Consider the following 57,521-nt stretch of genomic DNA (forward strand, 5'->3'; position numbering starts at 1 on the left):
GTCAGAGGTCGAAGGCGTCCCCTTTATTCATCGAAACCCCAACCACAGGCTTATAGGGAATCATAATGCAGGTCGGTCCCGAGATCCATCCGGATAATCCCGGAGACAGTGAGGAAAGCACTATGCCGACCGAGGGATCCACAGGGGGTGTTCGAGAGGCGAGGCCAGATCCTATAGCCGGAGTCCCGGTTTCCAGTCCGCATCGCTTGCAGCGGCTTTTCAGAAGGCAGGGGGTTTTCGCGACAGGCAACCGGTGAGGGGTTCGAGAACCATAGAGGCGTAAGAGGCGGGCGGATCTGTGGACAGCGTAAGGGGAAGGGCAAACTCTTATACTCTTATTATGAGGGCCCGCTCCTCCCCCTGGCCCTGGCGCACCGTCAACCCGCGAAGGAGCCCAATCCTCCGAGCAGCCGAGCTCCGCTCCATCCCCCCAGCGTGAGCAGGGTCAATCCGCATAACAGGGTCAGGACGCGCAGAACCCCGGGGGAGAGCCGCTGGATGCTCCCCCGGGTCGCCAGACCCAGCACCCCCACCCACAGGATGCTCCCCGTCGTGAAGCCTCCATAGAACATCGCCACCGTCGAAGGCGTGACCTCCGGGATCCCCAGGCGGAGCATCGTGGAGGAGATGGCCGCGAACCAGAGGAGGACCATCGGATTCGTCAGGGTGATCGCCATCCCGGTGAGGAACAGGCGGGAGGATGAGGCCATCGGTTTCAGGGAAACCGTCACTCCCCGCCACGCGTCCCGAAGGGTCAGTCCTCCCAATCCGATCAGCAGGACGGCTCCGGCCGCCGCGAGGCCCGTTCCCAGGGCCGGCCATTGAGAAAGAAGGGTTGCCGCCCCCAGCAGGCTCAGGGTGAAGTAGGTGAGATCCCCCGCCACCGTCCCCAGGCCGGTGAGGATTGCCCCTCTCCACCCGCTGCGAAGCCCCGCCCGCAGAATGGCCAGATTCCCCGGCCCCAAGGGGATAGAGAGGGAAAGGCTGAGCAACAACCCGCGAAGGAAGATCCACTCCATGGAGCCCTCCGATGGGAACAGGGGAATACACGGGGGCGGGAGGGCAAGCCCTCCCGCCCCCGATCCGACAGGAGACCCTGTTCAGGCACTATAGTAGAGGTAGAACTCATACGGATGCGGCCGGAGGCGGATGGCGTCCACCTCTTTGCGTTTGAGCTCGATCCAGGTCTCGATCACATCGGGGGTGAAAACACCGCCCTTGAGCAGGAACTCATGATCCCGCTCCAGGGCCCGCAGGGCTTCGTCCAGGGAGCCCGGCACCTGTTTGATCCGGCGTGCTTCCTCCGGCGACAGCTCATAGAGATCCACATCCACCGGGTCTCCCGGATCGATGCGGTTCTGGATGCCATCCAGCCCGGCCATCAGGATGGCGGCGAAGGCCAGATAGGGGTTCGCCGAGGGATCCGGGCAGCGATACTCGATCCGCTTGGCCTTGGGGGAATCCGAATACATCGGGATGCGGATGCCGGCGCTGCGGTTGCGCCGGGAGTAGACCAGGTTCACCGGCGCCTCATACCCGGGGACCAGCCGGCGATAGGAGTTGGTGGTGGGAGCGCAGAAGGCCAGCAGGGCCGGCGTGTGATAGAGGATCCCGCCGATGTAATAGCGGGCCAGCTCCGAGAGGCCCGCGTAGCCCCGCTCATCCCAGAAGAGATTGCGGCCCTCCTTCCACAGGCTCTGATGCACGTGCATCCCCGACCCGTTGTCCCCGAAGAGCGGCTTGGGCATGAAGGTGGCGGTCTTCCCATGGGCCCGGGCCACATTCTTAATGATGTATTTATACATCATCACCTGATCGGCCATGCGGGTGAGGGTCTGGAAACGCATATCGATTTCGCACTGGCCGCCGGTCGCCACCTCGTGATGATGGGTCTCCACCTCGATGCCGGCCTGGATCAGGCGGAGCACGATCTCCGAGCGCAGGTCCTGGAGGGAATCCGCCGGGGGCACCGGGAAGTAGCCCTCCTTCCAGCGCGGGCGGTGGCCCAGGTTCGGCCGCCCCTCATCCCGCCCGCTGTTCCAGATCCCCTCCTCGGAGTCAATGAAGTAGAACCCGTAATGCGCCCCCTGATCGAAGCGGATGTGATCGAAGATGAAGAACTCCACCTCCGGGCCCCAGTAGCTGACGTCGGCGATCCCGCTTTGCTTCAGATACGCCTCCGCCTTGCGGGCGATGTAACGGGGGTCCCGGGTGTAGGGCTCACGGGTCACCGGGTCATACACATCGCAGATCAAGCTGAGGGTGGGCACCTCACAAACCGGGTCCACCACTGCCGTGGCGGGATCCGGAATCAGGATCATATCGCTTTCGTCGATGCGCTGGAAGCCCCGGATGCTGGAGCCATCGAACCCCAGCCCTTCCTGGAAAACCTCCTCGGAGAGCTCGGTGATGGGGATACTGAAATGCTGCCAGGTCCCCAGCAGATCCACGAACTTGAGATCCACGATCGCCACGCTCTGAGCGCGGGCGAACTCGATGACGTCCTTCGGTTTGGTGAGCGGTTTCGGTGCCTTCCCGTTGCTGCGCTCCAGGACCTCGCGGGCGACTTCGGTGATGGTCTGCCGGGCCATTGCCGCCTCCCTCCGTGATCAGAATTCCCCCCGATTGTAAAAAGGCTCACGAGCCTTGGCTACAGGCGGAAAGACCGAAACCCTCCCCCTCCATGTTGTGCATCATGCACAAAGCCCCCCATCCGGAGATCTCCCGATGGAAGTTCAGAATGCCCTCCCGAGCCCAGGGAGCCATGCGAATCGGCGCTATATGGTTGTAGCCGATCAACAAATTAACCATAAATTGGATCCCCATCGTATCCCATCCATGGGCCGTTTTCCAGATCAAAAGCGGATCATTCTCTGCTCAAGGGGAGGAAACCGCCCGAGCACGTGAGGATTTTCAGGAGGCCATGGAAGGAGGGCTCACGGTTCACACGATCGAAGGCGCTCCAGCGCGCGCCGGATCCCCTCCACCAGGATCCGGTGCTCCGCCTCATGCATGCGGGCTTCGAAACGCTCCAGCGTGTCCTCCGGGTAAAGGGGAACCTCCGCCTGAACCAGCACCGGCCCGGCATCGACCTCCGGAGTGACATAATGCACCATGCAGCCGCTACAGGAGATCTCCCCCCGCCGGTAGGCCTCGAAGGCCCGCCGGATGGCATCGCGACCGGGGAACATCCCCGGCAAAGCCGGATGAAGGTTGATCACCCGGCCGGGGAACCGATCCAGAAAGGCCGAGCTCAGGATGTGCATCCACCCGGCCAGGACGATGAGATCCGGCCGGTAAGGGGCGATCTGATCCGCAAGATCCTGATCATAGGCGATCCGATCCAGCCCCCGCTCCCGATACGGTCGGAGCGGGAAATACAGCGTGGGCACGCCCGCCCGGGCCGCCCGGATCAGGCCATAGGCGTCCCTCCGATTGGAGACCACCAGCACCACCTCGGCCCACAGACGGCCCTCCCTGCAGGCATCGAGGATCGCCTGCAGGTTGCTTCCAAACCCGGAAATCATCACCACCAGCCGACCTCGCGGCTCCATTTAGAGGCTCCACCCCCCTCGTCGAGAAGCGGGACAACCATCGCCGTCCTCACATTTGGATTTGAACCTCCTGCTCTCCGGCTATGATCTCCCCCACCACTCGAAGCTCCCCCGGCAATGTGGCCAGCGCGAGCTCTACATCCTGAGGGGAAACCACCAGCAACATGCCCAGGCCCATGTTGAATACGTGAAACATCTCCTGGTCCGAGATCCTCCCCATGCGCTGAATGAGCCCGAAGATGGGCGGCTCCGGCCATGTCCCCCGATGCAGAACCGCCGCAGCACCGCGGGGCAGGACGCGCGGCAGGTTCTCATACACGCCTCCTCCCGTGATATGACACAACCCTTTTAGATCGACGCCCGCTGACTCGAGGCGCCGGATCGGTTCCAGATAACAGCGATGAGGAGCGAGGAGCGCCTCGCCAATAGAGGTCCCGAGCTCCGGAAGGGGTTGCTCCCAATCCAGCTCGGCCAGCACCATGCGGGCCAGGCTGTAGCCATTGGTGTGAAGGCCGCTCGAAGGGAGGGCCAGCAGACGGTCCCCCGGTCGGATGCGAGAGCCATCCCGGATCCGCTGGCGTTCCACCACGCCGATGATGGTGCCGGCCAGGTCCAGCTCCCCCGGCGCATAAACCCCTGGAAGCTCGGCGGTCTCTCCTCCCAGCAGCGCGCAACCCACCTCCCGACATGCGGCCGCCACGCTCTCCACAATGCGGACGATCACATCGGGATCGAGACGATCCGCAGCGATGTAATCCAGGAAAAAGAGGGGCCGGGCTCCATACACCAGGATATCGTTCACGCAATGATGGACCAGGTCATGGCCGATGGTTTCCCATCGGTTCAGGCGGGCCGCGACCTTTAACTTGGTGCCCACCCCGTCCGTGGAGGCCACCAGAACCGGCTCTTTCATCCCCCGCCAGAGATCCGCCTGATAAAGGCCCGCAAACGCTCCCCATCCAGCGATCACTTCCTTCCCATAAGTCGAACAAACCGCGTCCGCAATGCGCGATCGGATCTCCCGGGCGACATCCCGATGCACCCCTGCGCGCGCATAGGCATCCATGGGCATCCCCCCTCTCAGCGCCCTTAAAGGCTTCGAACGGGAACCCGCCCGATGTCCCGGCGGAAGCTCATGCCTTCAAAGTGGATGCGCTCCACAGCCGCATAGGCCCGTGCAGCTGCCCCAGGCAGATCCGGACCGATCGCGCTGACGGCCAGGACACGCCCGCCTGCGGTGACCAGCCGGGCTCCCTCCCGGCGGGTGCCGGCGTGAAAAACCAGCACCCCTTCCTGAGCCGCCGCATCCTCCAGCCCGCTGATGGGAAGCCCCTCCGGGACAGGACCGGGATAGCCCGGGGATGCGAGGACCACGGTGACGCATGCCCCCGGCCGCCAGCGCAGGCTCAGATCCTCCAACCGACCCTCCAGACAGGCCTCCAGCGCCTCCAGCCCGTCTGTTTCCAGCAGCGGGAGGATGGCCTGAGCCTCCGGATCGCCGAAACGAGCATTGAACTCCAGAACAAAGGGCCCCGAGGCGGTCCACATCAGCCCCGCGTAGAGGACCCCCACAAAGGGGGTTCCCTGGCGGGCCAGGGCATCCAAGACAGGCACCATGATTTGCTGGACCACCTGCTCGACGGCATCCGGGCCCACTTCGGGCACGGGCGCGTAAGCGCCCATCCCTCCCGTGTTGGGGCCTCGATCGCCGTCCATCAGGCGCTTATGATCCCGGGCCGGCAGGAGCGGTTTGACCATCCGCCCATCGCTCAGGGCCAGCATGGAGAGCTCGGATCCGTACAGGCGCTCCTCGATGACCACCGTGTCCCCGGCCTCCCCAAAGATCCGCTCACGCATGAGGCGATGGAGAGCCTCCTCGGCCTCCTCCGGGGTATCGCACACAAAAGCGCCCTTGCCCCCGGCCAGCCCACTGGCCTTCACCACGACCGGACCGGGATGCGCACGGAGGTAGGCCCGTGCCTCCTCGAAACGGTGGAAGACCGCGTAGTCGGGGGTCGGAACGCCGCACGCGCGCATGAGAGCTTTCGCGAACGCTTTCGAGGTCTCGATGCGCGCGGCCGCGCGGGTGGGTCCGAAGATCCGGAGCCCGGCCGCCTGGAAGGCATCGACGATGCCGTGAGCCAGCGGGGTCTCCGGCCCCACCACCGTCAGGTCGATCGCTTGCTCCCTCGCAAAACCGATCAGCGTCTGAATGTCATCGGGACGGATGGGCACAGAACGGGCAGGAGCCCGCGGCTGCAGATCGGGAGCCTCTGGAGAAGGCGGCCAGGTCGTCCCCCCGTTCCCCGGCGCGACGTATACCATCTCGACCTCCGCGGCGCGGGCCAGAGCCCATGCCAGCGCATGTTCCCGGCCCCCTGATCCGACGACCAGAACCCGCTTCCCCTTTTTCATTGCGCGCTCCGAATCCGCCCGAAGATGAATTTGGGAGAAGGATGGCCCCGCACCTCCTCCGGAAGGGGCGCCGGATACCGGCCGGAGAAGCAGGCAGCGCAATATCCCCCCTCCGGGGAGGGCATCGTCTCCCGGATCGCCCGGTGCATCCCCTCCAGGCTCAGAAAGGCCAGACTGTCCGCCCCGGTGAAGCGGCGGATCCCTTCCTCGTCCAGGCGATGAGCGATCAACTCCTCATAGGTCGCCATATCGATCCCCATAAAGCATGGATGGCGGATCGGCGGGGAGGCGATGCGCAGATGAACCTCCGAGGCTCCTCCCTCGCGGAGAAGCTGAACCAGCTGCCGGGTAGTATGGCCGCGGACGATGGAATCATCGACCAGCACCACTCGACGGCCCTGAAGCACCTCGCGCAGGGGACTATATTTCAGTCGGATCCCCCATTGCCGGGTTCGATCGTCCGGCTGGATGAAGGTCCGCCCAACGTAGCGATTTTTCAACAAACCTTCGATGAACGGGATGCCGCTCTCCAGGCTGTAGCCGATGGCGTGGGCCGTCGCTGAATCCGGCACGCCGATGACCAGGTCGGCTTCCGCTGGAGCCTCCCGCGCCAGCTGGCGTCCCAGGGCCAGGCGAACCGAATACACGGTGCCCCCTTCCCGCTGGGAATCGGGCCGCATGAAGTAAACGTATTCGAAAACGCAGAAAGCCGGGGAAGGCTGGACTCCTCCGGCAAAGGAGGTCACCCCGCGCGGATCCAGGCGCACGATCTCGCCGGGGGCGATCTCCCGCACATACCGGGCGCCGACCATGGAGAGGGCACAGGATTCGGAGGCCACCACGTATCCTCCCTCCCATTCCCCCAGACACAGGGGGCGGAAGCCATACGGATCCCGCACCGCATAGATCGCCTCCCGAGTCAGGATGACCAGGGCATAAGCGCCCGGGCTTAAGCACAACAGGCTCCGCAGGCGCGGGATCCATGGATCCCCCTCGGGCTCGAGGGGCGGCGCCAGGGATCCCCAGGCCTCAGGCGGGGAGGCCAGGATCTGAAGGATCAGCTCGCTATCACTGCCGGAGGAAAGACCCACGCCTCGCTCCAGGAGGCGGCGGCGGAGCGGGAGGGCGTTCACCAGGTTCCCATTGTGGGCAATACCCAGAGGACCATAAAGGGTCTCGCTCAGGAAGGGCTGGGCGTTCTGAAGATGGGACGCCCCTGTCGTCGAATAACGGGTGTGTCCAATGGCCAGATGGCCCCGGAGCGAGCGCAGGATCCCTTCATGAAAGACCTGGGAGACCAGGCCCATCCCTTTATGGAGATACGCCACCAGGCCATCGCTGGTGGCGATGCCCGCGCTCTCCTGGCCCCGATGCTGCAGAGCGCAGAGGGCCATCATCGCCAGCAAAGCCGCCGGGCGATCCGCGGACCACAACCCCACGATCCCGCATGCCTCCCGGGGATGGTCCTCTTCCCACCAGGCCCCTGGGAGCTTCATCCCCTCCCCCTCCCGGAATCCCCTTGCGCGGCGGAACGAAGGGCGCGAACCTCCGCGTCATCTGCGAGCAGCCGCTGCCGCCCTCGCGCCTGCAGGGTCGCGACCCGTTGCCGGATGGTTTCATCGCGGAGGCCCAGGATTTTGGCGGCCAGAAGGGCCGCTCCTGCCGGATCCAGCACCACCGCTGGGGCGATCCCGCCCGGCATGCGCAACGAGGAGAAAACATCCGCCCCCGCGAAGGTCTCGGAGATCGGTGGGCATGCGATCACCGGAGCCAGCACCTGCCCATCGACCATCCCGCTGAGGGCGTTGGAACGTCCGGCGATGGTGATATAGACCTTGGGGCGCGGATCCGCCTCGTATTCCCGCAGGAGATCCAGGAGGTAATCGGGAACCTTATGCGCCGAGGCAACCCGCAACTCCCAATCCAGGCCCAGCTCCTCCAGCGCGCGGATCACCGCCTGCGCATGCTCCAGATCCGAGCGGGATCCCATCAGGATGACCACCAGAGGACTGTGCATCGCGCCCCTCCGAATCAAAGATTGAGGAAATCCCGGAGATGGCGGCGGATCCGTTCGACGGCAGGAAGTTCCCCGGGACGGAAGGCCTCGCCCGTCAGCCGCTCGTAGACAGCGATGTAGCGGGCGGCCGCTTCCAGGATCAGCTCTGGGGGCATCTCCGGCGGTGATCCATCTCCCCGGTAACCGCGGGCGGCGAACCATGCCCGGACGAACTCTTTGTCCATCGGCTCCGGATCCGAGCCGGGCCGGTAGGTCTCCGCGAGCCAGTAGCGGCTGGAATCGGGCGTGTGGAGTTCGTCGATGAGCACCAGCTGGCCATCGATCAGGCCGAACTCGTATTTGGTATCCACCAGGATCAGGCCGGCCCGCTGGGCGATCTCCTGGCCCCGGGCGAAGAGGGCTAGGGCGACCTCCTCAATGCGCTCCCACAGATCGGCGGGCACCAGGCCGCGCTCCAGGATCGCATCGCGGGTCAGGACCTCATCATGGGCTCCCGAGGGCGCCTTAGTGGTCGGCGTAATGATGGGATGAGGCAGGGGATCGTTCTTCCGCAGGCCCTCCGGCAGGGGGATCCCATAAGGACGCCGCTCCCCCTGAGCGTATAGCGTCCAGAGGGAAGTGCGGGTCACGCCGGTGATATACCCCCGCACTACCACTTCCACCGGCAAGGGTTGCGCCCGTTGAGCCACCATGACGTTGGGGTCCGGGACGGCAAGGACATGGTTTGGGATGAGATCACGGGTCTGTTCGAACCACCAGGCGCTGAGCTGGTTCAGAACCTGGCCTTTGTAGGGGATCACCCCCAGGACCCGATCAAAGGCCGAGATCCGATCCGTCGCGATCAGGATCAGGCGGCCTCCCGCCTCATAGATGTCCCGCACCTTCCCGGCGCGTCGGGCTCCCAGCTCTGGAAGCTCGACGGCATGGACCGCATGCGCCAGCGCCTTCTGCAATTCGAGGGCGGACAAACCCATCTCAGCACCTCCGCAGCGCGTTCCAGAACAGGATCGAACCGAATCCCCCCTGCTCTCCCCGATGCCAGCGGGGATGTTGCCAGGGGAAAATGTGATCTTCGGGATGGGGCATCAGCCCCAGGACATTGCCGGCTGGATTGCAGATGCCAGCGATGTTCCGCTGGGATCCATTCGGGTTGAACGGATAGCCGGCAGGGCGGCCGGATGGATCCACATACGTCAGCGCGATCAGCCCTCGATCCTCCAGGGCCTGCAGCGCTGTCTCGTCTCGCGCCATGAACCGTCCCTCCCCATGGGCGACGGGACAATACAGCAAGTCCTCGATCCCCTCGGTGAACAGGCATGGGCTTCGCGGGTTGGCGCGCAAGTAAACCCACCGACATTCGAAACGACCGGAGGCGTTTGGAGCGAGCGTGAACATCCGCTGGCCATCCGCCCCCAGGAACTCCGGTCCAGGGAGCCAACCGGCCTTGACCAGGGCCTGGAACCCGTTGCAGATCCCCAGCACGGGCCGCCCGCTTTCAATGAACCGCTCCAGCTTCTCCCCAAGGCCCTCCATCAATTCCAGCGCCCATAGCGTCCCCGCTCCCAGATCATCCCCATAGGAGAACCCCCCAGGCAGCACCAGCATGGCGTAATCCAGCAGATCGCGTTCCCCCCGCAGCAAACTGGACATGGGAACGATCTCCGGCTCTCCCCCAGCTTGCATGCAGGCCCACGCCGCCTCCCGATCCCGATTGGTGCCAGGAGCCTGGAGGATCAGCACGCGGGGGCGTCGGAGGCGGGGGAGCGAAAGCAGGGGTCGGGACGAGGACTGCAGGGAAGGATCCGTGATCCCAGGCGCTGGGGTTCCGCGCCAGGCCCGCTCCAGCTCTTCCACCGAGAGCCGGATGCTCTCCTGGCCATCCCGGCCCACCACCCGGAGAAGGCCATCGGCGGTCACCTGACCGATGCGCGCGAAGGGATGCCCCTCCAGCATGGCCTCGAAAGCGGGCGCATCCTCCGGGCGCACCTCGGCGAGAAACCGGCAAAGGGATTCCGAGAACAGCAGGACATCATCCTCGATATCCGCTTCCGGGCAGGGGACCTTGCGCAGGTCGACTTCCGCGCCCAGCCGGCCGGCAAGACACATCTCCGCGAGGGCAACCCCCAGACCTCCCTCCGAGAGATCGTGGCATGCCTGAACGCATCCGGAGGCGATGGCCCGGTGGAGGGCGCGCAGCCGGTCGAGCGCTCCAGGAACCGATTGGGGCACCCGCTCCGCGCCCGGACGCGCTCCACGCAGGATTTGCAGATAATGGCTGCCTCCCAGCTCCGCCCGTGTCTCCCCGACCACGTAGATCCAGGATCCCGGCGTCTTCAGATCCACGGTGACGGTACGGGAGATGTCTGGCACGATCCCCAGGCCGGTGATCAGCAACGTGCCCGGGACGGAATGCCGCTTCCCTTCCGGATCCACATAAAAGTTATTCAGGCTGTCCTTACCGGAGATAAACGGCGCGCGGTAGGCGAGGGCGGCATCCCGGCATCCCTGAGCACAGCGCACCAGAGCCCCGAGCTGCTCCGGATCTGCGGGATCCCCCCAGCAGAAGTTGTCCAGCAGGGCCACCCGATCTGGATCCACGCCGACCGCCACCAGATTCCGGAAGGCTTCATCCACCGCAGCCCACGCCATCCAGTAAGGATCCCATTCGCCATACAGCGGGGCCAGGCCCACGCTCACGGCCACCCCGGGTCGGGGGGTGGCACCCTCCCCACACTCCAGAGGCGCCAGAACCGGTGCATCCCCTGGCCCATGGGAAGCCACGCCCACCAGGGGCTTGACAACCGTAGCGCCCTGCACCTCGTGATCATAGCGGCGAAGGATCTCTTCGCGGCTCCGGATGTTGGGATGGGCCAGCAGCGCGAGCAGGATCTCCTCCAGGTCCTCCGGGGGCGCGATGGGGATGAGCGCCGGCGGGGCGGGAGGGGACCAGCGGGCCTCCAGGATCCGTTGCGGACGTCCGTTGTAGAGGAAATTCAGATCGAGGTCACCGATAATCTGACCACGGTACCGCAAGCGCAGCTTCCCCGTGTCCTCGAAGACGCCGATGACCGCTGCCTCCACACCATGTTGATCGCAGAGCTCCTCAAAGCGCGGCTGGCACGCCGGCGGGATCGCCAGCACCATGCGCTCCTGGGATTCGCTCAACCAGATCTCCCAGGGCTGCAGACGGACATCCCGCAGGGGCACACGGTCCAGGTCGACACAGGCACCCAACCCGCGCGCCATCTCCCCGACGGCGGAGGAAAGCCCGCCGGCTCCGCAATCCCACACCGCGTGATAGAGGCCCTCCTCGCGAGCCTGGAGGATGACCTCCAGGATCTGCTTTTCCAGAATCGGATGGGGGATCTGAACGGCCCCACGGGCAGAGGAGGGCGCCTCGGGATCCAGGCCTGCGCTGGAGAAGGTGGCTCCTCCTAAGCCATCGCGCCCCGTCCGGTTGCCGATCACCACAATGAGGTCCCCGGGCTGAGGCGCGGCAGCAACCGTTCGATGGGGAAGCAGCCCGAGGCAGCCACAGAACACCAGAGGGGTCGCCGCATATCCCGGATGATAAAATACGGCCCCACAAACCGTGGGGATCCCCATCTTGTTCCCATAGTCTTCAATACCCCGGATGACCCCCTCTGCGATCCGCTGGGGATGCAGGGTCCCTGGCGGCAGCGACGCAGCGGGCAGATCCGAAGGGCCGAAGCCCAGGACATCCAGCAGCGCAATCGGGCGCGCCCCCACAGCCAGGATGTCCCGGATCACCCCACCTATTCCGGTGCTGGCTCCCCCGAAGGGCTCCACGGCGGAGGGATGATTATGCGTTTCCACCTTGATGGCCAGATCCCAGCGTTCATCCAGCGCGATGATCCCGGCATGATCCACAAGAGCCGAGCGGAGCCATGGCCGGGCTACCTGCTCGGTCACGGACCGAATATATGTGCCCAGCAAGCCGTCGATCTCCACCGTCTGCGAGGGAGCGTCCGGCGGGGCGCCCGGGGGTGGGCCGGTGTAGCGCACGCGCGCCTTAAAGGTTTTATGTGCGCAGTGCTCGCTCCACGTCTGCGCGATGGTCTCCAGCTCAACGTCGGTCGGGTCCCGACCCTGAAGACGGAAATATTCCCGGATAGCCCACAACTCCTCCTCGCTTAAAGCGAGGCGGCGACGCGCACTCAGCGCGCGGAGCGCCTCCTCATCCGCATCGCAGATCGGAATGATCTCGACCAGGGCCGGAGAGGGGGCGGAAGGCTCAAAGGGCGGATCGACCCATCGATCGATGGCATGGCGATGGATCAGCGGATTGCTGCAATGATCCGTCGCCAGGCGTCGCAGATCGCTTTCCTCCAGATCCCCCCGCAGATTGAAGATCCAGCCCCACGCAGCGTTCTCCAGCCCACGGAAGCCCAGACGATGGGCGGCGCGGATCAGGTTTTCCACCGCAGGATCCCGCAATCCGGGAAGGAGAGTGACTTCAATCCGATGGATCTCACCTCCCTCCGTGAGGAAATCCGGGGGCCATAAGCGCTCATCCAGCAGCAGGACCTGAAAGGTTTCCAGGATGGGGTCGGCCAGGAGGAGACGAGCGAGTCGTTCAACTTCGGGGAGGGAGAGGCGGCCTTGCAGAAAGCACACGCGGTCTCGCCGGCAGGCCCGCAGGCGCTGGATGCCCTGCGCGCGGGCCGCTTGCACCAGCCGGCTGCCCTCCGGATCCTCAGGAGATCTGTTCCGGATTTCCACCCGGAACAGCCTCCGGACCGGATCCGGAGGCGGCAGGAAAACCCCCTCGGCGGAGGAGACCTCCTGATCCATGGATTCCATCTCCCACTGCAGGTCCGGATGCTCCGCGTCGAAGGCCCAGGCTCAGGGTTAAGAGCGCATGGATGAGATGGCGATCTTTGAAGCGATATTCTAATCCGCATGATCTACGCTGTCAAATCAGCGCCGGGGGGTGCTCGAAAAATGGGGGTTTCGGAATCCGCGGGCAAGGGATCGCATGACTGGGCTGCGGTGGCAGGAGTGCGGTGCCTGCCGGGTCGTTTTTTGTGTCTCTTCTCCCTCCCCCCGAAAACCTCCCGCTGGCTGACCTCTCTCCTGATTTTTCAAACAGCCCCCTCATGAGACTTGACAATCTCCAAAGCAATGGGATAGGATAAAGCGGACTCGCATCATACATTCACCGGTTCGCGTAGTTCATTTGCGGCATAGGCTGAAGATCCCAGGTTCGAAGGAGAACGGAATGGATATAGTAGCGCAAATGACAAAAGAAGAACTTCGCGAGATGATAGAAACCATCATCGAGGAGAAGCTCCTGGAGTTATTCGGCGATCCTGATGAAGGGTTACCCATTCGCAAAACGATTCGCGAGAGGTTGTTGCGCCAGAAGGAAGCCGTAGCAAAGGGTGAACGGGGCGAGCCGTTTGAAGAAGTGATTCGGCGCCTTGGTCTGGAGTAATGGGCAAGTGCCGTATTCGCATTCTCCGAGCGGCATCCCAGGATCTGGAGCGATTAGACAAGCCTGCAGGGCGCCGCATCGCTCAGCGTATTCACTGGCTGGCTGAGAATCTGGATGCGATTCGTCTCGAGGCATTGACCGGTGACCTTGCAGGGCTCTACAAACTCCGGGTAGGCGAACTACCGCGTCATTTATGAGGTGCTCTGGGATGAAGAAACTATTGTGATTCACGCAATTGGCCACCGCCGAGAGATTTATCGAAGACGATGAGAAAACGCCGACATCATGCCCCTAACCCCCGCTGCAGCCGACCCGCCTCCGCGATCTGGAGCCAGAAAACATGCGCCGGGCATTGCGTTATGCGGCCTGGCTGGCTGAAGAGGCCATCTACGCTCCGGAGCTGAGCCCAGCATGAGAGTTCTGGCAGATAGCTGGCTGCGGGTGAGATGATGGGGGATCTGCGGGCGAGCCGGGAAAGAAAACGAGGGGGCGGGCTGCCTGCAGCGGCCCACCCCCTGTCCCTCCGGGGATCCTCAGTGGCGTTGCGGGGTTAATCAGAAGGCTCTTTCGAAGCGGAAGCGGCCGGATTTCGGACAAACGTAGAGGGCAGGTGAACGCCGGTGAGGGCCTCCACCAGAGCGGGGAGCTGGGCCATCGCCTGGGCGAGATCCCCGGTGAAGCGGCTGATCCCTCCATGTCCATCCCCGATGAGGACGATCCGCTCCGCCCGCGACAGGGGCTCCGCCAGCGCCCGAGCCAGCGCCGGGAGGATATCCACCACCATCTGGGCCATAGCGGCCTCGTTGTATTCCCGCCACGCCGCGGCCTTGGCCCGCATGGCCTCCGCCTCCGCGCGGCCGGTCGCCCGCAGGCCCTCCGCCCGGCCCGCCGCCTCCGCCTCCAGCCGGTAGCGCTCGGCGTCGGCCAGGGCCAGGATGCGCCGCTTCTCCGCCTCCGCGGGCAGCTCAACGGTCGCCGCGAGCTCCCGCTGCCGGCGCTCAATCTCCTTTTCTTCGATCTCGATGGCCAGCTCCTTCTCCACCCGGCGGACGATCATCTCCTCCCGCTTGACGGCCTGGGCGGCCCGATGGCGATGGAGCTCATACGCCATGTCCGCTTCGGCCCGCCGCGCCTCCAGCTCCCGACGCGCCTCCTCCACAGCCCGTTCAGCCTCCAGGCGGGCGATGCGGGCCACCCGATCGGCCTCGGCCTCCGCGACCGCCGCCTGCTGACGCACCTGGGCGATCCGCGGCCGCCCGATGGCATCCAGATAGCCCTGCTCATCGGCGATGTGCCGCACGGTGAGGGAGAGGATGTCCAGACCCATCCGCTCCAGATCCTGCCGGGCGGCCTCGCGCACCTGCCGGGCGAACTCCGCCCGCCGCAGGTAAAGGTCCTCCACACTCATCGTGCCCAGCACCGCCCGCAGATGCCCTTCGATCACCTGAAGAGCCACCCTCCGGATATCGTCCCGGGACCGGGAGAGGAACTGCTCCGCGGCCAGGGCGATGGACGCCTCGTCGCCTTTCACCTTCACCTGGGCGACGGCGTCCACCACCATGCGCACACCCTGCGCGGTGTAGGCATCCGCGGTCTGGATCTCGATGGTGAGCAGCTCCAGGGAGAGGCGCTGCACCCGCTCCAGGATCGGCCAGACGAAGGCTCCGCCCCGCACCAGCCGGTAGCCCACCACCCGCTTTCGCCCATCGGGGTCGACCACCTTGCGCTTACGGCCGGAGATGATCAGCACCTCGTTTGGGCCGGCCTTGGTGTAACGCCACGCCCACAGGGCGATCAGTCCGATCGCCGCGATCAGAGCCCATATGCCCATTGCGACCACCATTGCTCACCTCCCGGAATCCAGAAATGCATGCTCTACTCCAGAGGATCGCTCCATCCCACTGACCTCCATGCGCAGCGCCTGCGGATCCGTCAGACAGCCGGCCGCGTGGAGCGCTTCCCCGACCCGTTGTCGCAGATCGCTCAGGTCACGGCCGGTGAACACCGTCTGCCGGCCCGGCGCGGCGTAAACGGCGATCCACCTTCCCTCGTGCGGGAAGGCCGGAAGAAGGACGACGCGAAGCCGCTGCCCCGTTTCATAGAACCGAAGCCAGGCGGTGGCCTCCGGCATGGCGCTCCGTATGGCCTCCCAGGCGGCCTCCGACCACACCTCCAGTGTCAGATCCTCGGGAGCGCGAAGCCATCCCTGACGCGCGCCCCACTCGGCCACCGCCTTCCACAACGACCAAATCCCAGCTCCGTTCCCGGGAGCGGAAAGGAGCGCCCCCATGAGATGGAGGCGCCAGCCGGATTCGCTCCAGGCCACCGGCAGCCAGGGCGTTGATCCGATCGCGGGCCGAAAGACAGCGGCTGGCGGGACCCAGGCGAGGCGCTCCGACAGCACCCGCACCTGGATGGCCTCCACCGGCAGGCCGTGGGCATCCGCCACGCGCTGGCGCAAAATCCCCAGATCCCTCGCCTCCAGGATGGGACCATCCGGCACATGAACGCGCCATCCCTCCCCCCAGGGATAGACCGGAAGCGCCACTCCAGCCGATGGGATCTCCATTGCGTAACACGGGAATTGACCTCCATAAGCAAGCGCATGCAAAAGCTGGCGCGCCGCATGCGTTAGATCCGCCAGCCGGCCCTCCGTGATCGTGAGGCCCATGGCCTCGAACGCATAACCCTCTGCGGATGCCCTTCCGGGATCAACCATCGGATAAACCGGGATAGCGATCCGTTGCCCTCCCACCCAGCCCTCCAGCAGATATTCAGCTGCTCCGAACTGGCGGCGTTCGCCGGCAGAAAGCGGCCGCAGGTGCAAGTGGAAATCATGATCGATAACCATCCGCTCATCCCCCCAGACGAGTCGAGCTCTTCTTGTCATCCGGCGCTGTGGCTAAAAGAAACCCAGCCATGCTTTGACCAGGAGCCCCATTTGAGCCAGCCCCAGGGCGATCAGGGTGGGTCGGGCAGCCAGCCGCATCCAGCGTCCCCATCCCACCCGCACGCCATGGCCCTCCAGCGCCGCACAGGCGACCACATTGGCCGAGGCCCCAATGGGCGTGAAATTTCCCCCCAGATCCGTCCCCAGGGAGACCGCCCAGGTCAGCAGGGAAAGCGCCGGCGCTTGCGGGGAATTCGCCAAGTGTCGAAGGGCATAAGCCATGCTGAGGGCGAAGGGCACGTTATCCACAACAGCCGAGCAGAGGGCGGAGAACCATAACAACGCTGAAACCAGGCCCAGCGGATGCTTGCCCAACCACGAAGAAACCCCGCCGGTCAACATCTCGATGGCATGGGTCTTCTCCAGCGCTCCCACAATGGCAAACAGACCGATCAGGAAAAGTAGCACTTCATAATCGATCCGACGCAGGATCCCTTCCACCCGCGGGCCTCCCAGGAGCAGGAGAAGGATCGCAGGGATTAATGTGGCCAGCGGGGGCGTCAGAGGGATAGCCAGCCGTTGCTCTATCCATCGATGCGTGCTTAAGAGGACCACGGCGAGAGCGAGAGCCAACAACCCAAGCCGAAGCAGCGTGGGATCCCGAACCATCTCCACAGACCGGGGCAACTCCAGCCGCTCCGGAGGAGGACCCTTCTGCAAATCTCGCGCAGATTGCCGGTAAGCCATGGCCACCGCGCCAAGCAATCCGAACACAACGATCGGCCCGTTGTGCGTGATGAAATCGTTCAACCCAAAGCCCAAGGTGAGCCCGAGGATCACATTAGGTGGGTCCCCCATCAGCGTGGCCGCGCCGCCGATGTTGGCGGCCACCACCTCCGCCGCCACCACCGGAACGGGGTCGAAGCGCAACAGCCGGCTCAGCTCAACCGTCAGGGTGGCGAAAAAGAGCATCACCGTGATCGAATCCATGAAGGCGGCCAGGAAGCCGGTGAGCAGAGGGAACACCACCAGCAAACGCCGGGGCTCCCCGTTCACCCGATGGGCTGTCTCGATGGCCAGAGCGCTGAAGAAACCCGCCTCCGAGAGCACCGCGATCAGGACGAACATCCCGAAAAGCAACCCCAGGGTCTCCCAGTGCACATAAGCCACCGCCTCCTCCACGGTGAGCACTTTAAACAACAGGAGGAGGATCACTCCGATCCCAGCCGCCAGAACCCGCGGGATGCGTTCCAGCCCCAGGGCGATATAAGTGGTGAGGAAAACCGAAACAGCGATCCAGGTCGGTGAGAGAATCCCGGTCATGGGGGGAGCCTCCTTTCCGCAGGTCAACCGGCTGTGGCTTCAGCGGAAGCCGGCGGGATGACCGGCAAGCGCGCCGCGCCCGGGATCGGCACCAGACGTCCGTCGGGATAGGCGAACACGCCCAGCTCGGGGAAATCCAGCCCCTGCAGCTCGACCTCCGGCGAGACTCGAAGGCCTACCAGGGCATCGAGGATCTTGAAGAAGACCCATGAGACCCCGAAGGCCCACAGGAAGGCCACAACCATCCCAATGCCCTGAGCCACCAGCTGTCCCGCATCCCCGTAGAACAGGCCCCGCACCGTGAGGCCGCCGTAATTCGCTGTGCCATCGGCGAACAGGCCCACCGCCAGCTGCCCAAAGGCCCCGCACGTCCCGTGCACGGAGATCGCCCCCACCGGATCGTCCACCCTGACCACTCGTTCGAAGAAAGCCACGCTGAGACATACCAGCACTCCGGCGATCGCTCCGATCAGGAAGGCGTTCATCGGGCTGACGTAACCGCTGGGCGCTGTGATCGCCACCAGACCGGCCAGCATGCCGTTCGCCGCCATCGCCGGGTCCGGCTTGCCCGTCGTAGCCCAGGTGTAGAGCATGGCGGATAGGGTGCCAGAGGCGGAGGCTAACATGGTGGCCACAGCTACCAGGCCGATGCGCAGGTTTCCATTGCCGGAAGCCCCCAGGGTGCTGCCCGGGTTGAAACCGAACCAGCCGAAGGCCAGGATGAAAACCCCCAGCAAGGCCATAACAAGGTTGTGGCCCGGGATCGGGTTCGGCGTTCCATCCCGGTTGTATTTGCCCAGGCGGGGACCCAGAACCATCGCCCCTGCCAGAGCGGTCCACCCACCGATCGCATGGACCACTCCGCTGCCCGCGAAGTCGATGTAACCAGCTCCCAGGCCCAGACGGCTCAGCTGCGAGAGCCAGCCTCCGCCCCAGGCCCAGTTGCCGTAGATCGGATAGAGGAAAGCCCCCATGAAGAGACCATAGAGACAGAAGGCCGTCCACTTGAACCGCTCCGCCATCGCCCCCGTCGGGATTGTGGCGGCGGTGTCCATGAACACCATCTGGAACAGGAACATGACCGCCACGGCCACGTCATACGCATCCCGCATGAAGAAACCCTTGGTTCCGAAAAGACCCCAATCCAGCCCCCCAATGTGCACGGTGAACTCGCCATCCAGAACCTTCAGCCCGCCCAGGTTCGGGATTCCAACCAAACCAATGCCTCCGAACTGGAGGGCAAACCCGGTAGCGAAGTAGCCCGCCATCCCCAGCACATAAATGATGAAGTTCATCGCCATGGTGTGGGCGGCGTTCTTCGCCCGGGTGAACCCCGTCTCCACCAGAGCGAATCCCGCCTGCATGAACATCACCAGATATCCGGTGATCAGGGTCCAGATGAAGTTGATCGCGAGGCGGTTCTGGTTGACCAGATCCGCGAGCTGGACGGCGAACGGCTCATGGGCTTTCGCCCGCTCGAAGTCCTCCGCGCGGATCGTGCCCGGGACCACCCCGACCAGATCCTGACCGGACCCTGTGGCCGTCCCGGCGGGGTCCGGTGTCGGCGCGGGCGGCGCCTGGTCGGCGTAGCTCGGGCGGACGGCCGCCAGCAACCCGAGCATCCCTACGAGCAGGATCATCGATCCCCAAACACGCTTGCTGATCATCGGACCTCCTTTCGCGAAGCGGATGAAACCCTTAAAGGGGCATACCGCAACCGGGCCCCCACCAGCGCCTGGACCTGATTTCGAGCCTCGGGGGGCAGGTAGAGAGCGCATGGGGGGCCTGCGCCCTCCAGCCGGATCCCCCACGGCTCTGCCCGATAAGCCCGGAACTCCTCCCACCGCCGGAAGAACACGTTGTTGAGGGCCACCCCTTCCTCCGTGAAGCGATAACGCAGGGGCAAGAGAAGAACGAGAAGGGCAAAGCCTGCGATCATCCCCTGCCCCAGAAGCGGCAGCCATCCTCCAAGGGCTCCCAGAAGGATCAGGATGGCGAGGGCATATAGATTCTTTCGGTGCCATCGCCAGCGCTCTCGCCATCCCAGGGGCACCTCCAGGAGCAGACGGCCCGGAGCCGCCACCCCAACGGGCAGCCAGGCCCGCCACAAGGTCCACATGAGGGCCATGCTTACGAGGACGAGGATGAGCACGCCGATTTCCCTCCCCGGGTCCTTCGCAGGGACTGCAGCCAGCGCCGCAGATCCGGCAGGACAGCGCGTCGAACGAAGGACCCTTTTCCCTGCTCCCATGCCCGTTGCAAGAGCCGATAGACGTGCTCCCGGGCCACCCCCTCTGGGGCGCTTCGTAGGGCGGCCTCCAGCTCCACAATCGCCGCGGGATAGAACCCCAGCCGCAGGAAGAAGGCTCCTCGTTCCAGCCGGACCACAAAGTGATCCGGGGCCTGATGCAGCGCTCGTTCCAGGGCCTCCCGTGCTCCCTCCACGTCGAACCGCAGCATGCGCAGGCGCCCCAGGTACGCCCAGGCCAGCCCCCCCGCTATCCCTGACTCCGCACCGGCGATCCGTTGAAGCATCGCCTCCGCTTCCGCTGCTCGACCCTCCGCCAGGGCATGTAACGCCTGCTCCAGCTCCGCCGAGGCCATCCGGCTATCCTCCCCACCCCTCGCCGCGTCTTCGGAAAAATCTCCACCGCCGATGAAGGAGATCCGCCACGGTTTGGCCGGTATTGTAAAAACCTGCAGGAGACGCGACTACAGGTGGAGCGAACGAAAAATGAATATCGGAGGTTAGGCATAATGCACAAATCGGGTCCGGAACAGGGGAGCGGGAGGATGGCCCATTACCTCCCTGACCCGCGCGGATCGACCGGATGAAGCGCGCTGGGGAAAGCCGGGGGACCGATGCGTTGTCGGAGAACGAGGTGCCGTGAAATAAAAGCTTCTAATCCTTCAGGGATAGAAACCGTCCAGCCTTCGCTCAATACAGATGGAAATAGCGCTCGATCTCCCAGGCGCTGACATGGCGGCAATAGGCGTCCCACTCCAGCCGCTTGGCCTCCAGGAAGCGCTCGGCGGCCAGCGGGCCCAGGGCTTCCTGGATCACCTCGTCGGCTTCCAGGGCTTCCAGGGCTTCTCCCAGGGTGGCCGGCAGGCGCTGGATCCCCCGCGCCTCCAGCTCTGCGGTCTCCATTGGGAAGAGCTCCTCCTCTACCGGAGGGGGAAGCGGCAGCCGCCGCTCGATCCCATCCAGGCCGGCCGCCAGCATGGCCGCAAAGGCGAGATAGGGGTTGCACGCCGGATCGAGGCTGCGCAGCTCGATGCGGGTAGATTGATAACGCCCGGGCTTGATGGCCGGGATCCGGATCAGGGCGGACCGATTGATCCGGGCCCAGCTGACGTAAAGAGGCGCCTCGAAGCCGCCCAGCAGCCGCTTGTAAGAGTTCACCAGCGGGCAGAGCACCGCGCACATCCCCCGGGCGTGGGCGATCTGCCCCGCAAGGAAGGACTTCGCCAGTGCGGACAGGCCGTAATCATCCTCGGGATCCGCGAAGGCGTTTTCTCCACCCTCCAGGCGGAGCAAACTCTGGTGGGTATGCATTCCGGATCCCGCCCGTCCTTCCAGGGGCTTGGGCATGAAAGTGGCATGGAGCCCATGGGCCTGGGCGATGTGCTTGATGACCAGCCGGGCGGTGACGATGTAATCGGCCATGCGCAGGGCATCGGCCGGCTGAAAATCGATCTCATGCTGGCCCGGCGAGATCTCATGATGGCCCGGCCCGGCCGGGATCCCCAGGGCCCGCAGGGTTTCCACCATCTCGCAACGGACCTGATAGGCCAGATCCGTTGCCAGATCGAAGTAGCCGATCTCGTCGTGGGGGGCCGGAGCGAACTGTTCCCCCTCGGCCCGAAAGAGATAGAACTCCAGCTCGGGGCTCACCACATAGGCGTAGCCCATACGGGCCGCCCGCTCCATCACCCGGGCCAGCACCGCCCGGGGATCTCCGGCGAAGCGCTCCCCCCGCCGGTTCACCACCCAGCAGATCACATGGGCCGTTGTCCCCTGCCCCCGCGTCCACGGCAGGATGGTGAACGTGCTCAGATCCGGCTTCAGATACAGATCCGACTCCGCCACCCGGGCGAATCCCTCGATGGCCGATCCGTCAAACCATTTCCCAGTCTCGATGGCCTCGGGAAGATCTTCCAGGGGGATCGTCACCCCCTTCGGTGCCCCGAGGATATCGGTGAAACGCAGAATGACAAACCGGACGCCCGCCTGGCGGGCTTCCTCAAGCACGCGGTTCGGATCCACCGCCGGGCTGTGCATGGGACCTCCTTAGGATCGGTCGGATTTTCAGGGCCAGCTGCAACCGGAAGCAATCCTCCCAGCGCCTCAGATCCATCCCAGTGATCTCCTGAATCCGCCGGAGACGATAGGCCAGAGAGTTGCGATGTAGAAACAGGCGCTCGGCTGTGCGCTGCAGATTCCCATCACAGGCGAAGAAGGCCTCCAGGGTGGGGATCAGCTCGGCGTGATGTTCCTGATCATACCGCTCCAGGGGTCCGAGGGTCTGCTCGTAGAATTCCTCCAGGACTTCGCTCTCCCGCAGGGGATAGAGGATGCGATAGACATCCAGCCGCGAATAGGCCAGGGTGCGGTCTCCCCCCAGCAAGGCCTCCACCATCTGCAGGGACTGGACCGCCTCCCGGAAGGAGCGGGCCAGACCGGCAGGCCCGGCGTAGACTCCTCCCACTCCGGCCGCCAGGCGGGGCAGGCCCAGGGTCCGGACCAGCTCGGCCCGCAAGCCCTCCACCACGGCCTCCGGATCTGCCTCCCCTCCCGGAGGTGGGAACACGAAGGCAACGCCTTCCGCCATCGGCTGGACGCGACAGCGAGGGAAGCGGGCGGTGAGGCGACGGATGGCCTCGGTGAGGCGCTCTGCGTTCTCCTCCGCGTTCGGCGCTCGGAACACCGCTACTGCCATGGGCTCCTCGATGGGCTCGTTCAGGATCCGGGCCCGACGGCGCGCCTCTGCCTCGGGCAGCTCCCCGCGCAGCACCTGAGCGAGGAACTCCCCGCGCACCCGGGCCTCTGCCGTCCACAATGACCGCTCCCGGAGCAGCACCAGCGCGCATGCCGACGCCGCCTGAGCCACCGCCAGGCGATCCCGCTCCGTGATCCCACCGGAAAGGCTCAGGAGGCAAACCGCTCCGATCGGACGCCGCTCCAGGAGCACCGCCCCGGCCAGACAAATCCGCCCCGCCGCATCGGGTCCGAAAAGGGCCACTGGTGGCTCTCCCCCTTCCTCGCGCAGCGGCAGGCGTCGCAGCCAGGCCCGGCGTTCCGCCGGGCCCGGTGGAGGCTCTGGAGGACCCGGGAGATCCGGCCAGGGGCTTCCCTGAGCGTCCTCCAGCCACGCCCGTTTCCCCGTGACCTCCTCCAGCACGCGCAGGATGGCCGGGAGACCCTCCCCGGCCAGTGCCGCCTGCTGGAACCGGCGCTGGAGCTCCCGCTCGATCTCATACAGGGCCTCCCGACGGGCTGTGATGAACCGGGCGATCTGATTCGCCAGGTCGGCCAGGCCTGTCCCTTCCGGCAGCGCGAGCAGCGGGAGGCCGGCTTCATCCGCCAGCAAGCCCCAATCCGCTGGCACCGGACCGACCACTGCCAACCCCGCCGCCTCCCGTTCCAGGGCGAGCTCGAGGAGGGCGGGAAACGCAAGGGGGGGTTCCCGCATGGAGAGCAGATCAACGGAGAACAACAAAAGATCCCCGCGCTGGATCGCGGTCCGCGCCGGGATGGTTCGAAGAAGGGTGGCCCACGTTACCTCGTGATCCAGCCCGCCCCGGCCACCGATCACCTGCGTCCCCGGCGGCAACAGATTCTCCAGCAATTCCCTTAATGGCACCCCACGCATACGCCTTCCAGAACCCTCGCCAGCATCCCCCACGGCCAACCCCGATCAGAAGAGCCGCACGGTTTATCCCTCCGGTGGCTTTGGGATGCGCGGAGCGCCCTTGGCGCTCCGCGCCGCCTCCCCAATGTATACTACTCGAAAAGGATCCTCACCTCTTATTTATGGAAAGCGAAAGAAGACCTGTTCCACCTGATCCCATGCCGCTTCCAGCGCCTCGATCGATGCCGACTCTCCCGTTAGGCGTCGGCGGGCCGCCTCGCGCTCCAGAGGGATCAGCTTCTCCCGCGCTTCGCGGAGCATCTCCGACAGCAGCGCCCGGACCTGTGCTGGATCCCCCTGGAGGAAACGTTCCGAACGGGCGAAGGCATCCGCGTAATCGAAAGCCCCCTGGAAAAACTCCTCCAGCCGGGCGTTTAGGGCAGGCAGATGATCCGGCGATCGAACCCGCGAGATGAAGGGGCAGAGATCCTCCTCGGGGGCCAGACGGGCACACCCGATCTCCTCCTCCGCGGGCGGTCGCCATGCGGCCACAGCCGCCCGCAGCAGGGCCCATTCCTGGGAGAGATAATACCGGGCCCAGCGCCGTGAATCCGCCCCCGCCTCCGGATGAGGAAGCGGGAATACGGCGCTGCGGAACGAAAAGGAAAAGCGCTCGAACCGCCGGGGGATCGCTTCGAAAGCTGTCTGCAAACGCGCCCGGCGGTCCTCCCCGGTCGATTCCGACATCGCAAGGATGATCAGAGAAGCGGCCTGCTCGGGCCGCTGGGCATAGCCGCCCAGAATGCTGGCCACATACGGGGCATCGATCCCCAGCGCTTCCTTCCGATGGGCTGCTTCCTCCAGCACCCGCTCCGTCAGGGTAGGACGGAGAGCCTGCAAACACCTCCGCGCATCGGGGCCAGCCTGGGCACACATGAGGGCCTGGGGCGCCCAGCTGGACCACGCGGCGGAGAAGGATTCGCTCCACATCGGCTGGAGCGGAAGGTTCGCAAACGGGGAGGCCGGAGCGGATGGCTTCAGGGAGAGACGACAGCCGGCGATCGCGAGCAGAGCGATCCAGACAGCGATCGAAATCTTCCTACCGCTCCAGCGAATGCAACGCCTCATGGACAAGGCCTCCAGGCGCTTCGAGCCTCCGGCTTGATTTTTCCCATAATATCCGACAATATTCTTAGCGCAACCCCGGTTGCCTTTCGAGTGATCCCAGCCATGGGTTCAGGATTTGCTTCTCTTCTCCATCCTCCAGGCGGCAAAAAGAGACGGTGGGTCAGATGGCAAAGCAGATCGAGCCACCCTCCGGAATCATCCAGTGCGAGCGCTGGGCTTGGTGTTAGGGTTCCGGTCTTTTCCCGCTCCCATAGAGGAGGCGCCGATGCAGCCCTGGTCCTATCCAGTGGATCTCTCAAAGATCCGGGTTCGCTGGGAGCAGTTTGTCACCCGGCGACGTCTGGATCCTGATCTGGACCCGCTGGTGGCCGCTTCATGGGAACGATGCTTCCCGCGGTTGAATCCCCTGGCCCCCCCGGCCCTGCCCTGCCTGGAGGAACAAACCCTGGAGCGGGTGCGGCTCACCCTCTTCGATCTGATCGCCACGGCTCGCCCCATGATGGAGGACCTCCACCAGTTCACCGAAGGTTCCGGCCTGGCGATCGTGCTCCTGGATGGCGCTGCATGTGTCCTGGATGTCCTGGGGGATCCGGAGATCGTCCGTGCGGTGGAGGCCGTTGGGCTTCGGCCCGGAGTTTACTGGGGCGAAGGCCATGTGGGCACCAATGCCTTCGCCCTCGCCCTCCTGGAACGAACCCCCGCTCAGGTGGTCGGCGCGGAACATTTCCTTGCCCTTTATCACCCATGGGCCACCACGGCCGCTCCGATCTACGGCCTGGATGGACAGCCGCTGGGGGCGATCGGGGTCATGGCGCCCGCGGAGCGGGCGCAGCCGGACACCCTGGGGATGGTGATGGCCGCTGCCCGGGCCATCGAGAACCAGCTGCAGGCAGAGGCGAACCTGCGGGAGAACCATCAGCTCCTGGCTGAGCTCCAGGCCATCCTGGAGGCCATCGATCAGGTGGTTCTGGTCCTGAACGCCCATGGACAGGTGATCCGCCTGAACCGGACGGCGGCTCGCGTCCTGGGCCTGGAGCCCTCTGGGATCCTGGGACGTCCGCTGACGGATCATATCCGCTTGCCTCCCACCTTTCACGAAGCCCTATCCGATCCCACGGCCCATCGGGAAGCTGCAGGGGCCCTCATTGTGGATGGCGACCCGATGGAGGGATGGATCGGTCTGCATGCCGTAACCGAAGGACGACGGCATCTGGGATTTGTCCTGACGTTCCGGCGGAGCGAGCAGGTGCATCAGATGGTGGCCCGGCTGGTCGGCGCTCAGGCGCTGATGACCCTGGCGGATATCCCGGGCCGCTCCCGGGCCATCCAGCAGGTCCGCCAGCAGGCCCGGGCAGCGGCCCGAACCAGCCTCCCTGTCCTTTTGCAGGGGGAAGCGGGGACAGGCAAGGGGGTACTCGCCCGCGCGATCCACAACGCCAGCACCCGGGCCAGCGGGCCTTTCATCGCCGTCTCGTGTCGGGCGATCCCCCGGGAGTTGTTGACGATCGAGCTGCTGGGCATCGAGGGGGGAACGTTCCGAAACGGCCCGGCGGAAGGACGGCCGGGGAAATTCGAGCTGGCTCACGGCGGCACCCTCTACCTGGACGAGATCGAGGCGCTGCCGCTGGAAGTCCAGGCTGCGATCCTGCGGATCCTGGAGACCGGGGAGGTCATGCGCCTGGGCGGCTGGCGCCCCATCCGTGTCGATGTGCGATTGATTGCCTCCTCAGCGGCGGATCTGGAGCGACTGGTTGCGGAAGGGCATTTCCGGGCAGATCTGTATCATCTTCTGGCCAGCACAGCGATCCGGATCCCTGCGCTGCGGGAGCGGCCGGAGGATATCCCCCTCATTGCGGAAGCTGTGTTCCGACGCCTGCGCCGGGCTTCCGGGCGAACCTATCGGCTCACCGAAGCGGCGCTGCAACAGCTCAAAGCCTATTCGTGGCCAGGAAACGTGCGGGAGCTGGAGAACGTCCTGGAGCGGGCGGCCGCACTGAGCGAGAACGGGTGGATCGATCTGCCGCATCTCCCGGAGCGGATCGTGCGGGGGCTGACCGTGGAAGAGCCCCCGGAGCCCATCCGGCCGGTAGAGGAGCTGGAGCGGGAGGCGATCCTGCGGGCGGCGGTGCAGTATCGGGGCCGCCTCGGCGAGATGGCCTCCGCCCTGGGCCTCAGCCGCACCACGCTCTGGCGCCGCCTGAAGCGTTATGGCATTGACCCCGCCGCCTTTCGGGATCGCGAAAAAAGCCCGAGGCGCTCGCGGGTCCATATGTGAGGGTCCGTGGAAGAGATCGGCTATTCTCAGCGGATCAAATGGAGGATCGCCTTCGATGACCCGGTGGCTCCTCTCCCTGATCTGTGGGCTTTACATGATCCTGGCCTGGAGCTTCGCTCGCTGGACGCCGGCATGGCAGGTGCCCGACGAGCCAGCGCATTACAACTACATCCGCTTCATTGCCACCACGGGCCGCCTGCCCATCCTCCGGCCAGGGGACTATGATCAGGAATACCTGGGCCAGATTGTCTCCAGAGGCTTCCCGCCGGAGCTATCCATTGATCCCCTACGATACGAGTTCCATCAGCCCCCGCTGTATTATCTGCTGGCGGCTCCTGTGTTCATTGTGTTCCAGGGCCAGCTGCTTCCCCTCCGCCTGTTCTCCGCCTCCCTGGGCCTCCTGCAGATCCTCATCGCCTTCGCTGCGATCCGTCGGCTGTTCCCAGAACATCCGGCATGGGCGCTGGGGACCGCGGCGGTCTTCGCTTTCCTGCCCCAACATGTGGCGATGAACAGCGGGGTGAACAACGACGCCCTGGCCGAGGCACTGATTCTGGGAATATGGGTGCTGCTGGCGGAGGAATTGCGGAGTCACTCCCCTCGCAGGGCGTGGATTGGGGGGACGCTCCTGGGGGCTGGATTTCTCACCAAGACCACCGTCTACCCGATGGCCCTCGTAGTCCTCACAGCCGTCGGAGCGCGGATCCGCCGGGACCGCGCCCCGAGGGCAGAGGCGATGCGGCGCCTCATGCGCTGGCTGCTCCCGGCTCTCCTCCTGGGAGGAATCTGGTGGGCCCGCAATCTCCTCACCTACGGATGGCCGGATTTCCTGGGGCTGCAGCAGCATGATCGGGTGGTAATCGGTCAGCCGCGGACGGCGGAATGGATCGCCCGCTATGGTCTGACGGCCACCCTGGATCGCTTCCGAGCCTTCACCTTCCAGAGCTTCTGGGGGCAGTTCGGCTGGATGGGGGTGGTGCTGGAGGCCCGCTGGTATCTCTTCTTCGCCTGGTTGACCGTGCTGGGGCTTCTGGGCTTAGCCATGCACTTAGGCCGGGAACGCGCGCGCTCGCCCCTCTGGGGGTGGCCCGGGCTGCTGCTGACGCTCAGCCTGACGCTCACCGCCGCCGCCTACATCGGATATAACCTTTCCTTTGTGCAGCACCAGGGACGCTATCTCTTCCCTGCCCTGCTTCCCATCGCCGTGGGCTTCACCATCGGCTGGCTGGAATGGCTGAAGCGGCCAGCAGCGGACGGGCTCGCAAAGGCGTGCGGCCTGGGGATACTGGCTCAGGGACTCGTCGGGGGGATTGAGGGAGATCTCCCGGTCTTCCCGATGGCGTTGCTCCTCGGAACCGGGATGACCGCACAGATGGCCGCCCGATTCCCCGCGCTCCGTCCCATCCTGGCCCTGACGGCCTGCCTCGGCGCCTTCGCCCTCGATCTTTACCTCATCCTCCGGGTGATCCACCCGGCCTTTCAATGACGTTCCATCCCTCCGATGAAACCCCCACTTATTCCTCCAGCACCCGGTAAGTCGCTTCGATGATCTCCTCTCGTCCAGACGAGGTCCGCGGCTTCTCCGCCGGGGCCAGGTCCAGCAACAGCCGCCACACGAGCAGGAGGAGGAGCAAATCGTCCAGAGAGCCGATCCCGGGAATCATCAGGTCCGGCAGGAGATCGATCGGGGAAAGGATATACATCAGGGCCAGAAGGGGGAGCAGCCTCAACCAGCCCGGCGTGCGAGGATCCCGCACCAGTCGCCAGATCCGTCGCAGATCACGCCACCAGCTCCACAGGGTCCCCAGTCGATCCATGTCCGTCCCCCTTTTACTGGTTTATTTGGTTACGCCATTGCTCTTCCCCTGAGGGCTTCTGAAGCCGAGCAAAGCGCCGCATGGCCCTCACAACCAGCCTCTACTTGATTAACAACAGTTTAACAACAGAGCTTAACAAAAGTGAAAGCGCTTGACAGCTCCGGCACCTTTTCTACAATTTTGAAGTAGAAACGTTTCTACCCGGGATGCCATCGGCCCTTCCCCTGTATAACCTGCATGTCCGCCCGCTGTGAGAGGGAGGTGGATGATGATTTCGAAACGGCGATGGTTCCTGCTGGTTGCTCTGCTCCTCATCCCCGCTTTGCTTCTGGCCGCCTGCGCCCGGCCTGCCACGCCTGCCCCCGCAAAGAAGCTGGAGATCTTCTCCTGGTGGACGGCCGGCGGGGAGGCGGAAGGGCTGGAGGCGATGTTTGCCGTTTACCGCCAGAAATACCCAGGAGTGGAGATCATCAACGCCACCGTCGCTGGCGGCGCCGGCGCCCAGGCCAAAGCGGTCCTGAAGACCCGTATGCTGGGCGGCGACCCGCCGGATTCCTTCCAGGTCCATGGCGGGGCCGAGCTGATCGACACCTGGGTGAAGACCGGCTATATGGAGGATATCACCGATCTGTGGAAGAGCGAGGGATGGATGGACAAATTCCCCAAGCAGCTGATCGATCTGGTCAGCTATGAGGGGAAGATCTACTCCGTCCCTGTCAACGTCCATCGGGGTAATGTCCTCTGGTATAACAAGAAGGTCTTCGATCGATACGGCCTGCAGCCCCCCACCACCTTCGATGAGTTCTTCCAGGTGGCCGAGGCCCTCAAGGCGAAGGGGGTAACCCCGCTGGCCCTGGGCGACAAACTGAAGTGGGAGGCCGCCCACCTCTTCGAGACCGTGCTGGCAGGGGTCCTGGGCGCGGAGAAATACCGCGGCCTGTGGAACGGCCAGACGTCGTGGACAGGGCCGGAGGTGGCGAAGGCCTTTGAGATCTTCGGGCGGATGCTGGATTACGTTAACGAGGACCACGCCGCCCACACCTGGGACTCGGCTACCCAGCTGGTCCTGGATGGCAAGGCGGCCATGACCGTGATGGGGGACTGGTCCCACGGGTATTTCCTCTCCAAGGGGGCCAAGCCGGGCGTGGACTACGGATGGGTCCCGGCCCCGAACAACAAGGGGCTCTTTATGGTGGTGACCGACACCTTCGGCCTGCCCAAGAAGGCGCCGCATCGGGAGCAGGCCATTGCCTGGCTCAAGGTGTGTGGTTCGAAGGAGGGCCAGGAGGCCTTCAATCCGAAGAAGGGCTCCATCTGTGCCCGTCTGGATTGCGACCGGACGAAGTTCGACATCTACCTCCAGTCCTCTATGGATGATTTCGCGCGGGATCAGCTGATCCCCAGTGAGGTCCATGGATCGGCCGCTCCGGAGGGCTTCGCGACCGCCTTCAATGACATCATCTTCAACTTCGTGACCAACCGGGATGCCAAAGCGGCAATGGAAGCTCTCCAGAAGGCCTGCGTGGAGAACAAGATGTGCAAGTGAGGGGCACCCGACCGCGGCTGATGGCATCCCTCAAAACGACCGGCGCGGCGGGGAGCTCCCCGCCGCGCCGCGCGATTCGTAACCCCATAGAGTCCGGCCCTGAAGGCATCTCCTGGATCCTGAAATCCCCGGGGATTTCCTTCAGCCACGCTCCTCGATGGGGATGTATTCCATGTGCTCCGGCCCCACATAGAAGAAGCGCGGCCGGTAGATCCGGTTGTCCTTGCGCTGCTCGAGAGCGTGAGCGACCCATCCGGCGATCCGTCCCACTACGAAGATGGGGGTGAAGAGGGCCGTCTCGATGCCCATGGAGGCCATCACGATCCCGGAGTAGAAGTCCACATTAGGCTGGATACCCTTCTGCCCCAGGCGCTCGATCATCACCCGCTCGATCACCTCCGCCATCCGCAGCCACTTCTCCGTGCCGGCCCGCCGGGTGACCTCAAGGGCATACTGCTTGAGGATGTGCGCCCGGGGATCATAAGTCTTGTAGACGCGATGGCCGAAGCCGGGGATCTTCTTCTTGCGAGCCAGAGCCCGGAGCACCCACGCCTCCGCGTTCTCCACCTCCCTGATCTCATACAGCATATGCATGACTTCCTCGTTGGCTCCTCCATGAAGCGGCCCTTTGAGAGCAGCAATGCCCCCCACCACGGCGGAATATAGATCGCTAAGGGTGGATGTGATGGCCCGCACCGTGAACGTGGAGGCATTGCACTCATGGTCCGCATGGAGGATCAGGATCACATCCATCACCCGCGCGTAGAAGGGATCCGGCTCCTCACCGAACAACATATAGAGGAAGTTGGCGGCGTGGCTGAGATCCGGGCGGGGATGAACCGGCGGGAGGCCTTTGCGGGCGCGCCCAATGGCCGCCACCACTGTAGCGATGCGGGAGGTCAGCTTGATAGCCTCCCGCTCATGGGCGACCATTGTATCCTCTTCCGCAGAGTCGTCAAAGGCCGCCAGCATCGAAATGGCGGTGCGCAGCACCGACATCGGGTGGAAGTTATACCGGCGCCCGGCGCGGGAGATGAAGTCGTAAACCTCATCGGGGATCTCGCGATACTGTCGGAGGCGCATCTTGTAGACGTCTAACTCGTCCTGGGTAGGGAGCTTGTCGTAAAGGAGAAGGAAAGCAGTCTCCTCAAAGGTGGACTTCTCGGCCAGGACTTCGATGGGGATCCCGTGGTAGATCAGGCGGCCTGCGATCCCATCCACGTAGCTTTTCACAGACTCCGCTACAATCACGCCTTCCAGGCCCTTGGCGAAGGAAACCTCGCCAGGCTTCCCGATATATTTCACTTCCTGGGGGGTCACAGTTGTCGTCATGGCAACCTCCGGAAGGTTGAAAGGTAAAATCCCTGGCGTCGCTGCCTCCCCCCTTCGCGATCGAGCAACGTTCAGCCCTCTCTCACTGACCCCTTGCGGGAGAAGCTTAGCCGCCTGGCCTGCTCCAGATCTCCCCGCTTCCCCTCGCTGCTTCAATCCCTCTTCATGCTCCGGGAAATTTGATCCTTCACTTCAAATCTTAACCTGGGATCATCAGGAAGGCAAGGACAAAGGATCTTTCAGGGGTGGACGAGCACGCCTTCGACGTGCCCATGAAACAGACAGACGATGTCCGAGGTTGAATCATCCCCGGGGGAGCGGGGATGGGATGCGCCGCGGAGAGGCTCCCTTCTCCCCTATGTAACATTCATCTACTTTTTATCCTGGCATGGATCATCCGATCCATCCGCAATCCGTTTTAAAATGAACAGGAGTCACCCTGCGCTGGCCTGGCGCCTCTCGCTGGGGAATTCAGGACGGCCTCTCCCTTGCTGGCGAACAGACAAACTGGACAGGAATCGCACCGGTCCATTTCCTCCCGAGGACCTGGGGAGCCGGGAGGGGTTATCTCGTCTTCCTGATCGAAGCCCAGTTGGGTCAGTCCTGACGAATTCAAAAACAGGAGGACATTGATGAACAAGATGACCGTGCGCGATGTGGACGTCCGCGGTCGTCGGGTGCTGGTCCGGGTGGATTTCAATGTTCCGATCGCTGAAGGCCGGGTGACGGACGACACCCGCATCCGGGCCACGCTGCCCACGCTTCAGTATCTCCTGGATCAGGGAGCGGCCCTCATCGTGATGTCCCATCTGGGCCGCCCGAGGAAGCCGGATCCGGCTTTCAGCCTGAAGCCGGTCGCGGAGCGCCTGAGCGAGCTACTGGGCCGGCCCGTCCAGATGGCCCCCGACTGCGTGGGGCCAGAGGTCGAGGCCATGGCCACGGCGCTTCAGCCCGGCCAGGTTCTGATGCTGGAGAATCTCCGTTTCCATCCGGAGGAAGAAAAGAACGATCCCGAGTTCGCCCGGCAACTGGCCCGGCTGGGCGATCTCTGTGTGAACGACGCCTTCGGCGCGGCCCATCGGGCGCACGCCTCGGTGGAGGCCATCGCCCGATTCATCCCCGTGGTGGCCGGCTTCCTGATGGAGAAAGAGATCCGTTACCTGAGCCAGGCCCTGACGAACCCGGGGCGGCCCTTTGTGGCCATCCTCGGCGGAGCCAAGATCTCGGACAAGATCGGGGTGATCGAGAGCCTCCTGGCCCGGGCGGATCGGGTGCTGATCGGCGGGGGGATGGCCAACACCTTCCTCAAAGCCCAGGGCTATGAAGTGGGGGATTCCCTGGTGGAGGAGGAGGCCCTGGAGACGGCACGCCAGCTGCTGGCGCGAGGCGGGGATCGCCTGTGGCTGCCCGTGGATGTGGTGATCGCCGACGCCTTCGCCCCTGACGCCCAGGCCCGCGTCGTGCCCATCGATCAGGTGCCGGCCGGCTGGCGAATCCTGGATATCGGCCCGCAGACCGTGACTCGATATGCGGAGGAGATCCGGCGTGCTGCCTTCATTGTGTGGAACGGCCCGATGGGCGTCTTCGAGTTCCCCCGTTTCGCGGAAGGAACCTTCGCCATCGCCCGCGCGATCGCCGATAGCGGGGCGACGAGCATCGTAGGCGGCGGCGACTCGGTGGCGGCCGTCCACGCAGCAGGAGTGGCCGATCGCATCACCCATATCTCGACCGGAGGGGGAGCCAGCCTGGAGTTTCTGGAAGGCCGCACGCTCCCCGGCATCGCGGTCCTGGCAGATCGGCCTTAGAGGGCATCGTCCACCATGCCTGTGCGGCTTGTGCCGTCCGATCGACCCTGGGTGCGCATGACAATGGGGGCGGCCGAGGTGGCGGAGGACGCCGAGGGATTGCGGCTCACGCTGTTCCCCAACCCGGGGGATCGTTACGCGGATGCCCAGATCGATGATTACGGGGGCACAGGCTTCATCTGGCGGCCCCCGGTCCAGCTCCTCATCGAGGCCCGCTTCTCGCATCCCGCGGCCTCGCTGGTGGGAACCGCGGGGTTTGGATTCTGGAACGCCGGGGCACCGCCTGGAACGGCCACCGGGTTGCCTTCCGCCGTGTGGTTCTTTTTCGCCTCATCGCCCTCCCGTGTGGCCCTTGATCCTTCGGACCCCGGCCGGGGATGGCTGGCCATGGTCTGGCGTAGCCCAGGCGGTCCCCGGATCCCATGGCCAGCTCCCCTGATCCGGGGACTTCAGCGCCTTCTCGATCACCCCGTGCTGTCTCGAGCGACGCTGGCGGCCAGTCGGCGCTGGATCATGGTCTCGCAGCGCCCGATCCCGGTGGACATGACCCAATGGCATGGGTATGGCATCCGATGGATGCATGAGGAGGTTCTCTTTGAGATGGATGGGAAGGAAATCCATCGCGCGCCCTTTGCGCCCGCAGGCCCCCTGGGTTTCGTCGCCTGGATCGACAACCAGTTCCTGAGCCTGGATCCGGATGCCGGCATCTCCAGCGGCTTTCTCGCGGTTCGGGAGATCCAGTCGATGATATTGAGGCGGGTGGAAATCAATCGCATGGTCCCTAAACTGTCTTTTCTCCCCTCACCGATTCCAACTTGACTGCATACCTCTCAATCGTTATAAGGCTTTTCAGGCTGCGAGGGGCGATCCCACCACCTGGATGAGCGCTCCCTATGCCCTCCCAATCCCGGCCGCAGCAGCACCCGATCGGATCGAATAAAATAGAGGCGAGAACGGATGCGATGGTGGTGCGGGGGGAGCCGCACCACCATCGCCTTTTCCTGGAGAGGAGGATTCAGGGATGGTGGCCGTGCGCGCCTTCATTGCCGTCGAGCTGCCTCCAGAGATTCAGAAACGCCTGGCCGAGGTGCAGGACCACCTGCGCCGGGAGCTCCGGGACCTGCCGATCCGATGGGTCCGGCCGGAGAGCATTCATCTGACCTTGAAATTCCTCGGGATGATCCCTGCTTCTCATATCGATGAGATCATCGCGGCGCTGCGAGGGCTGACCCTGGAGCGGGGGCCCTTCGCGTTTGTGGTGGAGGGGATCGGCTGCTTCCCGGAACTCCGGCATCCCCGGGTGATCTGGGTGGGGGTCTCCGATCCCACCCGGGCGCTGGCGGCCTTTCAGCGTCTGGTGGAGTCCAGCATGCAGAAGCTGGGCTATCCCCCTGAAGATCGCCCCTACCAGCCCCATCTGACGCTGGGGCGGGTCGGCCGGGAGGCCACTTCGGCCGATTGCCGGCGGATCGCGGAGGTGATCGAACGAACCACTGTAGAGCGGCTGGGAGAGGTGCGGGTGACGGAGATCACCCTGATGCGAAGCGACCTTCATCCCCAGGGAGCGATCTACACCCCCATCGCCCGCCTTCCTTTACGGGGAAGCGTATAAACGGGACCGGCGTCTTCTGACGCCCGCTCGGGAGACCGGATGCTCCTTCTCCGCTTCTCTCCACATCGCTCCAAAAAGGAGAAGCCCTCACGCCTCCAGAATGTTCTCAAAAAACGTGACCGAGACCGGGCGGCCCTGCGCATCCAGCGCAACGGAGGCCAGATCCACCCGCCAGCAGGGCTCCGGCTCTTCCAGCTGCCCCAGGTAGGCCAGGGCGGTTTGCAGCAAGCGCTGGCGCTTGCGGGGAGTCAGGCTCTCCTCCGGGGCACCGAACCGATCATTCCGCCGGGCGCGGACCTCAATAAAGCGCAACCAGCCCTGCCCTTCCGCGATCAGATCGATCTCCCCGAAGGGCGAGCGCCAGTTCCGGGCCCGGATGGAATATCCCTGGGCCTCGAGCTGGGCCGCCACGAAGGCCTCCGCCGCCGCTCCCAGAGATCGACGGGAGCTCATCGGGCCTCCGGCTGGCCTTTGAGATGGAGCGAAACATCGGCGATCCGGAAGCCATGGCCTCGCACAGTGAGGATATAATCCCGGCTCGGATCCGCCTGGGCCAGCCGTTCCCGCAGGCGGCGGATGAGGGCGTCCAGCGCCTGCTCCGTGATCCCCCGGGGATCCTCCTGTGGCCAGATGTAAGCGATCAGCTCATCCCGCGAAACCACCGCGCCCCGGGCGATGGCCAGACGCTCCAGCGCCCGGAATTGCGCCGGGGAAAGCGGGGGATCCACCTCCCGACCGTTCACCCATACCCGTCGGGCCGCCCGATCGATCAGCAGACCGGGGACCATCGAAGGGACCGGAGCGGATTCCAGCGGGAGCGTCGCCTCGGCGCTGACGAACCGTATGCGCACGCACAGGGCGAGGGCGATCTCATCGCCATCCTTCAGGCGCTGGGGGGTAAAGGGCGCGAGCGGCTGCCCGTTGAGGAAGGTTCCATTTTTACTGCCCAGATCTTCAATGTAGTAACCATCGGCTTCGCGCTTGAGGCGGGCGTGCTGGCGGGAGATCTGCCGCTCCGGCAACACCAGATCGCATGCCTCGCCGCGTCCGATGAGCATGACATCCTGGTCAACGGGCCAGCGCTGCCCGGCGAGCTGCCCTTCGGTGATCACCAGCATCGGCGCCTCTGCCCCAACCATAAGCGCCTCCCACGCGGTCTCTCCCCGGGCTTTACTCTTCAACTCCACACCATGGGGTGAGGAATGAAAGAGATGCCATCTCCTCACAGGGGTTGCCAGGGGGCGGTGGGATCCCCCAGAGGGCGCCAGCGAGGGCCTTCCCGGGTGTCCTGCACTTCATAGCCCATAGATCGCAGGCGCTCCCGCAACGCGTCCGCGGTCGCCCAGTCCTTCCGCTGTCGCGCCGCCTCCCGTTCCCGGATCAGGGCCGCGGCCTCCGGCGAGAGCACCGGCTGGGGGAAGCCCAGCGCTCCCGGCGGTGGTTGCACTTCGATGGGCGGCGGGATCCGGATCGCCCCCAACCAGCGGATGGGGAACGTCGCTCCCGCTTCCACCTCCTGGGTCCCATCGGCACGCACGATCGTCACCCGTCCGAGGCCCAGCACCTCAACCATTTCCCTCTGGAAATCGAAAACCGCCATCGTGTGCTCATCGATCCCCAGGATCACCACCTCGGGCGGGAGGAACCGGCGCATGGCCTCGAAGCGCTCGCGGCCCATAAAGCACCGGCTGGTATCCACCTCCTCCCCACCCTCCTGGTTGTTCCAGTGGGAGACGATCGCCAGCTGCAGGCCGAAGTCCCCGAACAGATCCAGCCCTCGCACCCAGTGCGGGTCGTGGCCGGCCTTGTAGATCTCATAGACCGGGAGCGCCCAGGCGCTGACTGCGATGGCTGCAGCGCTGGCCAGGCCGAGGGCGGCCCCCTGCCGATGGCGGGCCACGAGATACCGCCAGGCGACGCTTCCCTGCAGCTGCCGGATCGCATAGGTGGGACTCCCCGGACCCATGAAGATATAGTCGGCCTCCAGCAATGGAGCCACCAGATATGGATCATCCGGGCTGAAGGGGGTCCACCGCTTGCGGGCCGGGAGGACCAGAACGCGGGGCCGGAACTCCCCCAGGCGCTCCCGGATGAAGTCGGCCACCCGCCCGGCCACCCGCGCGGAGTTCAGCTCAAAGCCCGCCGGAGTCTCCAGCACCGCCACCTTCACCGGAGGCTCAAAATCCGCCATGGCAACCGCGTGGCCCCGACGCCCACTGGGAGCCATTTCCCCCGACCCGAACAGCACGATCTTCCCCGGCCGTGCGCGACCCTCCAATCCGGAAGCCGAAGCAGCTGGACGCCCGGGCCCCATCCCTCCTCCTGGCGCAAAATCCAGGGTTTTGAATTCAACATACCGCATCCGGAGCAATCATGCTACTTTTGTCCGCCTGCGGAGGGCCTCACGCTCGTGTTACAAAAAGTAAAGTAAGGTGGAAAAACCCGGGAGGAACAACCGGCGTGGGGGAGAACCCGATCGGGGAGCGCTACCGGGAAAGCTGGCGGGAACGGGAGGCGCGACGGCGGGCTGAGGCCGAGGCGCGCCGTGCCGCCGCCCAGGAGGCCGCCGAGCGGGCCATCCGGGCGGTTGCACCGCGCTATCCCGGCATCCGGAGGGTTTACCTCTTCGGCTCGGTCCTGCGGCCCGGGGCATTCCGCCCGGATTCGGACATCGATGTGGGCGTGGACGGGGATGACGGACACGGGCTGTTCGATTTCTGGCGGGAGCTGGAGGCCGCGGCCCCCGGCTGGGCCTTCGATGCGCGCCCGCTGGACCCGGAGGATCCCTTCTCCCAGCGCGTGCGGGAGCGAGGACGGCTGATCTATGAGCGAACGCCTTCGGGTGCTTCGATCGGATCTGCAGGCGGAGTGGGCCCATATCCGCCGGATTGACAGCGCCCTTCGGGAGACCCCTGACGATCTCCGGGATCCCAAAGAGGCCATCGTGGCCGGCTATTACCTGCACAACCTCTACAACGCATGCGAGAACATTTTCCGCGGGATCGCGGAGGCCTTCGAGAACGAGATCCCGGACCCCTCCTGCTGGCACGCGCTGCTGCTGGAGCGGATGGGACGGGAGATCGAGGGAATCCGCCCCCGCGTGCTCCGGGAGGACACCTTACGCCTCCTGGATGAGCTGCAGCGGTTCCGGCATGGGTTTCGCACCCTCTATCGCTTCGACCTGGATCCAGAGCGCGTGGCCCGGGCGCGACAGGACGCCTTCCGCCTGGAACCGCTGCTGGAGGCGGATCTTCAAGGCTTTCTGGAATTCCTGCGCCGGATCGCCGAGGGGACCTCCTGAGGGATCCTCAGAGGAGCCGCTCGAAGAACCGGCGATGCCCTCGCAGACGCCCCCATAGGGCCCATGCCAGGAAGCCCGCCAGGCTGGCCATGGCCGCGCCGGTGCGCACCCCGCCGGTTTGCGGATCGATGGACTCGCAGGCCAGTCCGCCATCCAGAGGGGCACGCCGCACCACCTCCAGGACCACCGGGTCCGGATCGGTGAGCAGCCGGTTGGCCAGGTCGAAGACCCCCGGGAAGGGGAAATGGGGAGATCCAGGTCCCCCGAAAGGGCCGGAAAAGAAATAGGGGTTCGCCGGAGAAGCCAGCCAGCGCACCGTGTTCCGGTAAACTGGATCCTCCGGGTCGCAGAACCCGTAATACGCCAGCAGGCGCAGACTCCCGGGAGGTTCCTCCCGCAGCTCCCACCGGCCCCGGCGATCCCGTGCCCAGGCCCACATCGGCCCCTCCGGGCCTTCCACGATCCCGTGCGCGCGGATCGCTCCTGCCAGGCGTTCAGCTTCCCGCTCCCAGCGCGCCGCCTCCTCATCCACTCCCTGGCGCCGGAGGAGATCCGCCGCCGCCCGGAAGGCCACCCAGACCAGGACATTGTCGTAGATGACCAGCGGATAATCCGTGGGGTCATCGGTTGGGAGCAGGAAAGTCTCATACAGCCCGGTCTCCGGATCCCGATGGGCCTCGATCTCCCGCAGGAGCGTCAGGATGGCTTCGGCGATCACAGGCTCGCGGAGGAGATCCTCATCTTGGGTCTCGTGGATATAACGCCAGAGGGCCAGGAGCGGCGCGGCCGCCTGATCCAGCTCGAACCCCGGGTAGAGAGGAACGCCATTGAGATACAGCGCGTGATCGGCGATATGGGGGAGATAGCGCGGCAGACACCGGCGCAACAGCTGGCGCGCCCGCTCCGCATCGGTTAGCAGAATCGCCGGGAAAGACCAGAGGAACGCATCACGGCTCCAGAAGGCCCCGCTCACGTAATACAGCGGGCTCCGCGAGGTCACCATCACCGGCGCCCCGGTGTCCAGGCAATCCCCCTGGCTGAAGAAGTAAGCGAAGAAGAGGTTTTCGTTGAGACGGGCGGTCAGCTCAGAATCCGCCAGGGGGCGAGCCCGGGCTTCCAGCCAGTCTCGCGTCTCGCGGAGGAGGGCCTCAGCACCCCGACGCCGCAGGTGCAACGCCCCCGTCCGCGCTCCATCCGCATCGGGCGCCACCGCGACGTAAAGCACCGCCTCCACGGCTTCCCCGGGGTGGAGCTCCCGGGCCTGAAGACATCGATAGGTGAAGGGAGCTTCCGAAGCGATCTCCAGCGACAGGGGGGCTTCCCCCTGCCAGCCCAGGGCCAGGATGGGAAAGCCGATCCCGAATTCCGCCACCCCACTGCCCGTCCATGGATCTCGCCCGCCGGTCCACGTTCCAGTGAGGGGTCGGGAGGCGAAACGGGAAAGGAGCACCCTCTTCCATCGCCCTTCGAACCCGATGGTGATCCGGCAGGGAGGGCTCCTGTGGAGGTTCGCGCGTATCCAATATACTATCCCCCGCTCGCCGACCGGCGCCCAGACACGGCCCTCCAGCTCCAGATCGCCGGCACGGAAGCGCCAGGCCGGGATCCAGAAGCTTTCCCGGGACCACTCCAGGCGACCCCTCCAGTCCACCGGCTGGCTGTCCGCGATGAGGAAGGGGCGGATCAGCGGGTCACCATCGGCCTCGAGCAGGCCATTGAGGCGCTCATGAAGCACGCCCAGACGATGCAGGCTCCCATCCCGCCGATCGATCAGGGGGAGGGAAACCCAGAGGTTCCCGGTGGGCAGAAACGGCGGAGGCTCCTCCAGGACGGGCGGTCGGGTGATCAGCGGGTGCGCGCTCATCCCTTCATCCCTGTCAAGGTGATGCCCTCGATGATCTGCCGCTGCAGCAGGAAGAACACGATCAACATAGGAAGGGCGGCGATCAACGCCCCGGCCATCTGCCAGTGGATATTCGTCCCGTATTGCTCTGAGAAAAACTGGAGGCCGACCGGGATGGTGCGGCTGGCGTCGGAGCTGGTGATGATCAGCGGCCAGAGAAACTCCTCCCACGCCCCCAGGAAAGTAAAGATCGCCAGGGCAGCCAGGGCCGGACGCACCAGGGGCAGCATGATCATCCAGAAGATACGCCATTCGGAGGCCCCATCGATGCGAGCTGCGTCGATCAGATCACTGGGAATGGTCAACATGAACTGGCGCATCAAAAAGATGCCAAAGGCATCCACCAGCCATGGGAACATCACTCCGAGCAGAGTATCCTGGAGGTGAAGAGCGATGGCCAGCTGATAAATTGGGATCATGCGGGTCTGGAAAGGGATCATCAGGCTGGCGAGGATCATCACAAACAACAGATCCCGGCCCGGGAACTGAAAGCGCGCCAGAGCATAGCCGGCCATCGAGCTGGTGACCAGGACGCTGATCGTAATGAGAGAAGAGGTAATCAGGCTGTTCAGGAAATATCGGCCGAAGGGAAATTGAGAGAAAACCGCCCGGAAGTTCTCCAGGGTGGGCTCCTCCGGGATCCAGGTGGGAGGGATGCGCATGACCTCGTGCAGCGGCTTGAAAGCGGACGAGGTCATCCATGCCAGGGGCAGGAGCATCACCACGGATCCGGCCAGGAGCGCCAATATCACCAGGGAGCGGCCAATCCATCGTCCGGCCAGGGCCATTCCTCACCTCCCCATTTCAGTATTCGAACGGACGCTGCAGGATGCGAAGCTGAACCAGGGTGACTGTCATGATCATCAACAAAAGCACGATGGCGTTGGCCGCGCCGTATCCGAAATCGAATTGCTTCCAGGCCAGATCATAGATGTGCAGCACGAAAACCCGGGTGCTGTTCAAGGGGCCACCCGGGGTAAGATAAGTAAAGCCTCCAGAGGTCATCACGTAGGGGATGCTGAACACCCGGAAGGCATTGATCACCAGGATGACAGCCACGAAGACCACGGTGGGGTTCAGCAGAGGCAGTGTGACATGCCAGAAGATCTGCCATGGGTTCGCCCCATCGATCTCTGCTGCTTCCCGAAGCTCCCGGGGAATGGTCTGGAGCCCGGCCAGGAAGAGGACCATCGCGTAACCGACCTGTTTCCAGATCCCCGCGGTCATCAGGGCGGGCAACGCCCAGGTCGTGCTGGCCAGCCAGCCGGGCGGGTCGACGATCCCGATCTGGCGCAGGATCCAGTTCACGACCCCGAAGGTGGGCTCGAACAGCCAGCGCCAGACGAACGCAGAGGCCACCACGGAGGTCATCACCGGGACGAAATAGATCGTGCGGAAGACCCCGCGGCCGGGCAGCCAGGGCTGATTTAGGGCCAGGGCCGTCAACATGCCCAGCACCATCACCCAGGGGACCACCCCGATGGTCCAGATACAAGTCACCTTAAGGGATTGCCAGAAAAGGGGATCCCGCACCATGCGCTGGTAGTTGGCGAGGCCAACGAACTCCTTCTCCCCGAACAGGCTCCAGCGATACAGGCTGAGCCGGAAAGCCTCTACGGAGGGATAGAGCACGATGAGAGCGAACAGGATCAGACTGGGGGCCAGGAATCCATAAGCCCAGATCCACATACGGACCTGGCGCCGGATCCGAAGGGCCTTCCCCCTTTCCAGCGCCCATGCGAGGTTCCGGCTGACCATCGCGCCTCTCCCGACCAGGATGAAAATGGGGCGGCCGGAGCGTGAGCTCCGGCCGCCTCTTGATCTTCCAGGAGACCTTCCCTGCCCTTTACGGGCACTTCAGGATCTTCCGGACAACCTGCTCCTCCTTGGCGGCTGCTTCCTTCACCGCTGTCTCCACATCCGCGCCCTGGATGACGATCTTCTCCCACAGCTCCGACTGGATGTTGTCGACCTCCGTCTGTCCGACCTGCTCGACCGGCCGGGAGTAGCTCATGGACTCCAGGGCGACCCGGAATTTCTCATCGGTGGCCAGGGATGGATCGGAGACCAGGACTTTCAAGGAGGGCAGGTCGCCGGCTTTCCGGAACCATTTGATCTGGGCATCCTTGCTGGTGAGGAGCTGGACCCAGCGCCAGGCCCACTCCGGGTTCTTGGTGTCTTTGTTCACCACATATGCCCACACGTGCAACGGAGTGACCGGTTTCTTGCCTGCTGGGACGGGGGGCGGGGCCACGATCCAGTTGATCCCCTTAGCCTCTCGCTCCAGCCGGCCTCGCGTCACCGGGTGGTTGATGTAGAAAACCGCCTTGCCCTGCTCGAACTTCCGCTGCCCCGTGAGGAACTTCGGCGAGTCCACGGCCTCTGGGCCCGTCATCAGCTCGGCAATCAACTTCCAGGCCGCGATCCCCTGCGGACCCGCGTAATTCACCTTGCATGAAGCGGCATCCACCACGGGGCCATCGATGAAGCTATACATGGCCTGGGTATAGACCGCCCAGCGGTAACGGGTGTCCAGGCCAGCCTGAATGATATTCCCCTGGGCATCCCGCTTGGTGCATCGACGCGCCTGCTCCTTCAATTCCTCCCATGTGGCGGGAGGCCGGGCAGGATCCCCCCCACATTCCTTGAGAAGATCAACGTTGATGAAGAGGATCAGCGTCTGGACATCCGTGGGCAGCCCGTAATACTTCCCACCGGACTTGAAACGTCGGACGGCAGCGGGGATGAAGGCTTCTTCGATCTGCTGGGTGGTCATCACGCTCTCCGGCACCGGGGCCAGCGCCCCCGCCTGGATGAGCTGTTCGGCCATCTCCATGGGGATCTGGAAAACATCTGGGCCGGTCTTGCTGGCCAGGGCTGTCAGCAGCTTATCGAAATACTGCTCATAGGGGATGCTCTCAAACTTGATGGTGACATTGGGGTATTTGGCCTGGAATTCCTGGATGAGCTCGTCCACCACTGGCTTCCGGGCCTCATGGTGATGCTGCCAGTGGACAATGGTGATTTGAGGCGGAGGGGTGGGAGAAGCGGGTGCCCCCGGCGCGCACTGAGCGAGGATCAACGCGGCCAGCATAAAAAGCGAAAACCATGCCCATCGCCCCATGGTTCACCTTCTGAGAATCAAGATGATCCGTCCTCCAATCGCAGCAATCGGATAGCGTTTCCGGCAAAGATCTTCTGGATATCTTCCTCCCGTAGCCCGATCTCATAACAGATCCGCAGCTGGTCCTCCAGATAGCGGACCGCAAAGCCCCGCGGAAACCACTCTGAGTCGCTTCCGAAGATGATCCGCTCCGGCCCGATGGTCTCCACAAACCTCCGGAAGAGATCCTTCAAGGTCAGCTCATACGGCATCCAGCGGATCCACTCGTTGTTCCCGGATGTGTCCACGTAGATGTTCCGACACGCCCAGCACAGATGCAGGAGCTCTCGAGGATATCCGCATCCGAAATGTGGGATCACGAAGGGCACGTCGGGGAAGCCCTTGGCCACATCGTGCAGCCTCAACGGGTTGATGTTCTCATGCCAGGCAATGCCACCCCCACCCCCGAGGATCCCAAAATGGATAAGGACAGGGATACCCAGGGCTTCGCAGGTCCGCCAGACTGGATCCAGTGCCTCATCATCGATAGGCCCCCGCAGAGCAGGGGCCAGGATCTTGTAGCCCCGCAGCCCCAGCTCCTGCACTGCGCGTCGTAGCTCTGACGCGGCATCGGGGCGGAAGGGATCATGATGGGCGAAGCCAATGAAGCGATCCGGATAGCGGCTCACCAGCGCGGCCAGCTGATCGTTCCCCCCTCCCGTGAGAAAGACCACGCGGTCCAGACCGTAGCGGTCCACCTCGGCGGCCCAGCGCTCCAGCTGCACCTCCGGCGGGGCCATCGGCTCTTCCGGGAAGGGAAAGGAGTAGGCTCGCCACCACTGCTCCTGATACCAGCGGGCGTCCTGGCGCAGGCGCGCCAGCTTCTCCGGGCCAAAACGGGCTGCGTAGCGGGTCTCCCAGTCGGCCAGGTAGTCCTCTGGGACCGGGAAGTGAGCGTGGAAGTCGATGATGCGAATCCCCCAGCGGCTGATGCGCGTCACCGCAGCGCCCTCCGGACTTGCATCAATCCTTCGAGCTCGAAGATGGCATAAGCCACCGCCCCCAGAACGCCCGCCCGATCCCCCAGGGCGGAGAGATGGATCTCCGGCATGGCTGGGACCACCCGTTCCAGCCTGCGACGGAGCCCGTTCACCAGGTAGGGACCAGCCCGGGCCACGCCGCCTCCCAGCACGATCATCTCCGGGTCGACCACCGCGATCACGCTGGCCAGCATGATCGCCAGATAGTCCATCGCCTCCTCAGCGACCTGAGCGGCCAGGGGATCTCCCGCCTCCGCGGCCCGGAACACATCCGTGGCCTCGAGGCGGCCTGCCTCGATGAACGGCCGCAGCACGCTCTCCGGGAACTCCCCGGCCCGCTCCATCGCCCGGCGGGCAATAGCCGGGCCCGCGGCAAGGATCTCCAGGCAACCGAAGGTCTCATAGGTCTGATGAAGAAGCGAGCGCTCCGGGATCACATATCCGATCTCTCCGGCTGCATAGTGAGAGCCCCGATACAGCTCCCCATTGAGGATCAGGCCTGCCCCGATCCCCGTCCCGATGAACACACAAACCAGGCTCTGCGCTCCCCGCCCGATCCCGAACCACCGTTCCCCGAAGGCGGCCAGGTTCACATCGTTCTCCACGAACGTAGGGAGATGGAACCGGCGCTCAATTTCCTCCCGCAACGGGAGATCCCGCCACTGGAACGCCGGTGCCCAGATCACCCGGCCTGCGGTCGGATCCGTCACCCCGGGGGCGCCGATCCCGATCCCCCGCACCGCATATCCGCCCGCGCGGGCCTGTTCCAGCAGCGCCTCAATGGCCTCGAAGAGCTGCCCCAGAGCTTCCTCCGGCCTCCCATTGGGCCGGGAAGGGCGCCGGATCTCCACCCGGATTTCCCCGTTCAAATTGGCGACAGCGCCTACCAGATAGGTCCCCCCCAGGTCAATGCCGATCAGGTGATAGGCTTCGTGATTCAAATAAAGCGACCGGGGGCGCCGTCCAGAGAATCGCCGATCCTCGGAGGAAGGCGCTCGCTCCCGCTCGATCACCAAGCCCTCTTCGATGAGCTGCCCTACCAGTCGCGTGACGGTAGCCGGGCTAAGACCCAACCGGCGACCCAGCTCCACCCGGGAGATCCCGGGCTGCTCCCGGATCAGCTGCAGAATCGCCGACCGGTTGATCCGCTCCAGAATCTCAGGCCGCCCTGCATGCATCCACCGGCTCCCCTGTTTTATTTTCATTCTAAAAGAAAATATGAAAAGGTCAAGGGGGTTTGGAAACCGGTTGAAGGCGATGGGTGCCTGGATACAGGGCTATGGGAGCCGGGGGCCTCAGGCCGTCCACCCTCGTGGATGGCAGGAGGAGCTTTCGCCTTGACCTTCCGTGGACGGGCATATCGCTGTTCGAGCGGCGCGGATGTCTGGATCCGTTCGGCCCGGAAGCGCGGGGAGGCGCTGGCGCTCGATCGGTCGAGGGGCCATGGGATGGAGCGCAGCGTTTTCAGGAAGGGGCGGATCCGGCCCTCCGGGAGGATGGGAAAGCCGGGCGGGAGGCCTTTGAGGTCCCGCGATAGAAAAGCTACAGTATCCTCACGGGTTCTTCGGTTTGGCCTCGAGGGCGATCTGAACCGCCTGGGCCCGGATGATCAGGTTGGCGCCCAGCATGCCTTGCATGATCGGGGTGATCACCGGCATGGTGTAGATGACCGTGACCGTGATCCGATCCCCCTCGTAGATCGTTGACGTCGGGGAGGACGGGTTCGGCTCGACGATCACCGCGATCTGGCTGGGATCCACCAGGGAGAAGGGGATCCAGCGGGTCTCGCTCAGGGCCCGGGTGTAAGCCCGATACTGAACGTTGTTGGGATCGTTGCACTTCACGTCCGGATCGGCGTCCAGGGGCAACGGGCTGCTCGGGTTCAGGCAATAAGGGTTCACGGCCGCGTAAAGGGCGCCCTCCGCGGCGGCGTCATGGATGGCCAGCCAGACCACAAAGGCCCGCCCCAGGTCGATGAGCCCCATCACCAGCAGGAGCAGCACCGTCAGGCTCAACGCCAGTTCCACCAGTCCTTGCCCGCGCCGCATCGTCTTCCCCTCACCGGATCAACTTCATCCGCGGCCGCCCGATGGGGCCCAGGCCCTGCTGGGCAATGATGGAGATCTTGCTGCCTGACAGATCGATCCGCCACGCCAGGATGGCCCCGGCATCGGTCACGATGTTGCCTGCGCTGGACATGCGGACCAGCCCCACCGGCGCGTAGATCAGGCCGTTCCAGTAGATATTGGGGGCACTCGCCTGGATCACTGGGTTCGTCGCATCCTTCACCGGGCTGAAGAACAGGAGGTTCTTCGCCGTATATGCGTAAAGCCTCGCGCAATCCGGCTGGTTATCCCCGTTGAGATCCGGACACTTCTGCTGCTGTAATGTGATCCGCCCGGTGGCCGCTACCGTGATGGTGATCGGCGCCGTCCATCCATCCGGGATGCTCACAGTCACATCCCCTTCTACATAATACAGGGCTTGATTCACCAGGCGATAGGTGCTGAGGGTGTTGGGGCCGCACGTGCCGGCCGTCGGCGTATAAGGGGCGGTGGGGCTCAGGGTCACCCCCTGATTCGAAGAAGGCTGGAGGCAGAATTTCTGACCCGCCGCCTCCCAGTGCGATCCACCAGGCCGGAATTCAGGGATCGAATATAGCCATTCCATTGTGATGGGAGGCGCCCCCACGCAATTTAACCCCGCATTGTTTAACTGATACGCTTCCCCCCCATACTCACATACACCGTTCTCCAGAACCACATGGGGCGCTTTGCTCGGATCCGCACTGGTCAGATTCAGCCCGGAGTTGGAATGGATCCCACCCTTCACATAGATATCGCTCCCGGTCAGGTTCAGGGCGTTCAGATAACAGGGGCCGTTCGTGTTCTCATTCTTGCAGAGGGCAGTCAGGGCATACTCGCCGGAGCTCCAGCCCGGGTAGTAGATCGCCGTGGCCTGGGCCGACACCCGCAAGACCGCGTGGCCCACGACCGCCGCCAGGAAGGAGCGGAAGGGGTTCTGGACCACGACCCGCACCCCCCGGGCGTTTGGAGGGACAGTCCCCGCGGGAATGGGGATCTGCACCGTATCCGAGATGTAATAGAAGGCCTGGACATTGGCGTTGACCGCATCCCCCGGTTGCCCCCCGGCGTCCGGGATCCCCTGGGCCTCCACGATCTGGTGAATGGCTTGTTGAATCGCCGATTCGTCGCCGACCCCATGCTGGGCGAACCACAGGGCGCGCGTCCCGGCCAGCGCGCCGGCGTCGGCGGCGTTCTGGGCCCGCCGCCGCTCGGCATAGGCGTGATTGCCATCGATCGCCAGCGCCGCCAGACCGATCAGCGCCGTCAGCATCAGGGCCACCAGCACCAGCGTTTGACCCGAGCCTCCTCGCGCCATCCTTCCCCTCTTGGCCGTCTTCCGCAGGGCGTGCAACGGAGCCTCCGGTTTTCAATGGGATCCTCTCGCTTCCCTGGAGAACGGAAGAACCGAACCTGGGCCGTCCAGCCCCCTTTTCCTTTACTGGCCTGGCATCTGGCTCGGGCCGAAATACACCCCATCCGGCGGAAACAGCGTCCGCCCGGACCGATACTGGATCTGAACCTTCGGCAGCAGCGCCTGGATCAGGGGGGTCACTGGGGTCGTCTGAACCCGAACCTCCACCACGACGCGGTCCTCCCGCTTGAGGACGAAATTCTTCCCCGTCGGCGGGCACAGGACCGGGGGATCGAACTGGCTGGTGTCATACCGGAAGGGCTCGAAGTAAACGAAGTAAGTCTGCTGGGGGATGAGGGCATTCTTGGGGCTTAACACCAGGGTCCCCTTCATGCGGTCCAGCATCGCGCCATAGCAGAACGCGTTCCACTGGTCCTGCTTCATGGCGCCGGAGGGCGCATTGGCCACGGCATAGCGCAAGGCCTCACGCACCCCGCCGGCCAGCTCTGCGTAAATCAACAGGATCCGCCCGAAGTCGGCGATGGCCATCACCAGGAAAATCAACAACGGGAACGCCAGCGCGAACTCCACCAATCCCTGCCCCCGCCGGCTCATCCTCACCCCCTATCGGTCTGGACTTCTACTTCTTCCACAAATGATACCGAAAATTTGCCAGAAAAGATACGATTTAACGAATTTCATACACTGGTTATGTTTTTATAACCGACATATAGAGGGTGAAATAAGCGATCTGATCCCTTCGGGATGGATTGGGCCGGGCTCCGATAAAGAGGGCGGGACGGCCTTTCCCTGTGGCCCTCTGGACATGGGGAGGGGGAAGGGGCCTCGGACCTCACCCCCCGGCCCCCTTCCCTATGAGGGAAGGGGCGCCTGAAAATCCCCCCCCGTTTCGGGGAGAGGACAGACTTCGGGGCTGGGCAGGATCCCTTCGGCGCTCCGCCTGGCCCGTGCACGGTGCTACAATGGGGACAAGAAGGTGCCTGCCTGCGTGACCCTCCGAGGAGGTTGTTTCCCGTGGCGAGGAAAAAGAAAACGCAGAGGCCAGCCCGCCGCGCCCCTCATCAATGGCTGCTGGGAGGGCTGGGGATCGCCCTCCTGCTTCTCATCGTCGGCGGGCTGGGGTGGTGGCTCCGATCCCAGAACGCCGCGTATGCCGCCTTTCAAGCGGCCGTGCAACGAGGCCAGCCCGCGCTCCAGCGCGTGGAATCGTTCCCCGACGAAGGCCGGGCCCATCTGGAACCCGGGGAGCGCGCGACCTATCGAACGGATCCCCCCACTTCCGGCCCTCACAGCCCGGAGTGGGTGAACCCTGGCTTTTACACGACGGAACAGCCCCCCGAACGCCTTGTGCACTCGTTAGAGCATGGGCACATTGTCATTTATTATGACGATCCGGGGCCGGAGGCGATCCAGACGCTGCGCACCTGGGCAGGCATGTTCACCGGCCCCTGGGATGGCGTGGTGGTCGTCCCGAAGCGGGGGCTGGGGCGCGCGGTGATCCTCACGGCATGGACTCGCATGCTGCGTCTGGAGCCCTTCGATCCCGATGCCGCTGCCGCCTTCATCGACGCCTTCCGCGGCCGCGGGCCGGAACACCCCGTGCGGTAGCGGAACCGTTCACCGGATCCGCAGGGCGGTCAGGAAGCGAAGGGCCATTCCGGTGGTGGAAACGAGCATGGCGATCGCCGCCCCTACCCCACCCCATCGGGGGATGAGCGCCAGGTTCATGACGAGATTCGTAGTGGCCCCCAGCGCGAAGGTGAGCAACAAACGGCCGGATCGCCCCTGGCTGATCCACACGGTGGCCCCGAGGCCGGAGAGGAACGCCGGGATCCACGACCAGGCCAGCCATCGCAGCATGGGGATCGCCGGAAGATAGCGCGTTCCGAACGGCAGCCGGATCAGGGGATCGGCCAGCAGGGAAACCCCCATGGCCATGCCCGCCGCGAGGATCAGATATCCTCCCAGGATGCGCCGGGCGCGATAGGCCGGTATCTCCTCCCGGGCCAGTCGGGGGAGCAGCGCCACGGTGGCCGCGCTGTTGATCAGCAACCCGGTCTCATAGAACCGATAGGCCAGGCTGTAGAAGCCCGCCTCGGCGGATCCCCGCAGGCTGAGCAACAGCAAACTATCGGCGCGGGCGTAAAGCGCCCCCAGAAGGCCGAAGGCCAGCATCCTCACCCCCTCCCCCACCGCTTCGGGCGTCCACATCCGCTCCCTCCAGGATCCGGGGGCGGTTCTCATTCGCCGGGCCGCCATCCAGAGCCCGAACCCATCCAGAGCCATTGCAACCGCGAAACCGATCCACAGAGCGGTCCAGCCCCATCGCGCCGCCATCGTCATCCCGGTGAGCCCCACCGTGCGGGTCAGGAACACCACCGTGGCCGCGCGATCCAGACGGCCGGCCGCTGCCAGACGAGCGCCCTGCCAGGAGATCCCCAGCATCAGGAAAAGGAGGGGCGTCACCAGCGGCAGCTCCTGCCGAATGGCCGGAGGCACCACGGCTCCCCATGTGGCCAGCGCAGCGAGCCCCCACAGGCCACCGATCCATGCCCCGCGCAGAAGCAGATAGGTTCTCGCCCGCGGACCGTCCTGTCGGGCCAGATCCCGAACCATCAGCATAGAAAGGCCTGTGTCGCCGCTCTCATGGCCGAAGCGCAGCCAGCTCTGGAGGGCGCTGAAACATCCGAAGTCCGCCGGGCCTAACCAGTGGGCCAGCAGCAGCGTCTGGAAGAACCCCAGAACCCGGGACCAGAACAGCGCCATCCCCCAGAGGGCTGACTGAACGGCCAGCCGTTCCCGCCAGCGGGCGCCGATATGCCCGCTGGCCTGGAGCCGCGCGATGGACTCGATGCGCGTCCGCAGGCTCATCATTCCGGTATCCGGAGGGATCGGCCTCAGGATACCACGGGCCTGGCGGCCCGGCGAGCCATGCCCTCACGGCTGTTGCGCTCGAGCCGCCCTCTGTATACTGGAGGGTAGCCTGCCCATATCCCGAGCCGGAGGATTCCCACCCATGCGAGCCCATTTCCTTCCGCATCCCGCCGAAACCCCGTTGGAGCTGCCCGCCGAGGGCTGGCGTCAGGTTTCCCTTCCCCACCAGTGGACCCTGGATGGCGTGGAGGCGGAGGTCGGCTGGTATCGGCTGGAGCTGCCGGCGGCGGCAGGGGCCCGTCGCTGGGCTCGCCTCTACGCCGATTACTTCGGTCAGGCGTGGGCCGACAGGCAGTTCCTCGGCGCTCATGAGGGCTACTTCGAACCGTGGCTGCTGGAGCTTCCCCGGGAACCCCACACCCTCTGGATCCGGGTGGCGGCGCCGAAGGAGCCCTACGGAACCGTGTGGCCCCGCCAGAAGCATCAGATCAAGGGGATCTTCGGTCAGCACGACTGTCGCCCCGGGGGCACCACCGCCCGCGGTCAGGAGCGGGGGACCGGCGGGCTATGGGGCGGCCTCACGATCTTCGAGACCGGGCCGGTGGCCCTGCTCCACCTCACCCATCAAGCGTTCCAGCGCCCCTCCGGCTGGCGTGTACGGATCATGCTCACCGTGGACGCCCTCGAGGCCCGCCGCGCGGAGATCGCGCTTGCGCTCCACCCGGAGAACTTTGACGGCCCTTCCCATACAACGACCCGAATGGTGGAGCTGTCCGCGGGCCGACAAACCTTTTCTCTGATCTGGGATCTGCCGGAGCTCCCGCGCTGGGAGATCTGGGAACGGGGATTCCCCCATCTCTTCCGCCTGGAAGCGCTTATGGACGGCCAGCGCCTGACGGCTCCCATCGGCTTCCGAACCCTTGCCCAGGAGGATGACTGGCTGATCCTGAATGGGCGTCGCGTGTTCCTGCGGGGGACGAACATCATCCCCACCCAGTGGCTGGCCGCTTATACCCCGGAGGATGCCGCTCGCGATGCCCGGCTGCTGAAGGAAGCCCATCTGAACGCGGTCCGGGTGCATGCCCATCTGACCCATCCGGCTTTTTATGAAGCATGTGATCGGGAAGGGATCCTGGTGTGGCAGGATTTCCCCCTCCAGTGGGGCTATTCGGAGGATGAAGCCTTTATCCGGGAGGCCATCCGCCAGGCACAGGCGATGGTGGACCACTTTGGGGCTCATCCCTGCATCTACCTCTGGTGCGCCCACAACGAGCCCACTCACAACCGGCACACCCTGGCCCCTCTGGTCGCCGCGGCGATCCGCGCCGCCGATCCCACCCGGCCGGTGAAGGAGGCCTCGGACTTCCGGGAGCACCCGTACCCGGGCTGGTATTGGGGGCACCTCCGGGACTTCCAGGCGCTGCCCGGCGCGCCGCTGCCCTCGGAGTTCGGGGCGCAGGCGCTGCCCCGGGCAGAGCTCCTTCGGCGCGTCCTCGGCCCCGGCGCCTGGCCGCCGAAATGGGAGACATGGGTTTATCACAACTTCCAGCCGGAGCAGACTTTCCGGGTGGCCGGCGTGGAAATGGGGGAGAGCCTGGAGGCCTTCGTGGAGAACAGCCAGCGCTACCAGGCCCGTCTTATCGAATTCGCCATCCATACCTACCGCCGGGCCAAAGGACAGATCGTCGGCTACTTTCACTTTATGTTTGTCGAGCCATGGGAGGGGATCACCTGGGCCGTGCTGGACGTGGAGCGGGTCCCCAAGCGGGGCTATTTCGCTCTGCAGCAGGCTTCCAGCCCGGTGCTGGTCTCCATCGTCCCCTATGTGGAACAGGCCGGGGTGGGTCAGCCGCCCTTCCGGGAGATCTGGGTCATCTCGGATCTGGATCGGCCGTTATCCCTCCGGGTCTCGCTCCGTCTGGAAGGGCCGGTGGCGCTCCCCCTGGGCGAGATGACCGTGGATCTGGCCCCCCAGGAGGCTCGCTGTATCTTCAATGTGATGGAACTGTTCGAGGCGCCGCTGGAGCAGCGGGAGACGCTGGATACGGCCAGTGCGATCCTGCGGGAATTGCCGCCAGGCCGCTATCAGGTGATCGCCGAGGCCCGCGAAGGGGAACAGCTCTGGTCGCGCCACACCGTGGAGATCGAGTACCTGGAGCCGCTGGTAAAGGAAGAGGGCGGATTCTGGTGATATCCCGAAGACATGGGGGTGGGATGATGGGTTCCCTCAGCAGCCCGACCTGTTCCACCACTTCCCGGCGCACCAGCATACACGCTCCGGAGACCCAATCCACCTGAATGGGCTCTTTCACATCCCACCGATGCATCGGCCCAAGGCCCAGCAGGGCTTTAAACCCACGGGCCAGCAAATACCAGGGAGACTGATCCCTTCCGAAGGCAAACGGCTGGGCGCGCCCATCGGGCATCCGAAGCAGCGGGGAAAGCGCCCCTGCTTTCTCCCGGGATAGAAGCGCCTCCGCCGCGGCCTTCAGAGTCTCCGCCGAGGCCAGCACATCGCTGTTCATCAGAACGATGACCCGACCCACAGCCACGCGCAGCCCCAGGTTCATGCCCCCGGCAAAGCCGAGATTTTTCTCGCTCCGAATCAGCGTCACAGAGGGGAATTTCTCGGAAAGAACAGCGATCGTATCATCCGTGGAGCCGTTATCCACCACAATGACCTGCCAGCCCCACGAGAGCGTCCGCTCGTAGAGCCTCTCCAGGCATTGCATGGCCAGGTCGCAGGTGTTATGGGTTCACACAATGAGGCTCAGAAAAGGTTCGCCCATTGCCTTCTGTAAACACCAACGGTCTGAGCGGCCACCGTCTCCTGGCTATATAGGCGGGCCCGCTCCAGGCCTTTCGCTCGATATTCTGCCCGCAAATCGTGGAACTGCCGCAATCGCTCCAGACACACCGCCAGGGCTTGAGCATCCCCCTCTGGAAATATCAGCCCCGCCTCCCCCACCACCTCCGGGATCGCGCCGGAGTCGGAGCCCACAACGGGCACGCCGCAGGCCATGGCCTCCACCAGGATACGCCCAAACTGCTCTTTCCAGACCCTTGTCGTTCGCGAGGGGAGCACGACCACGTCCACCTGAGCCAGGATCTCCGGCATCTGCTCCGGCGCGACAGGCGGAATCCAGCGCACCCGCTCGCCGATCCCCAGATCCCGCGCCAGGGCCTGAAGCGCAACGCGTTGAGGGCCCTCCCCGATGAGCCACAGTTCCACCCCTGGGCCCAGAAGCGCCACGGCCTGGAGCAGGACGTCCAGACCCTTCTCCGGCACAAACCGTCCGGCATAAGCCACCCGAAAGGTGGTGGGATCGGTGCGGCGTTCCATTGGGCGGAAAATGCGGGTATCCACCCCAATAGGGGGGATGACCTCAGCCGGCCCCGGGTATCCCATCTCCCGGAGCACCTGGACGGCCCCCCGGCTGGCGCAAAGGATGGCGTCAGCCTCCCGCAGGGCGATCTGAGTGACCAGCCGGACATACCACTTTTTGGGGCGATGGACATTCTGCCAGGTGTGCAGGATGAGCTTCGCCCGGGGAGCGAACCACCGGCGGGCCAGGATGATCTGCAGGGCCGCCAGGCTATCCGGCTCCTCTTCGGCATGGATGATATGGGGTTGAATCACCCGCATGCCAAAGGTCAGGGTCCGGTAGAGCGCACGGTGAGGATCGTTCATCCGGCCCCATATGGGCACCCGGAGGACCGAACAGCCTGGCACCACCGGGTTCACGGGTATTTTTCCATACTCATCCTGCCAGACGGCGGGGCGGACCAGCCAGAAAGCCAGGCCGGGCTGGGCGGCCATCCACTCCAGCTTGCGCTCCATCGAAGGAGCGCGGTAGCGGGCGATGTGGAGAACCCGGATCACGCTGGCCGACACGCCAGGGCCTCCAGGGTTGCGAAAATATCATCCTGGGGATGAGCCGCTTTCTGCCACGCCCACCCCAGCAGGCGAACGCCCCGCCAGAGCATCAGGGCCAGCGTCCAGGGGCGGGCGCTGCCATCGGCCAGGGCGCGCGCAAGAGAGCGGGTGGCCTGCCGGATCCAACCGGGCAACGGTGGAAGCGGGGAAACTTTCCAAACGCGGATTGGAACAAGGCCCGCCTTCTCCAGCGCAAGCCGGAGGGAATCGGCCGTGAAAAGAACCAGGTGGGCTGGAGGGCGGTACGCCGTCCATGTCTCCGGTTCCCGCAGGGCCTGCCAGTGGCCGGCGTTCGGGGTGGAGAGCATCAGGAAACCCCCGGGCCGCAGGCGCTGGACCAGGCGCTGCAGTTGCGCAACCGGATCGGGGAGATGTTCCAGCACCTCCCACATCGTGATGACATCCAACTCGACCGGCGGCAGCCCGTCCACGGAAGTCACGATGGGGATACTCAGTCTGCCCGATGCTTTTGAGGCCATCTCCTCCGAGATCTCCACGCCCATCACCTCCCATCCATCGGCCCGGGCCAGTTCCAGGAAATATCCATCGGCGCAGCCGATATCCAGCAAACACCCCCGCCGGGGCAAGCGCTTTGACAAAACCCTCAGGCGCCGGCGAAAGTGAGGGGCCAGGGCTTTATGCATCGCCTCGTAATTCCGGTAACCCATATCTTCGTCCCCTGCGAAATAGCCCGGGTTCTGATACATGGCCCTGACTTGCTCAACCGGGGGCACCGGGGTGAGATAGATCGTCCCACAGCGACGGCAACGCACATATGAAAACTCCCGTCGACGGATCATCCGGGTGTTCCCTTCAGACCATTCACAGATGGGACAGGCGGCACGCTCGTTCACAGGATTAACCTCCGAACCAGGCATGGGAAAGCCGACCACGCCCGACGGAGCGGGCTGAACCCCAGGTCCCGTGCTTGATCCAGCAGGGCATCCAGCATATGGAGATGGATGAAGACCTCCCGCCGGGCCCGCCAGCGCTCCTCCTCCGACGCCGCGCGCATGGGAGCCAGGCGGCGGAAGCCCGGCGCGGAGACGATCTCGATCAGCTTCTGCATCCGATGAAGATACGTATGCTCACGCAGCGTTCGCCGCTGGCCGGCCCGGGCGATGGCTTCCCGCTCCTCGTCATGGGTCAGGTAGTAAGCGATTTTTCCCAACAGGTCCTCGTCGTCCTGATACACCACGATCTCCCGCCCGATCTCGAACAGCTCATCCAGCCCATTGGCGATGGCATCGGTCAGGACCAGCGCCCCGCATGCGGTTCCCTCGAAGATGCGCATGGTGACGTCGCCCGCGATGCTGCAGTTGAAGACGATGCGGGACTGGCTGTAAATGCGCCCCACCTCCTCCGGCATATAGGTCCGATAGAAGTCATTGGTGTGGAACCGTTCGGCGATCCGCTTGAGCCTCCGGGCGCGGGCGGTCCGGCGATGGGCCTGGGCGATGTTACCCACAAAGCCCACCTCATAGATGCGGGGAAGCTGATGATCGTAATGGACATCGGGGGCAGCTGCCAGCGGCAGCCAGTAGACCTGATCGTGACCCATTGCGCGCCGGAAGCGCTCCAGGTAATCCTTCTGAGCGATGAAGACCGCATCGAAGAAGCGGGCAGCCTGTTCCCGCCAGCGCCCCAGATGGACATCGATCAGGTAGCAGGCGGTAGGGATGGGCAGGCGCTCGATCCCGGGTGGGAAGTAGCGGCCGGCCGGATCGATCCAGAGGTAAAGGTCGGGTTTCTGAGGGAGGGCGGCGATGAGCGCATCCACGGGGACCGTGGTGTCATAGCCGGCGCGCTGGGCGCAGGGAAGGCCCACATAGATGACCTCATGGCCCAGGGCCTGCAGGGCCCGCTCCATATGGTAGCCGGCAGCGGTGGGAAACCAGCGGTAGCCCAGGGCGACGCGCATGGCGCTATATCGATATCTCCTCTCCGCGCAATGCCGCTTGAAAGACCGAGCCCAGGAAGCGACTGGCATCCAGGATTTCCAGGACCACCAGCCGCCCATCCGCCGTCAGGTGCGCGATGATGGAATCCCCATGCTCCGCATGATCAATGATGCCTTCCGACATCACTTCAATTAGAAGCCCATCTTCCTCCCGATCATATTTTAACGCTCCCTCCTGCCGGTAGACCGCTCCAGAACCTCAAACTTGTAACGGGCGTGTCGGGTGTAGCGGACGGCCATCGCCTTGCTCCCGGGCTCCACTACTGGCGGCTCATCGCTCGGTGAGCATCCGGCCCAGAATCCTGCGCACCTGTTCCCGGTCCCTGGTGGCGAAGTACCAGTCAATGGTGCGCTTCAACCCTTCCCGGAAAGGCACCTGGGGTTCCCAACCCAGGAGCTTCTTGGCCAAGGAGTTATCGGCCACCCGGTTCAAAGGACCTACGGGCATATCGGGCCGGAAAACGATCTCTGCCTTATGCCCGGTGTATTCCAGGATCATCTTCACCGCATCGATTACCCGGATCCGTTCCATCGTCCCCAGATTGATCGCCGTGGCGTCGTCAATTTTCTCTGCCGCCAGGATCGTCCCCCGCACGATATCGTCGATGTAAGTCCAGTTGCGGACCTGAGTGCCATCTCCCCAGACCTCAATCGGGTTCTGGCCGATGAACGCCTTGGCGATCAGCGCGATAATGGCGTGGTTTTCCACCCCGCGAGGCCCATAAACCGTAAAATAACGGCAGGAAACGGACTTCAGCCCATATTCCCGATAGTAGGCCTTCAGGGTCAGCTCCGCCATGAGCTTGGCCCACCCATACATGTTGTCAGCATCGTAGGGCGGCTTCACCAGATCCTCGGTGAGGTAGATCTCCTGATGGGGATCGCCCTGCAGGTAATTCGGGTAGACGCAGCCCGAA

The 57,521-nt window shown here is 64.5% G+C and carries 49 protein-coding genes and 2 pseudogenes (1 of these 51 running past the window's edge); 12 read left to right on the forward strand and 39 right to left on the reverse strand.

Annotated features, from left to right (window positions below; translation table 11 throughout):
• Positions 1-377: 377 nt before the first annotated feature.
• The 9 genes from VAE54_RS13020 to purL form a co-directional block, all read right to left on the reverse strand.
• Positions 378-1,019, reverse strand: coding sequence for a LysE family transporter (locus VAE54_RS13020; protein WP_322802406.1), 642 nt, complete (start codon positions 1,017-1,019; stop codon positions 378-380).
• 81 nt (positions 1,020-1,100) lie between these two features.
• A complete protein-coding gene (gene glnA, locus VAE54_RS13025) occupies positions 1,101-2,591 on the reverse strand; it encodes a type I glutamate--ammonia ligase (RefSeq protein ID WP_322802407.1) in 1,491 nt (496 codons plus the stop codon).
• A 345-nt stretch (positions 2,592-2,936) separates the two neighbouring features.
• Positions 2,937-3,554, reverse strand: a complete 618-nt coding sequence (purN, locus tag VAE54_RS13030) for a phosphoribosylglycinamide formyltransferase (protein ID WP_322802408.1) — start codon at positions 3,552-3,554, stop codon at positions 2,937-2,939.
• Between the two features lie 49 nt (positions 3,555-3,603).
• Positions 3,604-4,620, reverse strand: a complete 1,017-nt coding sequence (gene purM / locus VAE54_RS13035) for a phosphoribosylformylglycinamidine cyclo-ligase (RefSeq protein WP_322802409.1) — start codon at positions 4,618-4,620, stop codon at positions 3,604-3,606.
• 23 nt (positions 4,621-4,643) lie between these two features.
• Positions 4,644-5,969, reverse strand: coding sequence for a phosphoribosylamine--glycine ligase (gene purD, locus VAE54_RS13040; protein WP_322802410.1), 1,326 nt, complete (start codon positions 5,967-5,969; stop codon positions 4,644-4,646).
• On the reverse strand, positions 5,966-7,465 hold the full coding sequence (gene purF, locus VAE54_RS13045) for an amidophosphoribosyltransferase (protein WP_322802411.1): 1,500 nt from the start codon (positions 7,463-7,465) through the stop codon (positions 5,966-5,968). The genes purD and purF overlap by 4 nt, the downstream gene beginning before the upstream one ends.
• The gene (locus VAE54_RS13050) at positions 7,462-7,986 is read right to left on the reverse strand and encodes an AIR carboxylase family protein (RefSeq protein ID WP_322802412.1); all 525 of its coding nucleotides are present in this window, start codon (positions 7,984-7,986) and stop codon (positions 7,462-7,464) included. Before VAE54_RS13050 ends, purF begins: the two co-directional genes overlap by 4 nt.
• 14 nt (positions 7,987-8,000) lie before the next feature.
• Complete coding sequence (locus tag VAE54_RS13055; protein WP_322802413.1) at positions 8,001-8,960, reverse strand: phosphoribosylaminoimidazolesuccinocarboxamide synthase; 960 nt, start codon at positions 8,958-8,960, stop codon at positions 8,001-8,003.
• 1 nt (position 8,961) lies between these two features.
• Positions 8,962-12,801: a phosphoribosylformylglycinamidine synthase subunit PurL gene (gene purL / locus VAE54_RS13060; RefSeq protein WP_322802414.1), complete on the reverse strand. Its 3,840-nt coding sequence runs from the start codon at positions 12,799-12,801 to the stop codon at positions 8,962-8,964.
• A gap of 427 nt (positions 12,802-13,228) precedes the next feature.
• Between purL and VAE54_RS13065 the strand changes: the two genes are divergently transcribed.
• A complete protein-coding gene (locus VAE54_RS13065; RefSeq protein WP_322802415.1) occupies positions 13,229-13,444 on the forward strand; it encodes a hypothetical protein in 216 nt (71 codons plus the stop codon).
• Positions 13,445-13,642: 198 nt separating this feature from the next.
• Positions 13,643-13,714, forward strand: coding sequence for a hypothetical protein (locus tag VAE54_RS14700; protein WP_416223813.1), 72 nt, complete (start codon positions 13,643-13,645; stop codon positions 13,712-13,714).
• A gap of 280 nt (positions 13,715-13,994) precedes the next feature.
• Here the strand turns inward: VAE54_RS14700 and VAE54_RS13070 are convergent, their stop codons facing one another.
• The 9 genes from VAE54_RS13070 to VAE54_RS13110 all read right to left on the reverse strand — a co-directional run bounded on the left by VAE54_RS13070 (position 13,995) and on the right by VAE54_RS13110 (position 24,640).
• A complete protein-coding gene (locus tag VAE54_RS13070; RefSeq protein ID WP_322802416.1) occupies positions 13,995-15,287 on the reverse strand; it encodes a flotillin family protein in 1,293 nt (430 codons plus the stop codon).
• 3 nt (positions 15,288-15,290) lie between these two features.
• Complete coding sequence (locus VAE54_RS13075; protein WP_322802417.1) at positions 15,291-16,295, reverse strand: hypothetical protein; 1,005 nt, start codon at positions 16,293-16,295, stop codon at positions 15,291-15,293.
• Between the two features lie 51 nt (positions 16,296-16,346).
• Positions 16,347-17,657 (reverse strand): SLC13 family permease, encoded by a 1,311-nt coding sequence (locus tag VAE54_RS13080; protein ID WP_322802418.1) that lies wholly within the window; start codon positions 17,655-17,657, stop codon positions 16,347-16,349.
• A 23-nt stretch (positions 17,658-17,680) separates the two neighbouring features.
• Positions 17,681-19,324, reverse strand: coding sequence for an ammonium transporter (locus VAE54_RS13085; protein WP_322802419.1), 1,644 nt, complete (start codon positions 19,322-19,324; stop codon positions 17,681-17,683).
• Positions 19,321-19,809, reverse strand: a complete 489-nt coding sequence (locus VAE54_RS13090; RefSeq protein ID WP_322802420.1) for a hypothetical protein — start codon at positions 19,807-19,809, stop codon at positions 19,321-19,323. The genes VAE54_RS13085 and VAE54_RS13090 overlap by 4 nt, the downstream gene beginning before the upstream one ends.
• Positions 19,788-20,261 carry a hypothetical protein gene (locus tag VAE54_RS13095; RefSeq protein ID WP_322802421.1) on the reverse strand — a complete coding sequence of 158 codons (474 nt, stop codon included), beginning with the start codon at positions 20,259-20,261 and terminating at the stop codon, positions 19,788-19,790. Before VAE54_RS13095 ends, VAE54_RS13090 begins: the two co-directional genes overlap by 22 nt.
• A 334-nt stretch (positions 20,262-20,595) precedes the next feature.
• Positions 20,596-21,942 carry a glutamine synthetase family protein gene (locus VAE54_RS13100; RefSeq protein WP_322802422.1) on the reverse strand — a complete coding sequence of 449 codons (1,347 nt, stop codon included), beginning with the start codon at positions 21,940-21,942 and terminating at the stop codon, positions 20,596-20,598.
• The gene (locus tag VAE54_RS13105) at positions 21,905-23,533 is read right to left on the reverse strand and encodes a helix-turn-helix domain-containing protein (RefSeq protein ID WP_322802423.1); all 1,629 of its coding nucleotides are present in this window, start codon (positions 23,531-23,533) and stop codon (positions 21,905-21,907) included. Before VAE54_RS13105 ends, VAE54_RS13100 begins: the two co-directional genes overlap by 38 nt.
• 159 nt (positions 23,534-23,692) lie before the next feature.
• Positions 23,693-24,640 (reverse strand): hypothetical protein, encoded by a 948-nt coding sequence (locus tag VAE54_RS13110; protein ID WP_322802424.1) that lies wholly within the window; start codon positions 24,638-24,640, stop codon positions 23,693-23,695.
• 265 nt (positions 24,641-24,905) lie between these two features.
• Between VAE54_RS13110 and VAE54_RS13115 the strand changes: the two genes are divergently transcribed.
• Positions 24,906-26,915, forward strand: a complete 2,010-nt coding sequence (locus tag VAE54_RS13115) for a sigma-54-dependent Fis family transcriptional regulator (RefSeq protein WP_322802425.1) — start codon at positions 24,906-24,908, stop codon at positions 26,913-26,915.
• Positions 26,916-26,970: 55 nt separating this feature from the next.
• A complete protein-coding gene (locus tag VAE54_RS13120) occupies positions 26,971-28,401 on the forward strand; it encodes an ArnT family glycosyltransferase (RefSeq protein ID WP_322802426.1) in 1,431 nt (476 codons plus the stop codon).
• 28 nt (positions 28,402-28,429) lie between these two features.
• Here the strand turns inward: VAE54_RS13120 and VAE54_RS13125 are convergent, their stop codons facing one another.
• Positions 28,430-28,732 carry a DUF1232 domain-containing protein gene (locus tag VAE54_RS13125; RefSeq protein WP_322802427.1) on the reverse strand — a complete coding sequence of 101 codons (303 nt, stop codon included), beginning with the start codon at positions 28,730-28,732 and terminating at the stop codon, positions 28,430-28,432.
• 268 nt (positions 28,733-29,000) lie between these two features.
• Between VAE54_RS13125 and VAE54_RS13130 the strand changes: the two genes are divergently transcribed.
• Positions 29,001-30,278 (forward strand): ABC transporter substrate-binding protein, encoded by a 1,278-nt coding sequence (locus VAE54_RS13130; RefSeq protein ID WP_322802428.1) that lies wholly within the window; start codon positions 29,001-29,003, stop codon positions 30,276-30,278.
• A 141-nt stretch (positions 30,279-30,419) separates the two neighbouring features.
• Here the strand turns inward: VAE54_RS13130 and VAE54_RS13135 are convergent, their stop codons facing one another.
• Entirely contained in the window at positions 30,420-31,610 is a 1,191-nt protein-coding gene (locus VAE54_RS13135; RefSeq protein ID WP_322802429.1) for a citrate/2-methylcitrate synthase, read from the reverse strand.
• Positions 31,611-32,242: 632 nt separating this feature from the next.
• Here VAE54_RS13135 and VAE54_RS13140 point away from each other — a divergent pair.
• The 3 genes from VAE54_RS13140 (at position 32,243) to thpR (ending at position 35,027) form a co-directional block, all read left to right on the forward strand.
• Positions 32,243-33,415: a phosphoglycerate kinase gene (locus VAE54_RS13140; protein WP_322802430.1), complete on the forward strand. Its 1,173-nt coding sequence runs from the start codon at positions 32,243-32,245 to the stop codon at positions 33,413-33,415.
• Between the two features lie 15 nt (positions 33,416-33,430).
• Entirely contained in the window at positions 33,431-34,234 is an 804-nt protein-coding gene (locus VAE54_RS13145; RefSeq protein ID WP_322802431.1) for a hypothetical protein, read from the forward strand.
• A 202-nt stretch (positions 34,235-34,436) separates the two neighbouring features.
• Entirely contained in the window at positions 34,437-35,027 is a 591-nt protein-coding gene (gene thpR, locus VAE54_RS13150; RefSeq protein ID WP_322802432.1) for an RNA 2',3'-cyclic phosphodiesterase, read from the forward strand.
• A gap of 87 nt (positions 35,028-35,114) precedes the next feature.
• Here the strand turns inward: thpR and VAE54_RS13155 are convergent, their stop codons facing one another.
• The 3 genes from VAE54_RS13155 to VAE54_RS13165 form a co-directional block, all read right to left on the reverse strand.
• Complete coding sequence (locus VAE54_RS13155) at positions 35,115-35,480, reverse strand: YraN family protein (RefSeq protein ID WP_322802433.1); 366 nt, start codon at positions 35,478-35,480, stop codon at positions 35,115-35,117.
• On the reverse strand, positions 35,477-36,166 hold the full coding sequence (locus VAE54_RS13160) for an FHA domain-containing protein (protein WP_322802434.1): 690 nt from the start codon (positions 36,164-36,166) through the stop codon (positions 35,477-35,479). Before VAE54_RS13160 ends, VAE54_RS13155 begins: the two co-directional genes overlap by 4 nt.
• Positions 36,167-36,249: 83 nt before the next feature.
• Positions 36,250-37,341, reverse strand: coding sequence for a hypothetical protein (locus VAE54_RS13165; protein WP_322802435.1), 1,092 nt, complete (start codon positions 37,339-37,341; stop codon positions 36,250-36,252).
• Between the two features lie 146 nt (positions 37,342-37,487).
• Between VAE54_RS13165 and VAE54_RS13170 the strand changes: the two genes are divergently transcribed.
• Both VAE54_RS13170 and VAE54_RS13175 read left to right on the forward strand, forming a co-directional pair.
• Positions 37,488-37,919, forward strand: coding sequence for a nucleotidyltransferase domain-containing protein (locus VAE54_RS13170; protein ID WP_322802436.1), 432 nt, complete (start codon positions 37,488-37,490; stop codon positions 37,917-37,919).
• Positions 37,852-38,328 carry a hypothetical protein gene (locus VAE54_RS13175; RefSeq protein ID WP_322802437.1) on the forward strand — a complete coding sequence of 159 codons (477 nt, stop codon included), beginning with the start codon at positions 37,852-37,854 and terminating at the stop codon, positions 38,326-38,328. Before VAE54_RS13170 ends, VAE54_RS13175 begins: the two co-directional genes overlap by 68 nt.
• A 7-nt stretch (positions 38,329-38,335) precedes the next feature.
• Here the strand turns inward: VAE54_RS13175 and VAE54_RS13180 are convergent, their stop codons facing one another.
• The 9 genes from VAE54_RS13180 to VAE54_RS13220 form a co-directional block, all read right to left on the reverse strand.
• Positions 38,336-40,192 carry a glycoside hydrolase family 125 protein gene (locus VAE54_RS13180; RefSeq protein ID WP_322802438.1) on the reverse strand — a complete coding sequence of 619 codons (1,857 nt, stop codon included), beginning with the start codon at positions 40,190-40,192 and terminating at the stop codon, positions 38,336-38,338.
• On the reverse strand, positions 40,189-41,019 hold the full coding sequence (locus tag VAE54_RS13185; RefSeq protein ID WP_322802439.1) for a carbohydrate ABC transporter permease: 831 nt from the start codon (positions 41,017-41,019) through the stop codon (positions 40,189-40,191). The genes VAE54_RS13180 and VAE54_RS13185 overlap by 4 nt, the downstream gene beginning before the upstream one ends.
• Positions 41,020-41,035: 16 nt before the next feature.
• Complete coding sequence (locus VAE54_RS13190; protein WP_322802440.1) at positions 41,036-41,989, reverse strand: sugar ABC transporter permease; 954 nt, start codon at positions 41,987-41,989, stop codon at positions 41,036-41,038.
• Positions 41,990-42,077: 88 nt separating this feature from the next.
• Positions 42,078-43,355: an ABC transporter substrate-binding protein gene (locus tag VAE54_RS13195; RefSeq protein WP_322802441.1), complete on the reverse strand. Its 1,278-nt coding sequence runs from the start codon at positions 43,353-43,355 to the stop codon at positions 42,078-42,080.
• Positions 43,356-43,372: 17 nt separating this feature from the next.
• Positions 43,373-44,335, reverse strand: a complete 963-nt coding sequence (locus tag VAE54_RS13200; RefSeq protein ID WP_322802442.1) for an amidohydrolase family protein — start codon at positions 44,333-44,335, stop codon at positions 43,373-43,375.
• Positions 44,332-45,552 (reverse strand): ROK family transcriptional regulator, encoded by a 1,221-nt coding sequence (locus VAE54_RS13205; protein ID WP_322802443.1) that lies wholly within the window; start codon positions 45,550-45,552, stop codon positions 44,332-44,334. Before VAE54_RS13205 ends, VAE54_RS13200 begins: the two co-directional genes overlap by 4 nt.
• 375 nt (positions 45,553-45,927) lie before the next feature.
• A complete protein-coding gene (locus VAE54_RS13210; protein ID WP_322802444.1) occupies positions 45,928-46,422 on the reverse strand; it encodes a TadE/TadG family type IV pilus assembly protein in 495 nt (164 codons plus the stop codon).
• Between the two features lie 10 nt (positions 46,423-46,432).
• The gene (locus VAE54_RS13215; RefSeq protein WP_322802445.1) at positions 46,433-47,776 is read right to left on the reverse strand and encodes a pilus assembly protein TadG-related protein; all 1,344 of its coding nucleotides are present in this window, start codon (positions 47,774-47,776) and stop codon (positions 46,433-46,435) included.
• Positions 47,777-47,896: 120 nt separating this feature from the next.
• Complete coding sequence (locus VAE54_RS13220) at positions 47,897-48,427, reverse strand: TadE family protein (protein ID WP_322802446.1); 531 nt, start codon at positions 48,425-48,427, stop codon at positions 47,897-47,899.
• A gap of 420 nt (positions 48,428-48,847) precedes the next feature.
• On the opposite strand from VAE54_RS13220, the gene VAE54_RS13225 reads away from it, so the two are divergent.
• Complete coding sequence (locus tag VAE54_RS13225; protein WP_322802447.1) at positions 48,848-49,441, forward strand: DUF3105 domain-containing protein; 594 nt, start codon at positions 48,848-48,850, stop codon at positions 49,439-49,441.
• 9 nt (positions 49,442-49,450) lie between these two features.
• Here VAE54_RS13225 and VAE54_RS13230 read toward each other — a convergent pair whose 3' ends face one another.
• On the reverse strand, positions 49,451-50,704 hold the full coding sequence (locus VAE54_RS13230; protein ID WP_322802448.1) for a polysaccharide biosynthesis C-terminal domain-containing protein: 1,254 nt from the start codon (positions 50,702-50,704) through the stop codon (positions 49,451-49,453).
• Positions 50,705-50,849: 145 nt separating this feature from the next.
• Between VAE54_RS13230 and VAE54_RS13235 the strand changes: the two genes are divergently transcribed.
• On the forward strand, positions 50,850-52,898 hold the full coding sequence (locus tag VAE54_RS13235) for a glycoside hydrolase family 2 TIM barrel-domain containing protein (protein WP_322802449.1): 2,049 nt from the start codon (positions 50,850-50,852) through the stop codon (positions 52,896-52,898).
• 46 nt (positions 52,899-52,944) lie between these two features.
• Here the strand turns inward: VAE54_RS13235 and VAE54_RS14705 are convergent.
• The 6 genes and pseudogenes from VAE54_RS14705 to VAE54_RS13260 all read right to left on the reverse strand — a co-directional run.
• A pseudogene (locus VAE54_RS14705) lies at positions 52,945-53,448 on the reverse strand (glycosyltransferase); the annotation flags it as partial.
• A 29-nt stretch (positions 53,449-53,477) separates the two neighbouring features.
• On the reverse strand, positions 53,478-54,602 hold the full coding sequence (locus VAE54_RS13240; RefSeq protein WP_322802450.1) for a glycosyltransferase: 1,125 nt from the start codon (positions 54,600-54,602) through the stop codon (positions 53,478-53,480).
• Positions 54,587-55,498, reverse strand: coding sequence for a class I SAM-dependent methyltransferase (locus tag VAE54_RS13245; protein ID WP_322802451.1), 912 nt, complete (start codon positions 55,496-55,498; stop codon positions 54,587-54,589). Before VAE54_RS13245 ends, VAE54_RS13240 begins: the two co-directional genes overlap by 16 nt.
• Positions 55,495-56,565: a CgeB family protein gene (locus tag VAE54_RS13250; protein ID WP_322802452.1), complete on the reverse strand. Its 1,071-nt coding sequence runs from the start codon at positions 56,563-56,565 to the stop codon at positions 55,495-55,497. The genes VAE54_RS13245 and VAE54_RS13250 overlap by 4 nt, the downstream gene beginning before the upstream one ends.
• A gap of 4 nt (positions 56,566-56,569) precedes the next feature.
• Positions 56,570-56,755, reverse strand: a pseudogene (locus VAE54_RS13255) (DUF2283 domain-containing protein); the annotation flags it as partial.
• 120 nt (positions 56,756-56,875) lie between these two features.
• Positions 56,876-57,521, reverse strand: partial view of an NAD-dependent epimerase/dehydratase family protein gene (locus tag VAE54_RS13260; protein ID WP_322802453.1) — the 3' portion only. The gene runs 374 nt beyond the window's last position; 646 of the gene's 1,020 nt are visible here — the last part of the coding sequence; the start codon falls outside the window, past its right edge — the gene reads right to left on this strand; its stop codon occupies positions 56,876-56,878.

The sequence above is a fragment of the Thermoflexus sp. genome (assembly GCF_034432235.1).
Lineage (GTDB): Bacteria > Chloroflexota > Anaerolineae > Thermoflexales > Thermoflexaceae > Thermoflexus.

Excerpts from the sequence above, each read along its gene's own strand:
- VAE54_RS13185 (WP_322802439.1), bottom strand. The coding sequence starts at position 41,019 with ATGGCCCTGGCCGGACGATGGATTGGCCGCTCCCTGGTGATATTGGCG.
- VAE54_RS13145 (WP_322802431.1), top strand. The coding sequence starts at position 33,431 with ATGCCTGTGCGGCTTGTGCCGTCCGATCGACCCTGGGTGCGCATGACA.
- VAE54_RS13190 (WP_322802440.1), bottom strand. The coding sequence starts at position 41,989 with ATGGTCAGCCGGAACCTCGCATGGGCGCTGGAAAGGGGGAAGGCCCTT.
- VAE54_RS13210 (WP_322802444.1), bottom strand. The coding sequence starts at position 46,422 with ATGCGGCGCGGGCAAGGACTGGTGGAACTGGCGTTGAGCCTGACGGTG.
- VAE54_RS13180 (WP_322802438.1), bottom strand. The coding sequence starts at position 40,192 with ATGAGCGCGCACCCGCTGATCACCCGACCGCCCGTCCTGGAGGAGCCT.
- VAE54_RS13195 (WP_322802441.1), bottom strand. The coding sequence starts at position 43,355 with ATGGGGCGATGGGCATGGTTTTCGCTTTTTATGCTGGCCGCGTTGATC.
- VAE54_RS13205 (WP_322802443.1), bottom strand. The coding sequence starts at position 45,552 with ATGCATGCAGGGCGGCCTGAGATTCTGGAGCGGATCAACCGGTCGGCG.
- VAE54_RS13220 (WP_322802446.1), bottom strand. The coding sequence starts at position 48,427 with ATGAGCCGGCGGGGGCAGGGATTGGTGGAGTTCGCGCTGGCGTTCCCG.
- VAE54_RS13175 (WP_322802437.1), top strand. The coding sequence starts at position 37,852 with ATGAGCGAACGCCTTCGGGTGCTTCGATCGGATCTGCAGGCGGAGTGG.
- purF (WP_322802411.1), bottom strand. The coding sequence starts at position 7,465 with ATGAAGCTCCCAGGGGCCTGGTGGGAAGAGGACCATCCCCGGGAGGCA.
- purN (WP_322802408.1), bottom strand. The coding sequence starts at position 3,554 with ATGGAGCCGCGAGGTCGGCTGGTGGTGATGATTTCCGGGTTTGGAAGC.
- VAE54_RS13130 (WP_322802428.1), top strand. The coding sequence starts at position 29,001 with ATGATTTCGAAACGGCGATGGTTCCTGCTGGTTGCTCTGCTCCTCATC.
- purM (WP_322802409.1), bottom strand. The coding sequence starts at position 4,620 with ATGGATGCCTATGCGCGCGCAGGGGTGCATCGGGATGTCGCCCGGGAG.
- VAE54_RS13065 (WP_322802415.1), top strand. The coding sequence starts at position 13,229 with ATGGATATAGTAGCGCAAATGACAAAAGAAGAACTTCGCGAGATGATA.
- VAE54_RS13105 (WP_322802423.1), bottom strand. The coding sequence starts at position 23,533 with ATGCGTGGGGTGCCATTAAGGGAATTGCTGGAGAATCTGTTGCCGCCG.
- purL (WP_322802414.1), bottom strand. The coding sequence starts at position 12,801 with ATGGATCAGGAGGTCTCCTCCGCCGAGGGGGTTTTCCTGCCGCCTCCG.
- VAE54_RS13155 (WP_322802433.1), bottom strand. The coding sequence starts at position 35,480 with ATGAGCTCCCGTCGATCTCTGGGAGCGGCGGCGGAGGCCTTCGTGGCG.
- VAE54_RS13215 (WP_322802445.1), bottom strand. The coding sequence starts at position 47,776 with ATGGCGCGAGGAGGCTCGGGTCAAACGCTGGTGCTGGTGGCCCTGATG.
- VAE54_RS13085 (WP_322802419.1), bottom strand. The coding sequence starts at position 19,324 with ATGATCAGCAAGCGTGTTTGGGGATCGATGATCCTGCTCGTAGGGATG.
- VAE54_RS13095 (WP_322802421.1), bottom strand. The coding sequence starts at position 20,261 with ATGGCCTCGGCGGAGCTGGAGCAGGCGTTACATGCCCTGGCGGAGGGT.
- VAE54_RS13160 (WP_322802434.1), bottom strand. The coding sequence starts at position 36,166 with ATGGTTGGGGCAGAGGCGCCGATGCTGGTGATCACCGAAGGGCAGCTC.
- VAE54_RS13075 (WP_322802417.1), bottom strand. The coding sequence starts at position 16,295 with ATGGTTATCGATCATGATTTCCACTTGCACCTGCGGCCGCTTTCTGCC.
- VAE54_RS13165 (WP_322802435.1), bottom strand. The coding sequence starts at position 37,341 with ATGGGGCCCGGGCGTCCAGCTGCTTCGGCTTCCGGATTGGAGGGTCGC.
- VAE54_RS13115 (WP_322802425.1), top strand. The coding sequence starts at position 24,906 with ATGCAGCCCTGGTCCTATCCAGTGGATCTCTCAAAGATCCGGGTTCGC.
- VAE54_RS13050 (WP_322802412.1), bottom strand. The coding sequence starts at position 7,986 with ATGCACAGTCCTCTGGTGGTCATCCTGATGGGATCCCGCTCGGATCTG.
- VAE54_RS13100 (WP_322802422.1), bottom strand. The coding sequence starts at position 21,942 with ATGCACAGCCCGGCGGTGGATCCGAACCGCGTGCTTGAGGAAGCCCGC.
- VAE54_RS13110 (WP_322802424.1), bottom strand. The coding sequence starts at position 24,640 with ATGAGGCGTTGCATTCGCTGGAGCGGTAGGAAGATTTCGATCGCTGTC.
- VAE54_RS13055 (WP_322802413.1), bottom strand. The coding sequence starts at position 8,960 with ATGGGTTTGTCCGCCCTCGAATTGCAGAAGGCGCTGGCGCATGCGGTC.
- VAE54_RS13230 (WP_322802448.1), bottom strand. The coding sequence starts at position 50,704 with ATGAGCCTGCGGACGCGCATCGAGTCCATCGCGCGGCTCCAGGCCAGC.
- VAE54_RS13135 (WP_322802429.1), bottom strand. The coding sequence starts at position 31,610 with ATGACGACAACTGTGACCCCCCAGGAAGTGAAATATATCGGGAAGCCT.
- VAE54_RS13250 (WP_322802452.1), bottom strand. The coding sequence starts at position 56,565 with ATGCGCGTCGCCCTGGGCTACCGCTGGTTTCCCACCGCTGCCGGCTAC.
- purD (WP_322802410.1), bottom strand. The coding sequence starts at position 5,969 with ATGAAAAAGGGGAAGCGGGTTCTGGTCGTCGGATCAGGGGGCCGGGAA.
- VAE54_RS13140 (WP_322802430.1), top strand. The coding sequence starts at position 32,243 with ATGAACAAGATGACCGTGCGCGATGTGGACGTCCGCGGTCGTCGGGTG.
- thpR (WP_322802432.1), top strand. The coding sequence starts at position 34,437 with ATGGTGGCCGTGCGCGCCTTCATTGCCGTCGAGCTGCCTCCAGAGATT.
- glnA (WP_322802407.1), bottom strand. The coding sequence starts at position 2,591 with ATGGCCCGGCAGACCATCACCGAAGTCGCCCGCGAGGTCCTGGAGCGC.
- VAE54_RS13235 (WP_322802449.1), top strand. The coding sequence starts at position 50,850 with ATGCGAGCCCATTTCCTTCCGCATCCCGCCGAAACCCCGTTGGAGCTG.
- VAE54_RS13125 (WP_322802427.1), bottom strand. The coding sequence starts at position 28,732 with ATGGATCGACTGGGGACCCTGTGGAGCTGGTGGCGTGATCTGCGACGG.
- VAE54_RS13020 (WP_322802406.1), bottom strand. The coding sequence starts at position 1,019 with ATGGAGTGGATCTTCCTTCGCGGGTTGTTGCTCAGCCTTTCCCTCTCT.
- VAE54_RS13080 (WP_322802418.1), bottom strand. The coding sequence starts at position 17,657 with ATGACCGGGATTCTCTCACCGACCTGGATCGCTGTTTCGGTTTTCCTC.
- VAE54_RS13120 (WP_322802426.1), top strand. The coding sequence starts at position 26,971 with ATGACCCGGTGGCTCCTCTCCCTGATCTGTGGGCTTTACATGATCCTG.
- VAE54_RS13070 (WP_322802416.1), bottom strand. The coding sequence starts at position 15,287 with ATGGTGGTCGCAATGGGCATATGGGCTCTGATCGCGGCGATCGGACTG.